This window comes from Nocardioides sp. Z43_10 (assembly GCF_059766615.1).
In genome coordinates, this window is sequence record NZ_JCBAJY010000002.1 from 114,201 (window position 1) to 171,303 (window position 57,103).

Consider the following 57,103-nt stretch of genomic DNA (forward strand, 5'->3'; position numbering starts at 1 on the left):
GATGATGGCCCGATGAGTCTGCCGACGATCGGAACCCTGCGCTCGCTGCCGGCCGGCGAGCACCCCGAGCTGCTCGCGCCGCCGGTCGCCGCCGCCCTGTCGGGCTGGCCCGACGCCGCCGGTGTGGCGGTGGTGGAGATCGACCCGGCGCTGGCCGACACCGCCGCGATGACCGAGGCCTACCGGCTGCCGCTCACCGCGAGCGCCAACTGCGTGGTGGTGGCCGGCCGGCGCGAGGGCGTGGAGCGGATCGCCGCGTGCGTCGTGCGCGCCGACACCCGCGCCGACGTCAACAACCTGGTCAAGCGCACCCTCGACGTACGCAAGGCGTCGTTCCTGGCGATGGAGCGGGCGGTGGCCGAGACCGGGATGGAGTACGGCGCGATCACCCCGCTCGGCCTGCCGCAGGACTGGCGGGTGCTGCTCGACCCACTGGTGCTCGAGTGCGACGTCGCGATCCTCGGCTCCGGCGTACGCGGCTCCAAGCTGCTGGTCTCCGGCGCGGCGCTGGGCCGGCTGCCGGGCGTCGAGGTGGTCGACGGCTTGGGGCGGGCGTGATCGGGGAACCGCCGCACCGATGAGCTCACCCGATCCCGTCGACGAGCGCAACGAGTCGCCCTCACAGAAGCACGACCGCAACTGGGCCGAGCTCCTGCAGGAGATGCGAGTCCTGCAGACCGGCGTGCAGCTGATCGCGGGGTTCCTGCTCACCCTCCCCTTCCAGGAGCGCTTCGCGGACCTGGACTCCTTCCAGCGCTCGCTCTACCTGGCTCTGGTGGTCGTGGCCGGGCTCACCACCTGCCTGCTGATCACGCCGATCGCGGTGCACCGCCGGCTCTTCGGCCAGCACGTCAAGCAGCGCCTGGTGCGCACCGCCCACCGCCTCGTGGCGGTCGCTCTCGGCGCGGTGGCGGCGTTGTTGACCGGCATGGTCACCCTCGTCTTCGACGTGGTCGTCGACCGCCGCGCCGCGATGACGGTCGGCGGATCGCTGCTCGTGGTCTGCGTCGTGCTGCTGACGGTGGTGCCCTACCTGGTCGGCCGCTCGAGGCAGCCCTCGTCGCCGGGCGCCGACTGAGGCGGCACCCACCGGGAAAACGAGTCGCGCCGCACGGCATCGGGTAGGTACCGTCCCGGCAGTGCGCATCCTTCCCCTCGAACACCCCGGCACCGCCGATCATCGCTCCGAGGGCCGGTTCCTGTGGTGGTTGGCCAAGGGGCAGTGGCACACGCTGGCGCTGGGTGCGCTCTTCGGCATCATCTGGATGAGCGCCCAGGCCGTGATGCCCGCCGTGATCGGGCGCGCCATCGACCGCGGCGTCGCCGAGCGCGACGGCGAGGAGCTGCTGCGCTGGGGCGCGATCCTGCTGGCGATCGGCATCGTCCAGGCGGCCAGCGGCATCATCCGGCACCGCTTCGCGGTGACCAACTGGCTGACCGCCGCCTACCGCACCGTGCAGCTGGTCGGCCGGCAGGCGGTGGACCTGGGCGGCACGCTGCCGCGCAAGGTCTCCACCGGCGAGGTGATCACCATCGGCACCAGCGACCTGTCCCATCTGGGCCAGGTGATGGACGTCTCCGCTCGCTTCGCCGGCGCGATCGTCAGCTTCCTGCTGGTCGCGGTGATCCTGCTGCAGACCTCGCTCACCCTGGGGCTGGTGGTGCTGATCGGGGTGCCGGCGCTGATGGTCGCCGTCGGCCCGCTGCTCAGCCCGCTGCAGCGCCGTGCCACCCACCAGCGCGAGCTGACCGGCGCGCTGTCCAGCACCGCCGCCGACATCGTCAGCGGCCTGCGGGTGCTGCGCGGCATCGGCGGCGAGCAGGTCTTCCTCGAGCGCTACCGGCGCGAGTCGCAGTCCACCCGCGCCGCCGGAGTGGCGCTCGCCCGGCTGCAGTCGATCCTGGAGGCGCTGCAGGTGCTCCTGCCCGGCGTCTTCGTCGTCGTGGTGGTCTGGATCGGCGCCCGCTACGCGGTGTCGGGGCGGATCACCCCCGGCGAGCTGGTGGCGTTCTACGGCTACGCCGCGTTCCTGATGATCCCGCTGCGCACCGCCACCGAGTACGCCAACAAGTTCATCCGCGCCCGCGTCGCCGCCCGGCGGGTGTGCCGGGTGCTGGCGCTCACCCCCGACCTGAGCGACCCCGCGGACCCGGCGCCCAGCCCGCCCGCCGGCTCCGAGCTGTACGACGCGCGCACCGGGCTGGTGCTCCGCCCCGGCGAGATCACCGCGCTGGTCTGCGAGCAGCCGGGCGAGACCGCGCTCCTGGCCGACCGGCTCGGCCTGTGCACCGCCGACGCCGACGACGACGTGCGGCTGGGCGGCGTACCGCTCTCGGCGCTGCCGCGCGCGGAGGTGCGGCGCCGGATCGTGGTCAGCGACACCGGGAGCGCGCTGTTCTCCGGCCCCCTGGGCGAGCGGCTCGACGTCACCGGCTCGGGCGACGTGGGCGCGGCGCTGACCACGGCGTCGGCGCACGACATCCTCGAGGCCCTGCCCGAGGGGCTGGACACCCACGTCGCCGAGCGCGGGCGCAGCTTCTCCGGAGGCCAGCGCCAGCGCCTGGTGCTGGCCCGCGCGCTGGCGATCGAGCCGGAGGTGCTGGTGCTGGTGGAGCCCACCTCGGCGGTGGACGCGCACACCGAGGCCCGGATCGCGGCCCGGCTGCGCGCGCACCGGGCCGGGCGGACCACGGTGGTCACCACCACCAGCCCGCTGCTGCTCGACGCCGTGGACCGGGTGGTGCTGCTGGACCAGGGCCGCGTCGTCGCCAGCGGCACCCACGCGAGCCTGCTCGAGAGCCACCCCGGGTATCGCCGGGTGGTCACCCGCGAGACCGAGTCCGACACCGAGCTGGAGCCGACCCGATGAGCACCGCCCTGCCCGTGGCCGACAGCCGCGCCGTGCGCCGCTACGCGGTGCAGATCGCCCGCCGCCACCCGCGGATGCTGGGCGCGACCCTGGCCCTGCACGTCGCGGCGGCCACGGCCGCGCTGGCCGCGCCGCGCCTGCTCGGCGACCTCGTCCAGGCCGTCGAGGCCGGCACCACGCTGGACCGGGTGGACCGGACCGTCGCCCTGCTGGCCGGCTTCCTGGTGGTGCAGACCGTGCTCACCCGCTACGCCCGGCTGCTCAGCCAGGTGCTGGGCGAGGAGGTCCTCGCCCAGCTGCGCGAGGACTTCGTCGACAACACCCTCGCCCTGCCGGTGGGGGTGGTGGAGTCGGCCGGCTCCGGCGACCTGCTCACCCGCACCAACCGCGACGTCGACCAGCTCGGCTGGTCGGTGCGGATGGCGCTGCCGGAGTGGACGATCGCGGTCGTCACCGCGGTCCTCACCTTCGCCGCCGCGCTGAGCGTGGGCTGGTGGGTCGCCCTGCCCTGCCTGCTCGGCGTGCCCCCGCTGGTGATCGGGCTGCGGTGGTACCTGGCCCGGGCCAAGGACGGCTACCTGCGCGAGAGCGCGACGTACTCGCAGATCAACGCGACGCTGACCGAGACCGTGGAGGGCGCCCGGACGGTCGAGGCGCTCGGTCTGAGCCAGGAGCGGATCCGGGCCATCGACGCCGACATCGCCGACTCCTTCGACGCCGAGCGCTACACGCTGCGGCTGCGCACCGTGTTCTTCCCGAGCATGGAGATGTCCTACCTGCTCCCGACCGTGGCGACGCTGCTCCTGGGCGGCTGGCTCTACACCCGCGGCGAGGTGTCGCTGGGCGACGTCACCGCCGCCACGCTGTACGTGCAGATGCTGATCGACCCCGTGGACCGGATCGTCTCGATCCTCGACGAGCTCCAGCTCGGCATCGCGTCGCTGGCCCGGCTGCTCGGCGTCGCCGAGGTGCCCGACGACCGCGAGGTCACCGGCGCCCGGCCCGACGGCGAGAAGCTCGACGCCCGCGACGTGCGCTTCGCCTACGTGCCGGGCCGCGACGTGCTGCACGGCGTCGACCTCGACGTGGGGGTGGGCGAGCGGATCGCGATGGTCGGGCCCTCGGGGGCGGGCAAGTCCACGCTGGGCCGGCTGCTGGCCGGGATCCACCCGCCCCGGACCGGCTCGGTGACCGTCGGCGGGGTGGGGCTCACCGAGCTCCCGCTCGACGAGCTGCGCGGCCACGTCGCCCTGGTCACCCAGGAGCACCACGTCTTCGTCGGCACCCTGCGCGAGAACCTGGCGCTCGCCGCGCCACCCGGCGCCGGCGACCCCGAGATCCGCGACGCGCTGGCGGCCGTCGACGCCCTCGACTGGGTCGACGCCCTGCCCGACGGGCTGGACACCGTCGTCGGCTCGGGTGGCCGGCACCTGCCCGACGCGCAGGCCCAGCAGGTCGCGCTGGCCCGGCTGGTACTGGCCGACCCGCACACGCTGGTGCTCGACGAGGCGACCTCGCTGATCGACCCGCGCGCCGCCCGGCACCTGGAGCGCTCGCTGGCCGCGGTGCTCGAGGGCCGCACCGTGATCGCCATCGCGCACCGGCTCTTCTCCGCCCACGACGCCGACCGGGTCGCGGTGGTGGAGGACGGCCGGATCGCGGAGCTGGGCAGCCACGACGAGCTGGTCGCCGCCGGTGGGTCGTACGCCGCACTGTGGGAGTCCTGGAACGGGCGGCACTGAGCACGCTTGCTAGATTCACCCGACGATGACGAGTACCAAGCCGGGGTTCCGGGGCGACATCCAAGGGTTGCGGGCGGTCGCGGTGCTGACCGTGATCGTCGCGCACTTCGGAATCGGCCCGTTCACCGGCGGGTTCATCGGCGTCGACGTGTTCTTCGTGATCTCGGGGTTCCTGATCTCCGACCAGCTCTACCGCGAGCTGGGCCGCGAGGGGACGATCTCGCTGCGCGGCTTCTACGCCCGGCGGGCGCGCCGGATCCTGCCCGCGGCCACGTTGGTCCTCGCCGTCAGCGTGCTGGCCTCGCTGATCGTGCTCAGCGCCCTCGACGCCCTCGAGGTGGTCCGGGACGCGGTCTGGGCGTCGCTGTTCGCCGCCAACTTCCGCTTCGCCTCGGTGGGCACCGACTACTTCGCCCAGGACCAGGGGCCCAGCCCGCTGCAGCACTACTGGTCGCTGGCCGTGGAGGAGCAGTTCTACCTGGTCTGGCCGCTGGTGCTGCTCGCGGTCACCGGGTGGCACCGGCTGCGCCGCCGGCGCGGCGCCGCCGGTAGCGGGAGCGGCTCCCCCGAGACCCCGGTGCGGGTCCGCCGGCTCACCGTCTTCGTGCTGCTGCTGGCCGCGACCGCGGCGAGCTTCAGCTGGTCGATCCTGCTCACCCGCACCGCGCCGACCGACGCGTACTTCTCGCCGTTCGCCCGGGGCTGGGAGCTCGGCGCCGGCGCGCTGGTGGCGCTGGTCGCCCCCGCCCTGGCCCGGCGCTTCGACCACTTCACCCGGGCGGCGCTGAGCAGCACCGGGCTGCTGCTGATCGCGGCCGCGACGCTCTTCTTCATCGACGCCACGCCCTTCCCCGGCTACGCCGCGCTGCTGCCGGTGGCCGGCACCGCGATGGTGCTGCTCTCGGGGGCGGGGCTGACCCAGCCCGGTCCGGCGCCGCTGCGGATGCTCTCGCTGCCCCCGATGCGGGTGATCGGCGACTGGTCCTACTCGCTGTACCTGTGGCACTGGCCGGTCCTGGTCCTCGTCGAGAGCAGGCTCGGCCGCGACCTGGGTCCGCTGGAGTCGCTGGCCGCCATCGCGGTCACCTTCGCGCTCGCCGCCGCGACGTACCGCTGGGTGGAGACGCCGTTCCGCAACCCCCGGCGCTGGACCGTCCCGCGCGCCCTGGTGCTCTACCCCGTCTCGGTCGCCCTGATCGCCGGCACGGCGCTCGGCGGCTGGCGCTGGACGGAATGGGAGACCAGCGAGCGCGGCAACGCCCCAGCCGTCACCACCCAGGACTTCGGCGTGGCGGACGCCGACAAGTACGACATCGCCAAGGACCCCGCGGTCGGGCTGGTCCAGGCCTCCGTCGTCGCCGCCGAGAACGGCGTCGCGCTGCCCAGCGACCTCTCCCCCGACCTGGCCGACCTGCGCGACGACGTCGCCGACCTGGGCGAGTGCGACTACGCCGAGAGCTTCGACAAGGTCTGCCCCGGTGGCGACCTCGACGCCGGGCGCAGCATCGCGGTGCTCGGCGACTCGCACGGGCGGCACTGGATCCCCGCCATCGACCGGATCGCCAAGCGGTCCGGCTGGACGACCTACTACTTCGTCAAGCGGGCCTGCACCGCCGCCCGGATCACCGTCAACAGCTACGCCGGGGACGAGGAGTGGGACGACTGCAACGCGTTCCGGGACTGGGTCGAGGAGCGGCTCGGCGAGCTGCAGCCGGACGTGACGATCGTGTCCACCTCGGTGCCCCGGCGCGGAGTCTGGTCCGAGGGCGAGCTGGTCACCGACGACGACGAGGTCGCCCCGCTGTACCGCGACGGGCTGGTGGACCTGCTGGAGCGCATCGAGCCGCTGACCGAGCGGCTGCTGGTCCTCGACGACGTGCCCGGCCTGGGCCTCGACCCGGCCGACTGCCTCTCGACCGGCCGCCCCGACCTGGGCACCTGCCTGACCGGCCCGGACCCGCGCACCACGCAGATGCGCGAGATGAACCGCGAGGCCACCCGGACCACCGGCACCGAGCTGGTCGACCCCAGCCCGTGGTTCTGCCACGACGACAAGTGCCCGGTCGTGGTCGGCTCGACGATCACCTACCAGGACATCGGCCACGTCACCGAGAGCTACGCCGCGCAGCTGGCTGATGCCCTGGGCAGCGCGCTGGGGCTCTCCACGCCCGCGTCGCCCCGGTCGTCCTCGACCTCGTCGTCACCCGCGTCGCCCCGGTCACCGTGAGCCCTGCCACGCCCCACGGTCCTTGCGATACTGACAGCGGCTCTGTCACTGTTGCCGGGCCCCGCCCCCAGCCCTGCCGACGACCCGGAACGGAACCGCGATGAAGCTCTCCATGCCCCTGATGTACGACGGGAACCCGCGCAGCGCCGCGGACCAGGTCACCGCCCTGGAGAAGGCCGGCCTGGACCAGATCTGGGTCGCCGAGGCCTACGGCTTCGACTCCCCCACCCTGATGGGCTACCTGGCGGCGAAGACCGACAAGGTCGAGATCGGCTCGGCGATCCTCAACATCTACTCGCGCACGCCGGGGGCGCTGCTGCAGACCGCGGCCGGGCTGGACAACGTCTCCGGAGGGCGCGCGATCCTGGGTCTGGGCGCCTCCGGGCCCCAGGTCATCGAGGGCTTCCACGGCGTCCCCTACGACAAGCCCCTGGCCCGCACCCGCGAGGTGGTCGAGATCATCCGCGCCGGGCTCAAGCGCGAGAAGCTCAGCAGCGACGGCATCTTCAAGCTGCCGCTGACCAAGGAGGACGGCGCGGTGACCGGGCTGGGCAAGCCCCTGAAGATCCTCACCCACCCCGAGCGCGACACGATCCCGATCTGGATCGCCGCGCTCGGCCCCAAGAGCGTGGAGCAGACCGCGGAGTACGCCGACGGCTGGATGCCGCACCTGTTCCACCCCGAGAAGGCGCACCTGGTCTGGGGCGACGCGCTGGCCAAGGGCAACGCCAAGCGCCAGGAGGGCCTGGCGCCGCTGCAGGTCAACGCCGGCGGCATGGTCGCGATCGGCGAGGACGTCAAGGGCCTGCTCGACTTCGCCCGCCCGATGTTCGCGCTCTACGTGGGCGGGATGGGCGCCAAGGGCAAGAACTTCTACAACGACGTCGCCAAGCAGTACGGCTACGAGAAGGAGGCCGAGGAGATCCAGGACCTCTACCTCTCGGGCAAGAAGAAGGAGGCCGAGGCGCTGGTCCCCCAGGAGTGGCTCGAGGCGGCCAACCTCGTCGGCCCCGCGTCGTACGTCAAGGAGCGCATCGAGGCCTTCCGCGAGGCCGGCGTGACCAGCCTGAACGTGGTGCCGGCCAGCGACGACCCGGCGAAGACCGTCGAGCAGGTCAAGGAGTGGATCTCCTGATCCACCGCTGACTCAGGCGACGAGGGCCCGGCAGGCACGACCTGCGGGGCCCTCGCCGTCAGTCCCGGCCGCGAGGGCGCAGCAGCGACCGGGTGATCACGTCGTTGGCGGCCCGCTGGAAGCCGGTGACGACCGCCTCGAGGGTGAGCTGGCGCAGCCGCGACATCGTGCTCTCCAGCTTCGCCGCCTCCTCGGCGGAGTGCCGCTCCTGGCGGTACGGCGCGAGCACGCCCTGGTGCAGGATCGAGGTCAGCTCCGAGGCGAGCGACTCCATGTGCCGGTTGATCGCCTCGCCGGCGGCGCCCATCGACTCCATCGGGATGTCGAGGTCCAGCAGCTCCACGCTCACCTGGAGGTTGGGCATCGCCCGGTAGCCCCCGCTCTCGGTGCGCTCCAGGGAGCGCAGCCCCACCAGGAAGTCGAGGTCGGCCTCGCTGAGCGTGCGCGAGACCCGCTTCTCCAGCTGGCGCAGGGTCAGCTCCTCGGCCGGCTGCGCGGTCCACGAGGTCAGCATCGCGCGGCGCAGCGCCAGCTCGTCGCTGGTGGCGTCGGCCGGCAGCGAGGACATGTAGCGCTCGATCGCCTGCAGGGTGAACCCGTGGTCCTGCAGGGCGCGCACCATCTCCAGGCGGGCGCGGTGCGACTCGTCGTAGTAGGCGACGCGCCCCTTGCGGATCGGCGCGGGCACCAGGCCCAGGCTGGCGTAGTAGCGCGTGGTGCGGACCGTCAGGCCGACGGCGGCGGACAGCTCGTCGATCGTGAGCAGTCCGTCGTCGTCCGGTTGCTCACTCATGACTGTCACAGTATTGCTGTCCCCAAGGCCAGGCAAAACGCCGGCCACCGACCTCCCGAGCCCAGTGCGCGGCCTGCCTCTTGCCATCGTGACAGTGGTGCTGTCACAGTGGCGGTGTTGCGAGCGATCACGTGTCGTCGCGGCAATGACGACGCCGCAGGCCCCCGCCTGCGCGGAACCGAGGGAGGAACGAACCCCATGGCAGAGCTTTCCCGCGAGATCTTCGACGAGGAGCACGAGGACTTCCGCCAGATGGCGCGGAGCTTCATCGAGAAGGAGGTCGTCCCCCACCAGGAGCGCTGGGCCGAGGCGGGCATCGTGGACCGCGAGCTGTGGACCAAGGCCGGCAGCCAGGGCCTGCTCTGCTTCGACGTCGACGAGGCGTACGGCGGGGCCGGGGTCGACGACTTCCGCTACAACATGATCGTCGCCGAGGAGCTCAGCCGGGCCGGCGCCAGCGGCCCGGGCTTCCCGGTGCACACCGACATCATCGTCCCCTACCTCTCCAGCCTCGGCACCGAGGAGCAGAAGCAGCGCTGGCTCCCCGGCTGCGTGAGCGGCGAGATCGTCACCGCGATCGCGATGACCGAGCCGGGCGCGGGCTCCGACCTGCAGGGCATCCGCACCACCGCGATCGACAAGGGCGACCACTACCTCGTCAACGGCTCCAAGACCTTCATCTCCAACGGCATCATGGCCGACCTGGTCATCGTGGTCGCCCGCACCGACCCCGAGGCCGGCCACAAGGGCATCAGCCTGCTGGTCCTCGAGCGCGGGATGGCGGGCTTCGAGCGCGGCCGCAACCTCGACAAGATGGGCCTCAAGGCGCAGGACACCGCGGAGCTCTTCTTCGACGACGTGGTCGTGCCCAAGGAGAACCTGCTCGGCGAGGAGGGCACCGGCTTCATCTCGCTGATGATGAACCTGCCCCAGGAGCGGCTCTCCATCGCGGTGATGGCCGCCGCCGCGTGCCGCGACGTACTGGAGATGTCGCTGAGCTACGCCAAGGAGCGCAAGGCGTTCGGCCGCTCGATCGGCAACTTCCAGCACAACCGCTTCGTGCTCGCGGAGATGGCGACCGAGGCCCGGATCGCCACCGTCTTCGTCGACGACTGCATCCAGCGGCACATGCGCGGAGAGGCCGACGCCACGCTGGCCTCGATGGCGAAGTGGTGGACCACCGAGCTGCAGAAGAAGATCGTCGACCAGGCCGTCCAGCTGCACGGCGGCTACGGCTACATGATGGAGTACCCGGTCGCCCGGGCCTACGTCGACAGCCGGATCCAGACCATCTACGGGGGCACGACCGAGATCCAGAAGGAGATCATCGGTCGGAGCCTCGGCATCTGAGGCCGACGTCGTGGACTTCGACCTGCCCGAGACGGCGCTCGCCGTCCGCGACGGAGTGGCGGCCGTGGCCGCCAGGTACGACCACCGCTACTGGTCCGAGTGCGAGGAGCAGCACCGCTTCCCCACCGAGGCCTGGAACGACCTCGCCGAGGGCGGCTGGATCGGCCTGTGCGTCCCCGAGGAGTACGGCGGGGGCGGGGCCGGGATGCTGGAGCTGGCGGTGGCCTGCGAGACGCTCGCCGCCTCGGGGGGCACCGCCGGCATCTTCCTCTACATCCTCACCCCCGGCTTCGGGGCGATGACGCTGGCCCGCCACGGCACGCCGGCCCAGCGCGAGGCGATCCTGCCCGGCGTCGCCGCCGGGACGACGCAGTTCTGCATGGCGCTGACCGAGCCGGACGCGGGCAGCAACGCGATCGCGATCACCACGGCCGCGCGCCGCGACGGCGACGAGCTGGTGATCCGCGGGCAGAAGATCTGGATCTCCGGGATCGAGAACGCGCGGTGGATGATCGTGATCACCCGCACCACCCCGCTGGAGCAGGCCACCGAGAAGCTCGGCTCGCGCACCGGCGGCTTCACGGTGCTGCTCGTGGACGTCGAGCAGGCGGTCGCGGACGGGACGCTGACCTACACCCCCATCCCGAAGATGGGCGGCAACGTGGTCACCTCCAGCCAGGTCTTCTTCGACGACGTCCGGGTCCCCGCGAGCAACGTGATCGGCGAGATCGACAACGGCTTCCCGGTGCTGTGGGACGTGCTCAACCCCGAGCGGATCCTGGCCGCGGCCGGGGGTGTCGGCGCGGCCGAGGCGGCACTGCGCCTGGCGGCCGACTATGCCCGCGAGCGCGAGGTCTTCGGCCGCCCGATCGGCGCCAACCAGGCCGTGCAGTTCCCGCTGGCCCAGCTCAAGGCGAAGACCGAGCTGGCCCGGCTGATGACCTACAAGGCCGCCTGGCTCTTCGACCAGGGCCGCCCGTGCGGCGCGGAGACCAACGTGGCGAAACTGACCGGCTCGCAGGTGGCCTGGGAGGCGGCGAACCAGGCCTTCCAGACGTTCGGCGGGATGGCCTACTCCAAGGAGTACCCGGTCGAGCGGCTCTTCCGCGACAGCCGGATCGGCAAGAACATCCCGGTGGCCGAGGAGCTCATCCTCGCCCACATCGGCACCCAGATGCTCCACCTCCCCCGCAGCTACTGATCCCCTTTCATCCCGAGGAGAGACCCATGCCGGACACCCTTCAGCAGCGCGCGGAGATCGAGGCGGCGATCGCCGGGCTCACCCTGCCACTGGCGCTGGCCGCCACCGTCGACAAGTACGGCGACGAGCCGGCGTACTCCGACAAGATCGGCATCCCCGCCGACGACGTCCAGGGCTGGCGCACGCTCACCTGGCGCGAGGTGCGCGAGCGCGCGCTCGACCTCGCCGCCGGGCTCCTCGAGATCGGGGTCGCGCCCGGTGACACCGTGGCGATCATGGCCTCGAGCCGCACCGAGCACGTGCTGGCCGACCTGGCCGCCGTACACGCCGGGGCGACGCCGATGTCGGTCTACGCCACGCTGGCGCCCGAGCAGGTGCTGTTCGTCGCCGGTCACGCCGAGCCGAGCGTGGTGTTCCTGGAGGGCGCCGACCAGCTGGCCCGCTGGGAGCAGGCGCTGGACGCCTCGGGCAGCATCCGCAAGGTCGTGCTGATGGACGCCTCGGCCGTGCGGTCCGGCGACCGCTTCACGACCTTCGAGGAGCTGGCGAGCTCCGGCGCGGCGTACCGCGCGGCGCACGCCGAGGAGCTCGAGCAGCGCTGGCGGGCGATCGACCCCGACCAGCCGCTGACGATCCTGTACACCTCCGGCACCACCGGACACCCCAAGGGCGTGGTGCTGACCCACCGCAACATCCTCTTCGAGGCGGTCGGCTCCACCAGGACCGCCGGCATCGCCGAGCCCGGTGTGAGCATCTCCTACCTGCCCTTCGCCCACATCGCCGAGCGGATCCTGGGCATGTACGTCCCGCAGTCGCAGGGCGGGCACGTGCACCTGATCGCCGATCCCTCGCTGCTGGTCGGCGCGCTCGGCAGTGTGCGGCCCACGCGCTTCTTCGGCGTCCCGCGGGTCTGGGAGAAGATCAAGACCGGCGTCTCGGCCAAGCTCGCCGCCGAGCCGGACGAGGCCAAGCGCGCGTTCGTCGAGGACGCGATGGCGGTCGGCCTGGAGTACATCGAGTCCCAGCAGACCGGGCAGACCACCAGCCCCGAACTGCAGGCGCGCTTCGAGGCCGCCGACGCCGCGATCCTCGGGGTGCTGCGCGCCCTGCTCGGCCTGGATCGGGTGGAGTGGGCGGCCAGCGCGGCGGCCCCGATGCCGGTCGAGGTCGCCCGGTTCTTCGCCGGGCTCGGGATCAAGGTCTACGACGTCTACGGGATGACCGAGACCGCGTCGGCGGTGGCCTCGTGCGGCCCGGAGTCGTTCCGGCTCGGCACCGTCGGGCGGGCGCTGGCCGGCATCGAGGTCACGCTGGCCGAGGACGGCGAGATCCTCGCCCGGGGCCCGATCACCACGCCGGGCTACTACCGCCAGGAGGACGCCACCCGGGCGCTGATCGACGAGGACGGCTGGGTGCACACCGGCGACATCGGCGAGATGGACGAGGACGGCTTCCTCAAGGTCGTCGACCGCAAGAAGGAGATGATCATCACCTCCTCGGGCAAGAACATCGCCCCGTCCAACATCGAGAACCTCCTCAAGGAGAGCCCGATCGTCGGGCACGCCCTGGTCTTCGGCGAGGGCCGCCCCTACGTCGTCGCCGTCCTCACCCTGGACTCCGACGTCGCCCCGGCCGTCGCGCAGCAGCTCGGGCTGGAGTACGCCGACCTCGCCGACCTCGCCCAGCAGCCGGCCATCCAGGCGATGGCGCAACAGGCGGTGGACCGCGCCAACGAGCGGCTCTCCCGCCCCGAGCAGGTCAAGGCCTTCGAGCTGCTGCCGGTGGAGTGGACGGCCGAGTCCGAGGAGCTGACCCCCACCCTGAAGGTCAAGCGCCGGGTCGTGCACCAGAAGTACGCCGACGTCCTGGACCGCCTCTACTCCCACCCCGAGTCGGCGTGAACTCCCACCCCTGAGGCGCCGAGTCGGCGCAACCTCACCGCCGTACGACGCCGAGTCGGCGTGAACTCACCGCCCGTACGACGCCGACTCGGCGCAACCTCGCACCGCTGAGGCGCCGAGTTGGCGCAACCTCACCGCCGTACGCCGAGACGGGAGTGCGAGTCCACGCCGACTCGCGCCACCACAAGCGCGAGTCCACGCCGACTCGCGCCACCACAAGCGCGAGTCCACGCCGACTCGCGCCACCACAAGCGCGAGTTCACGCCGACTCGCGCCACCACAAGCGCGAGTTCACGCCGACTCGCGCTGGCTGGGGTGCGAGTTCGCGCCGGGTCGGCGGGTGTGGGGGGTCAGTTGACGTACTCGTCGCGGAGCTTGCCCTTGACCATCTTGCCCGTCGGCGTGCGAGGGAGGTCGTCGCGGAAATGGATCTCGCGCGGGACCTTGTAGTGCGCGATCCGCTCCCGGGCGTACGACGTCAGCTCGGCGGCCAGCGCCTCGCCCGGCTCGACCCCCTCGGCGGGCTGCACGAAGGCCACCACCCGCTCCCCCATCTCCTCGTCGGGCACCCCGAGCACGGCGATGTCGGTGACCGCCGGGTGCAGGCTGAACAGGTCCTCGACCTCCTGGGGATAGATGTTCACCCCGCCGGAGATGATCATGAACGCCTTGCGGTCGGTCAGGTAGAGGAAGCCGTCCTCGTCGACGTAGCCCAGGTCCCCCACCGTCGTCCAGGTCGGATGCTGCGGGTGCCGGGTGCTCGCGGTCTTGGCCGGGTCGTTGTGGTAGCTGAAGCTGCCCTCCTCCCGCTCGAACCACACCGTGCCCACCTCGCCGGGGCCGAGCTCGGCGCCGTCCTCGCCGCAGATGTGCAGGACGCCGAGCAGGGCCACCCCCACCGAGCCGGGGTGCTCGAGCCAGGTCGCGGAGTCGATGAACGTCGCGCCGTTGGCCTCGGTGGAGGCGTAGTACTCCTGGATGATCGGCCCGAGCCACTCGATCATCCGGCGCTTGACCTCGACCGGGCACGGCGCCGCCGCGTGCACCACGACCTCGAGCGAGGAGGTGTCGTAGCCGGCGCGGACCTCGTCGGGCAGCTTGAGCAGCCGCACGAACATCGTCGGCACCATCTGGGTGTGGGTGACCCGGTGCTCGGCGACCGCGCGCAGCGCCGCCTCCGGCTCGAACTTCTCCATCATCACCAGCGTCCCGCCGAGGGCGTGGATCACGCCGCCGAAGCGCAGCGGAGCCGCGTGGTAGACCGGCGCCGGCGAGAGGTAGACGGTCTCGGTGTCGAACCCGTAGAGGGCACCGAAGATCGTCACGTACTGGTAGCCCGGCTCGTCCACGGCGTAGGTGGGCAGGTCCAGCTTGATGCCCTTGGGGCGCCCGGTAGTGCCGGAGGAGTAGAGCAGGTCGTCGCCGTGCGGCTGCTCGGGCAGCGGCACCGCACTCGCCGCCGCGAGCGCCTGCTCGTACGACGCGTAGTCGGCCACCTCACCGCCGTAGGCCAGCCGGACCGGGACGTGCACGATCCCCTGCATCGCGTCGAGGAGCTCCGCCTTGGCCGCGGAGACGACCAGGGCGCGCGCCTCGCAGTCGTTGACGATGTAGGCAGCCTCGTCCGCGGTCAGGTTGTGGTTGACGGCAGTGATGTAGAGCCCCGAGCGCAGCGCCGCCCAGTACACCTCGTAGGTCTCGGGAGTGTTGTCGCTGAGCAGCGCCACCACGTCGCCTCGGCGCAGCCCGGCGTCGTACAGGTGGCGGGAGAGGCGGATGCTGCGCTCGTCGAGCTGCGCGTAGGTGAGGGTGCGCCCGGAGCCGGCCATCACCAGCGCGGGCTTGTCGGGGGACTTCTCGGCCCAGGTTCCGGGATACATCGCGGACGTCCTCCTCATGCTCGGTGCGTGACCCACGTCACTCCTGGGGCGACTATGCCAGTTGAACTGTCACGGTTCTACCCGTACGGCGGATGCCGATGAGTTCCGGGAGGACCGGGGGTCGAACTCAGGGAGGAACCCGATGCGCCCGCCCCCCGCCCCTGCTGGAGTCGTCCCATGCACCCTTCGATCGCCGGAAAGCTCACCGGCCCCGTCACCAAGTGGATCGTGCTGGCCCTCTGGCTGGTGGCGATGGTCGTCTTCGGGGCGTTCTCCTCGAAGCTCACCGAGGTCCAGAACAACGAGGCCTCCTCCTGGCTGCCCGCCTCGGCCGAGTCGACCAGGGCGCTGGAGAAGCTCGAGCCCTTCCAGGATCCCGATGCGATCCCGACCGTGATCGTCTACGAGCGCTCCTCGGGGCTGACCCCCGAGGACCTGGCCACCGCCAAGGAGCACGCGGCCGAGTTCTCCCAGCTGCGCGGCGTCGAGGGCGAGGTCGTCGGACCGGTCCCCTCCGCGGACGGGCAGGCCGCCCAGACGGTGGTCACGTTCAACTTCGGCAAGAACGGCTGGGAGGAGATGCCCGACGTCGCCGACGAGCTGCGCGACATCTCCGCCATCGACGGCGTCGACACCTACGTCGCCGGCTCCGGCGGCCAGGCCGCCGACTCCTTCGAGGCCTTCGCCGGCATCGACAGCACGCTGCTGCTGGCGACCCTGTCCGTGGTGATCGTGATCCTGCTGTTCACCTACCGCAGCCCGGTGCTGTGGGTGCTGCCCATCGTCTCGGCGCTGTGCGCCTTCACGGTCTCCGGGGGCCTGGTCTACTTCCTGGCCAAGTACGCCGACCTCACCGTGAACGGGCAGAGCCAGGCGATCCTGACCATCCTGGTGATCGGCGCCGGCACCGACTACGCGCTCCTGCTGGTCGCCCGCTACCGCGAGGAGCTACGCCGCCACGAGAACCGGCACGAGGCGATGGCGTTCGCGCTGCACCGCGCGGCGCCGGCGATCCTGGCCAGCGCCGCCACCGTGGCCGTGGGGATGCTGTGCCTGATGTTCGCGGAGATGAACTCCACCGCGGGCCTCGGCCCGGTCGCCGCGATCGGCGTGGGCGTCACGTTCCTGGTGATGGTCACCCTGCTGCCGGCCCTGCTGGTGATCTTCGGGCGCTGGATCTTCTGGCCCCGCCGCCCGACGTTCACCTCCTCCGAGCCCACGCAGTCGGGCTTCTGGGCCAAGGTCGGCTCCCGGATCGCCGTGCGCCCCCGCGCCGTCTGGGTGGTCACCACCGGGCTCCTGCTCGTCGCCTGCCTGGGCCTGTTCCGCCTGGACGCCAACGGCCTGGCCACCGACGAGCAGTACACCAAGGACTTCGAGTCGGTGACCGGGCAGCAGGTGCTCATGGACCACGGGCTGGTCGACGCCTCCAACCCGATCATGGTGGTCGCCAACGCCAGCCACGGCGAACAGGTGCGTGCCGCCCTGAGCGAGGTCGAGGGCATCGATGCCGCGAGCAAGCCACGGGTCGCGGGCGACGTCGCCTACGTCTCGGCGACGTTCGGGGGCGACCCGGCTGCGCAGCCGGCCTTCGAGCTGGTCGAGGACGCCCGCGACTCGGTGCACGCCGTCGACGGCGCGGACGCGGAGGTGGGCGGGTTCACCGCGATCTACCTCGATACCAAGAACGCCTCCACACGCGACAACTACGTGATCATCCCGATCGTGCTGCTGGTGGTGATGGTGATCCTGATGGTCCTGCTGCGGGCGATCACCTCGCCGGCGATCCTGGTCGGCACGGTGGTGCTGTCGTTCAGCGCGGCGCTCGGACTCTCGGTGCTGCTCTTCGAGTACGTCTTCGACTTCGCCGGCTCCGATCCCGCCTTCCCACTCTTCGCGTTCGTGTTCCTGGTGGCGTTGGGCATCGACTACAACATCTTCCTGATGACCCGGGTCCGCGAGGAGACGATGACCCACGGCACCCGCCGAGGATCGCTGATCGGGCTCACCTCGACCGGCGGGGTGATCACCTCCGCGGGCGTGGTGCTCGCCGCGACCTTCCTGGTGCTCGGCACCCTGCCGCTGGTCTTCCTGGCCGAGCTCGGGACGACCGTCGCCCTCGGCGTACTGCTCGACACCCTGATCGTGCGCTCGGTGCTGGTCACCGCGATCAACCTCGACCTGGGTGGACGCATCTGGTGGCCCAGCAGCCTCGACCGCGGATCGGTCCCAGCCAGTGGGGTGGTGGAGAAGGCCGGCGTCTGAGGGGAGAGACTGGAGCGCATGAGCTCACGCCCGACCGATCCCGGGAGCGACCAGGTCACCCCGCAGGCCGTACGTCGGGCCCTGGCCCGCGCCGAGCGCGGCGCCGCCCTCGACGTCACCGAGGCCACCGCGCTGCTCGCCGCCCGCGGCGACGAGCTGGACCGGCTGTGCGCCGCCGCCGCCAAGGTCCGCGACGCCGGCCTGGCGGCGGCCGGCCGGCCCGGAGTCGTCACCTACTCCCCCAAGGTCTTCATCCCGGTCACCCGGCTGTGCCGCGACCGCTGCCACTACTGCACCTTCGTGGAGACCCCGGGCCAGGCGGCCCGCGAGGGCCGCGCGCCCTACCTCTCCCCCGACGAGATCCTCGAGATCGCCCGCCAGGGCGCCGAGCTGGGCTGCCTGGAGGCGCTGTTCACGCTCGGGGACCGCCCCGAGGACCGCTGGCCCGAGGCCCGGGCCTGGCTCGACGAGCAGGGCTACGACTCGACGCTGGCCTACCTGCGCGCCATGGCGGTGCGGGTGCTGGAGGAGACCGGCCTGCTGCCCCACCTCAACCCGGGCGTGATGTCGTGGGAGGAGATGAACCGGCTCAAGCCGGTCTCGCCGTCGATGGGGATGATGCTCGAGACCACCTCGACACGGCTGTTCACCGAGAGGGGCGAGGCGCACTTCGGCTCCCCCGACAAGGACCCGGCGGTGCGGCTGCGCACGCTGGAGGACGCCGGCCGGCTCTCCGTCCCGTTCACCAGCGGCCTGCTGGTCGGCATCGGCGAGACCCTGACCGAGCGGGCCGAGACCGTCTTCGCGCTGCGCGGCGTGGCCCGGCGCTACAGCGCGCTGCAGGAGGTGATCGTCCAGAACTTCCGCGCCAAGCCCGACACCGCGATGCGGCAGCGCGACGACCTCGGCCTCGACGAGTACCGCGCCACGATCGCGGTCACCCGGCTGGTGCTCGGGCCCCGGATGCGGATCCAGGCTCCGCCGAACCTGGTGGATCTCGCCGAGTGCCGCGCGCTGCTCGAGGCGGGCGTCGACGACTGGGGCGGCGTCTCCCCGCTCACCCCCGACCACGTCAACCCCGAGCGCCCGTGGCCCTCGCTGGAGCGGCTGCGCGACCTCACCGCCGCCTGCGGCCTCGAGCTGCGCGCCCGGCTCACCGTGCACCCCGAGTACGTCGTGCGGGGCGAGCCCTGGATCGACCCGCGGGTCTCCGGCCACGTCGCCGCGCTGGCCGGCGACGACGGCCTCGCGCGCCCCGGCGTACGACCCACCGGGCTGGCGTGGCAGGAGCCCGACGGCGGGTTCGCCAGCGTCGGCGAGGGCCGCGGGCGCACCGACCTGCACGAGAGCGTCGACACCACCGGACGCTCCAGCGACCGGCGCGCCGACTTCGACAGCGTCTACGGCGACTGGGACGAGGTCCGCGACAGCGTGGCGCCGGCCTCGGCCTCGGCCTCGGCCCCGGCCGTGTCGGGCCCGGCCGCCGACGCCGAGGGCCGCGCGGCCCTGGCCGCCGCCGAGCGGGACCCGGGCAACCTCAGCGACGCGCACGCGCTGAGGCTGATCACCGCCGAGGGCGACCTGCTCGAGCAGGTCTGCCGGCTCGCCGACGACCTGCGCCGCGAGGTGGTCGGGGACGAGGTGACCTACGTCGTCAACCGCAACATCAACTTCACCAACGTCTGCTACGTCGGCTGCCGGTTCTGCGCGTTCGCCCAGCGGCGCACCGACGCCGACGCCTACTCGCTCTCCCTCGACCAGGTCGCCGACCGGGCCGAGGAGGCCTGGGGGCTGGGCGCCACCGAGGTCTGCATGCAGGGCGGCATCGACCCCGAGCTGCCCGGCACGGCGTACTTCGACCTGGTCCAGGCGGTCAAGCAGCGGGTCCCGCAGATGCACGTGCACGCCTTCTCCCCGATGGAGATCGTCAACGGCTCCTCGCGCACCGGGCTGAGCTTCGAGGACTTCCTGATCAAGGCCCGCGAGTCCGGCCTGGACACGATCCCGGGCACGGCCGCGGAGATCCTCGACGACGAGGTCCGCTGGATCCTGACCAAGGGCAAGCTGCCCACCTCCACCTGGGTGGAGATCATCTCGACCGCGCACCGGGTGGGCATCCCGACCACCTCGACGATGATGTACGGCCACGTCGACAACCCGCGCCACTGGGTGCAGCACCTGCGGGTGCTCAGCCGGATCCAGGACGAGACCGGCGGCTTCACCGAGTTCGTGCCGCTGCCGTTCGTGCACACCTCGGCGCCGATCTACCTGGCCGGGGTGGCCCGGCCCGGCCCGACGCTGCGCGACAACCGCGCGGTGCACGCGATGGCGCGGATCCTGCTGCACGGGCGGATCGCCAACATCCAGACCAGCTGGGTCAAGCTCGGCGTCGAGGGCACCCGGGCGATGCTGCGCGCCGGGGCCAACGATCTGGGCGGGACGCTGATGGAGGAGACGATCTCGCGGATGGCCGGCTCCGAGCACGGCTCGGCCAAGACCGTGGAGGAGCTCGTCGAGATCGGCGCCGGCATCGGCCGACCCGTCCGGGAGCGGCTCACGACGTACGGGCGCCCGGAGCGCGGCTGAGCCTCGCTCGGCCGCCGCCGGGACGGCTCAGGCGGTCCCCTCGACGTCCAGGTCGCGGGCCGCCCCGGTCGCGGAGGCGCCGAGCGGTCGGACCGGCAGCGACTCGATGCCGAACACGATCGACTGCTGGGGGTGCACCAACCGGTCGGTGGCGAGCGCCATCGCCGGGAAGCGCCTGACCAGGGCGGGAAAGGCGGCCCGCAGCTCCATCCGGGCCAGCTCGGCGCCCACGCAGCGGTGCAGCCCGTGGCCGAAGGCGAGGTGGGAGCGCACCGGGCGGCCGGGGTCGAACTCCTCGAGGTCCGGACCCAGCACGGGATCGCGGTCGGCCGCCGGCAGCGAGACGAGCACCACGTCGCCGGGCGCGATCCGCTGCCCGCCGACCGTGACCTCGCTGCGCACGAACCGCGGGAACGCCACCTGGACCACCGACAGGTAGCGCAGCAGCTCCTCCACGACGGGGTCGACCGCCGCGGGGTCGGTGCCCAGCCGCTCCCACCACGCCGGGTGGTCCAACAGCACCGCCGTGCCCAGCGCGAGCATCCCGGCGCTGGTCTCCATCCCACCGGTGAAGACGCCGTCGGCGAGCCCGCCGAGGTCGAAGTCGCTGATCTCGTCGCCGTGCTCGCGGATGATCTGGCCGATCAGCCCCGGCCCCGGGTCCTGACGCTGGCGCCGGGTCTCCTCGAACAGGAAGGACCGCGACCCGGAGATCGCCCCGAAGCTCGCACTGCCGCCCCCGCTCACGTCGAAGCGGGCCGCGCCGAGCCGGCGGAACGTCTCCCGCTTCGCGTCGGGCAGCCCGAGCAGCTCGCAGATGACCAGGAACGGGACCGCGAAGCCGAAGGCCGGGACCAGGTCGACGACGCCGTCGGGGCCGGCCTGCTCACCGAGCCGGTCGAGCTGGCGCGCGACGATGTCGTCGATCAGCGGCGCCATCCGGTCGAGGCGGCGCATGGTGAACTCGGGGGTGAGCAGCCGACGCAACCGGGTGTGGTCCGGCGGGTCGGTGAAGCCCAGGCCGCCCACGTCCCCGTCGTCGGCGCCGCTGCGCCCGACGTAGGGCCGGATGTCGGTGCTGTACGACGTCTGGTCGGCGAGGACCTCGCGAGCCTCCTCGAAGCCGGTCACCAGCCAGACCCCCATGCCGAGGAAGCCGGTCAGGTGGTGCACCGGCTGCTCGGCCCGGAGCTCGCCGAGCCGTGCCGGCGGGTCGAGACCCTCGCGTCTCAGCGGCCAGACCAGGCTCGCCGGCACGGCGTCGAGCCGGGTCAGGTCGATGCCCCGGCGCCCGGCCTGCGCGAGCGCGGCCCGGCGGACCCAGTGCTGGAGCCGGCTCCTGTGGCGCATGCGTGCCTTCCGTGCGATGTCGGGTGTCGTGGGCTCAGTCTCCACGAGAGTGGCGCCGACGGCATCAGGTGACACCCTGAGTTGTGCCGGACTCCCTAGGAGATGCCCAGCGCGACGCAGCGCGCCATGGTGGCGGCGTCGCAGATCTCCTCGATGGAGTGGACGCCGTCGCGCACCACGGTGTTGGTCAGATCCCGCACCGTGACGCTCACCGGCTCGAGCACGAACGAGTCCACGCCCTCGTACTCCTGGGCGCCGGTGATCTCCTCCTCGGTCACCAGCCGCACGGCGATGTCCGCGGCCTGGCGCGCCTCGGCGACCAGAGGCTTGAGGACCGTCATCTCCTGCTCCCCGCGCACGATGCGGCGCACCGCCGACAGCTCCGCGTCCTGGCCGGTGATCACCGGCCAGCGGGCCGCCGGGACCCCTGCGGCCTGCAGCGCCTCGACCACCCCGCCCGCCTGGACGTCGTTGGCGGCCATGATCGCCCCCACCCCCCGCAGCGGGTCGCGGCCGGGCCGGAGCTGCTCGGCGACCCAGTCCCGGGCCTCCTCGGCGCCCCAGGTGCGCGGGTCGAGCTCGGCGCGCACCTTGACGCCGCCCTCGTCCAGCACCGTACGGGCGGCGAGGGCGGCCTGGGCGGCGTTGGGGTCGTCGGAGCCGCCGTTGATGACCAGCGCCGTGCCACCGGAGCCCAGGGCCCGGACGACCGCCGTCGCCTGGAGCCGGCCGACCGCCGCGGCGTCGACGCCGACGAGCCAGTCGGCTCCGGCCACGTAGCGGTCGTAGGCCACCACCGGGACGTCCCCGGCGCGCTCCACCAGCTCCTCGCCGCCGGCGGAGTCGACGGGGTTCAGGATCACCACGTCCGCGCCGTCGTCGAGGGCCTCGTCGAACTGCTCGGACTGGCGCTGCGCGTCGCCGTCGGCGTTGTGCACGACCAGCTCGCAGCCGTCGCAGGCCTGCTCGACCCGGTCGCGGATGGTGGGCTCGTCGACCTCGGTCCAGCGGGCGGCGCGCTCGCTGCCGAGCAGCAGCGCCACGGTGCGGCGCTCGGAGTCCTGACAGCCCGCGAGACCGCCGCCCACCAGGGCGACGGTCAGCAGGCCTGCCAGGGCGGCCGAGACACGAGTTCTCATCCGGCCACGCGGAGAGCAGGGAAGCCGATCACCAGACGATGATCCCACGCGGCTCCCGAGCCGGCGGCGCCTACCCGCGTCCGCTCGAGGACCTCGCCCGCCGCGAGACCGAGTCGATGGCGACCGCCAGCAGCAGCACCGCGCCGGTCACCATGAACCGCACCGAGGAGTCGACACCGAGCAGGTTCAGCCCGTTCTGGATCCCGATCAGCACCACGATGCCGAGCATCGCGGCGTACGCCGAGCCGCGGCCGCCGAAGAGGCTGGTGCCGCCGATGACCGCCGCCGCGATCGCGGTGAGGTTGGTGTCGCCGGTGCCGCTGCCCTGCGAGACCGAGGTCACCTGCGCCGCGGCGAGCAGCCCGCCGACGGCGGCGAGCACCGAGCAGCCGGCGAAGGCGGTGAAGTAGACCCGCCCCACCCGGATGCCGGAGCGCCGGGCGGCCTCCACGTTGCCTCCGACCGCGAACAGGTGGCGGCCCCACCGGGTCCGGCGCAGCGCGATGTCGAGCAGCACCACCAGCAGCACGAAGAACAGCCACAGGTAGCCCCAGCCGCGGTCGATGTTGAGGTAGTAGGTCAGCAGCCCCAGGACGAGCGCCATCAGCGCGGCCTTGATCGCGATCAGCGGCACCCACCCGGTGGACAGCCCCGCGCGCTGCCTGGTCCGCAGCGTCCAGAGCTGGCTCCCGGCGTACAGCGCGGTCACCAGCGCGACCAGCAGGTAGGAGACCGCGTCGCCGGCGAACTGGTAGCGGGCGAACTCGACCAGGTAGTTGTCGTTGGTCAGGTTGATGGTGCCGTTGTCGCCCAGGACGTAGAGCAGCATGCCCTGGAAGGCGAGCAGCCCGGCCAGCGAGAAGACGAAGCTGGGCACCCCCACCTTGATGAACAGCAGCGCGTAGAGCGAGCCGATCGCCAGGCCGATCCCCAGCGCCGCCAGGATCCCGACCGTGACCGAGTAGCCCTTGTCGACGACGAGGACCGCCATGCTGGCGGCGGCGAACCCGCTCGTCGAGCCGACCGAGAGGTCGATCTCGCCGAGCAGCAGCACCAGCACGATGCCCAGCGAGATGACCCCCACCGGCGCCGCGAACTGGGTGATGCTGACCAGGTTGCGCGAGGACAGGAAGATCGGCTCCATCGCGTAGAACACCAGGCTGATCAGGACCAGGCCGAGCACCACCGGCAGCACGCCCAGCTCGCCGGTGCGCAGCCGGCTCCACGAGGAGCGCAGGTAGCCCCCGAGGCCCTGCTCCTGGATGAGCCGCTCGTCGGCCAGGTCGGCGGCGACGGGCGAGGCGGTGAGCTGGTCAGCCATGGTCTTCTCCCGGGTTGCGGCGGTGGGCGCGCGAGGCGACGACGTTGTCCGAGGCTCCGGTGATCGCCGCCACCAGCTGCTCGGTGCTCACCTGGTCGGCGTTGAACTCGGCGGCGTTGCGGCCCAGGCGCAGGACCACGATCCGATCCGCGACCGCCTGCACGTCGGCCATGTTGTGGCTGACCAGGATCACCGCGAGACCGGTCTCGCGCAGCCGCTCCACGAGGTTGAGCACCTCCGCCGTCTGGGCCACGCCCAGGGCCGCGGTCGGCTCGTCGAGGATCACCACCTGGGGGCTCCCGACCAGGCTGCGCGCGATCGCGACCGTCTGGCGCTGCCCGCCCGAGAGCGAGGCGATCGGGATCCGGACCGAGGGGATCTTGGCGGAGAGGGTGCGCAGCAGCCGCCACGCCTCCTTCTCCATCTCGACCTCGTCGAGCAGGAGCCCGGCGGAGCGCTCCTGGCCGAGGAAGAGGTTGGCGACCACGTCGAGGTTGTCGCACAGCGCCAGGTCCTGGAAGACGGTGGCGATGCCCAGGGCCTGGGCCTGGCTGGGCCCGGACATGTGCACCGGCTGTCCGGCGAACGTCATCTGGCCGGCGTCGGGCTGGTAGACCCCCGAGATCACCTTGACCAGGGTGGACTTGCCGGCGCCGTTGTCGCCCACGAGTGCGACGACCTCTCCTGCGGAGACCTGGAAGCCCACGTCGGTCAGTGCCTGGACGGCCCCGAACCGCTTGTCCACCCCGGTCAGGGAGAGCACTGCCTCCCTGACCGGGGTGACCGCGGCGCCGCCCTTGGTGAGCTCGGCCATCACTTCAGGCCGGCGGCCGTGCAGGCCTCGGCGTACTCCTCGGTGCAGATGTCCTCGACCGAGTAGAAGCCGTCGGCCACGATCGTGTCGTTGATGTTGTCCTGGGTCACCACGATCGGGTCGAAGATGAACGACGCGACGCCCTCATAGTCGGTCGTCTCGCCGACGTCCTCGCCGTTCGCCAGGGCGACCGCGACCTCGGCGGCCTTCTCGGCCTCGATCGGGATCGGCTTGTAGATCGTCATCGACTGCTGGCCCGCGACGATCCGCTGGATGGCGGCCAGCTCGGCGTCCTGGCCGGTGATCGGCGGCAGGGCGTCCGCGGCCACGTCGGCTCCGGTCAGCGCGGCGACCACGCCGCCGGCCTGGCCGTCGTTGGCGGCGTAGACGCCCACCACCTTGTCGGCGCCGACCTTGGTCAGCTGGTCGGTGGTCCACTTCTGGGCGTTCTCCGGGCTCCAGTCGGGGTTGTCGTACTCCGCCAGGATCTCCACGCCGCTCTCGTCGAGCACGCTGTGGGCGCCGGCCTTGAACTGCGCCGCGTTGGGGTCGGTGGGCGAGCCGTTCAGCATCAGGATCCCGCCCTTGTCGCCGACCGCGTCGACGAGCGCCTGGGCCTGCATCTCGCCGACGGTCTCGTTGTCAAAGGACATGTAGTAGTCGGCACCCTCGATGAACCGGTCGTAGGCGATCACCTCGATGCCCGCCTCCTGGGCGTCACGCACCGAACTGGTCGCCGCCTTGCCGTCGACCGGGTCGAGGACGATGACGTCGACCTCCTGGGTGATCGCCGAGTCGACGTCGCGGGCCTGCTTGTCCTTGTCCTGGTCTGCGTTGAAGTAGGTGACCTCGCAGTCGTCGCACAGCTCGGCGACCTTCTCCTCGAACAGCGGCCGGTCGAACGCCTCGTAGCGCGTGGTCTGCGACTCCGGCAGCAGCAGGGCGATGCTCTTGCCGCTGCCCCCGCTGGCCTCGTCGCCGGACTGGTCGTCGTTGGCGCCGCACGCCGACAGGCCGGTGACGCCGATGAGAGCCGCCGCGGCGAGGGCCGCGAGACGGTAGCGAGTGATGGCCATGGGAGCTCCTCGGTCACAGATGGCGCGCGGGCCACGACCCGCAGCTGGGTAGTCACGAGTGTGAGGAAGATCACAGTTGACGTCAAGAGTTGAATACAATGCGGCTAGGTGACCGGGTCTAGTGGCCCTAGTCGCCACTCCTTGACGGATCTGGACGGCGTCCACCACAGTTTTTCCCATGCCAGCACTTCGGCAGGGCGAGCGGCGTGAGCGCGCTCCCGGCTCCACGGCCGCCCTGCGCACCGCCAACCAGAGGCGCGTCCTGTCCGTGCTGCGCCGCAGCCGGGTGCCCGGCGAGGACGACGTCACTCAGGCCGAGCTCGCCCGGCTCACCGGGCTGGCCCCGGCCACGGTGTCCAACATCGTGCGCGAGCTGGGGGCAGCCGGCGTCCTGGACGTCTCGCCGGGCAGCGGCCGCCGCGGCACCGTCGTCCGGCTGGCGCGCTCGGCCGGAATGGTGGTCGGCATCGACGTCGGCCACCGGCACGTGGCCGTGGCGCTGGGAGACCTGAGCGGCCAGCTGATCCTCGAGACGCGGCGCCCGCTGGCCCCCTCGACCGGCTACGACACCGGCCTGGACGTCGCGGTCGAGCTGGTGGAGCGGCTCGTGGAGCGTTACGAGGGGCCCGGCGCCGAGATCCGCACGGTCGCCCTGGGCCTGCCCGCGCCGATCACCGACGACATCGTCCGCTCCTCGGCGATCCTGCCGGGCTGGGTGGGCATCGACGCCCGCCAGGAGGCGAGCGCCCGCCTCGGTGTGCCGGCGCACGTGGAGAACGACGCGAACCTCGGCGCGCTGGCCGAGCACCGCTACGGCGTCGCCCGGGGCCTGAGGAACTCGGTCTTCGTGAAGATCTCCTCCGGGGTCGGCTCCGGCATCATCATCGAGGACCGGCTCTTCCGCGGCAGTGCCGGGACCGCCGGCGAGCTGGGTCACCTCACCCTCGACGACCAGGGGCCGGTCTGCCGGTGCGGGAGCCGCGGCTGCCTGGAGGCCTACGCCTCCACCGAGACGGTGCTGGCGATGATGGCCGACCAGCTGCCCGGCTCGACGCTCGACGACATCCTCGCCGCCGCGCGGGGCGGCAACATGGCGGCGCTGCGCACCCTGGAGGACGCCGGGCTGCACCTCGGCTGGGGGCTCGCCTCCGTGGTCAACCTGCTCAACCCCGACGCGGTCGTGGTCGGCGGCGACCTCGCCCGGGCCGGCGAGCTGCTCCTGGAGTCGGTCCGGATCGGCCTGCGCCGCCACGCCCTCGACACCGTCGCCGCCACCCCCGTCCTCGCCAGCGCGCTGCGCGAGCGAGCCTCGATGGTCGGCGCGGTGCTGCTCGCCGCGGAGCACACCGAGCTGCTGCCGGTGGGCTGAGCGGGCTCCGCGCGGCACCGCGATGTGCCATGCTGGCCGGCATGTCGACCCCTGCGCCGGCCGGCGCCCCGCGTCGCCGGGGCAGGCCCGGACACGACCCGGACACGGTCCTCGCCCAGGCGGTCGCGCTGTTCAACAGGCAGGGCTACGACGCCACCTCGATGAGCGACCTGGCCCGCGAGCTCGGGCTGTCCAAGGCCACGATCTACCACCACGTGCCCAGCAAGACCCACCTGCTCGAGCGCGCGCTGGACGAGGCGCTGGACGCCCTCGAGCGGGTCCTGACCCGCGCCGCCGACGACGCCGATCCCGCCGGCACCGCCTACCAGAGGCTGCGGCTGGTGGTCACCGGCAGCGTCGAGACGCTCGCCGAGCACCTGCCGGCGGTGACCCTCCTCCTGCGGGTGCGCGGCAACAGCGACGTGGAGCTGGCGGCGCTGGGACGGCGCCGCCGCATCGACGAGCAGCTCGCCGAGCTGGTGGCGGACGCGGTCGAGGAGGGGGCGCTGCGCGACGACCTGCCGCCGCTGATGATCAGCCGGCTGCTGTTCGGCACCGTCAACTCACTGGCCGAGTGGTATCGCCCGCGCGGCGACCGCGAGGACGTCGCGGCGCTGGCGGCGATGGTGACCACGTTGGTCTTCGACGGCCTCACCCGCCCGGCCGAGCCCCCCATATGAGCGCAGCACCCGAGCCACCCACCACCACAGGAGCCACATGTACCGCCTGACGATCCAGTACTCCGTGCCGAGCGACCCCGAGGCCTTCGACCGCTACTACCTGGACAAGCACCTGCCGCTGGTGACGCCGATGGCCGGCCTGCGCAGCCTGACCGTGACCCGGCCCCGGCCGCTGGGCGGCGACAAGTCGGTGCACCTGGTCTGCGAGCTCGACTTCGACGACGCCGAGGCGATGAGGGCGGGCCTGGCGTCGGCCGAGATGCAGGCGGCCGCCGCCGACGGGGCCAACCTGGCCACCCCCGCGATCCTCTTCGCCGGCGAGGTCGAGGTCATCGACCTGCCCTGAGTCCGCAGGGCTGGCGTCAGGCGTCGAAGTCGACGGTGGCCCGGGCGCTGGCGGGACGCGACTGGCAGGTGAGCACGAAGCCGGCCGCCAGCTCCTCGGGCGACAGCGCGTAGTTGCGTGCCATCTCCACCTCCCCCTCGACCAGCCGCGCCCGGCACGTCCCGCACACGCCACCGCGGCAGGCGAAGGGGAGGTCGGCGCGGACCAGCTGCGCGGCCTCGAGCACCGTCGTTCCCTCCGGTACGGCGAGCGTGGTGCGCCTGCCGTCGAGGACGACCTCCACCTGGCTGCCGCCGACCACCGCCGGCGCGTCACGCCGTACGGCGGGCGGCGGGGTGTCGTCGAAGAACAGCTCGGCGTGCACCCGCTCGCGGGGCAGGCCGATCTCGCCGAGCACCGCGCGTCCCGTCTCGACCAGCGCCAGCGGCCCACAGAGCCAGGCGTGCTCGACCGCCGCGACCGGCACCAGCAGGTCCAGCAGTCGGCGCAGGCGCCCGGCGTCGAGTCTCCCGGAGAACAGCTCGACCGCGCGCGGCTCGCGGGAGAGCACGTGGAACACCTCCAGGCGCGAGCCGTGGCGGTCCTTGAGGTCGCCCAGCTCCTCGGCGAACATCACCGAGGACGTGCTCCGGTTGCCGTAGAGCAGCGTGGCCCGCCCGCCGTTGCGCAGCACCGTGCCCAGCAGCGACAACACCGGGGTGATCCCCGAGCCGGCAGCGAGGAACAGGTGGCGCCCGGCGACGTCCGGCAGCGCGCGGAAGGACCCCGTCGGGGTGCCCACCTCGACGACGTCGCCGGCGGCCAGGTCGCGCACCAGCCACCGGGAGAAGAGGCCGTCGGGGATCTCGCGCACCCCGATCCGCAGCGGCTCCCCCCCAGCGCTGCAGATCGAGTAGCTGCGGCGCTCCTCGCGGCCCTCGACCCGGCGGCGCACGACCAGCGACTGGCCCGGGTCGAACGCGTAGGCCGCGGCCAGCTCGGCGGGCACCGCGAAGGTGACCGCGGCCGCGTCCGGGCACAGTGCGCGCACCTCGGCCACCCGCAGCGGGTGGAAGGCGATCCGTCGACCCCGGGCGCGGGTCCGCGCGGCGTCCGTGATCGTCGTCATCAGCGCGCCTTCATCTGCTCGAAGGTCTCCAGACAGGCGGGGCAGCGCCGCAGGGACAGGCACGGCGTGGGGCCGAACTCGGCGACGAGGTCGGTGTCGGCGGCGCCGCAGCGCGGGCAGGCGACCCGCAGCCGGGGCGCGGCGAGCACCAGCGGCACCGGCGTCCCGACACCGGGGGCGACCACACCGCGGGCGGCGGGGCGCGGCGGGGACAGCCCGTGCTCGGCGAGCAGGCGGCGCCCCTCGTCGCTGACGTCGTCGCTGGACCACGGCGGGTCCAGCACCAGCCGCACCTCGACGTCGGCGAAGCCCCCGTCGGTGAGCACCCGCACCACGTCGTCGCGCATCGCGTCGAGGGCGGGACAGCCGCTCCAGGTGGGTGCCAGGGAGACGATGACCCGTCCCGATGCGGTCGCCTCGATCGTGCGCAGCACCCCGAGCTGGGCCAGCGTCAGCATCGGCAGCTCGGGGTCCACGACGGTGCGCGCGAGGGCCGCGGCGCGCTCCAGGGTCTCGCCCAGGGTCGCGGTCATGCTCACCACCGCCCCGACGGGTGGGCGCGTGCCACCGACTGCATCTCGGCGAGCAGCCGGCCCAGCGCCTCGGTGTGGGCGCCGTCGCGGCCCCGGCGGCCACCTGCTCCGACCCGCTGCGAGGCGGGCGGAGGCTCGACCTCGGCGGCGACGAGCACCTCGTCGAGCACGCCGTGCACCTCCGCGGCCAGCGTCGCCGGGTCCACTCCGACCCCGGCGGCCGCGACCCGGGCCTCGAGGGGGTGCGTGGCCAGCAGCTCCGCGAGGTCGGGCCACACCTCGGCGAGCGCGCTGAGTAGGCGTGCTCGCGAGGTCGCGGTGCCCTGCGCGAGCGTGACGAACCAGCGTGCGGCGTACCCGCGGTGGTAGGTCACCTCGGGCACCCCCTGGGCGGCGACCGCGGCCAGCACGGGGTCGGCGCTGGCGCGCAGGCGCTGGAGCAGGGCCAGTCGCCAGGTGGCGAGGACCAGCAGCCGGACGACGGTGCTCGCGAAGTCACCGTTCGGCGACTCGACGAGCTGCACGTTGCGGAACCCGCGCGGGTCGCGGAAGAACGCCAGCGCGTCCTCGGCCGGCACCGGCGAGCCCTCCGGCAGCGACGGCACCAGCGTCGGGTCGGCGACGGCCGCGCGGGTGAGCAGCAGCCGCGCCTGCCCGAGCAGGTCGAGGGCGATGTTGGCCAGCGCGACGTCCTCCTCGAGGTCCGGCGCCCGGCTGCACCACTCGGAGAGCCGGTGCGCGTGGATCAGGGCGTCGTCGCCGAGCATCAGCGCGTAGGCGGCCAGGTCGCCGGCGTCGACGCCGTCGGGCACGGTCGTGTCCACGCCGTCGAGCGGGTCGCTGAAGCCGGTGCCGAAGGCCCAGTGGGCGGCGTCGCCCAGCCCGTCGTGGTGCCCGTCCTGCTGCAGCCCGTCGTACACCGAGCCCGCCCCGTGCTCGGCGGGGCTGGGGCTTGCTTGGTTTGCGTGGCGCTGGTGGTCGGTCAGCTCGCCCATCGCGGCCTCACAGGTGCGGGACGTCCGCGGGGACGTCGTAGAACGTGGGATGCCGGTAGGCCTTGTCGCCGCTCGGGGCGAAGAACGGGTCCTTCTCGTCGGGGCTGGAGGCGGTGACGTCGCGCGCGCGCACCACCCAGAGGCTGACCCCCTCGTTGCGCCGGGTGTAGACGTCACGGGCGTGGCGCAGCGCCAGCTCCGCGTCCGCCGCATGCAACGACCCCACGTGCACGTGGTTCAGCCCCCGCTTCGCCCGCACGAACACCTCGAACACCTCACCCTCATCCATCGCGACCCGTCACTCCCTCGACCATTTCCGCGGCGTGTCGCGGCGCCCCTGACGGCTCGCCGGTTCCCGCGGTACGACGTGCGTAGGCGCGCGCCGCCTCCCGCACCCACGCGCCGTCCTCGTGCGCACGCCGCCGGTGCGCGATCCGCTGGGCGTTGCACGGCCCGTCCCCGGACACGACGGCCTTGAACTCGGCCCAGTCCGGCTGCCCGAAGTCGTGCGCGCCGCGGGCGTCGTTCCAGCGCAGCTCGGGGTCGGGCAGCCTCACCCCCAGTGCCGCGGCCTGCGGGACGGTCATGTCGACGAAGCGCTGGCGCAGCTCGTCGTTGGTGTCGCGCTTGATGCCCCAGGCCATCGACTGCGCGGTGTTGGGCGAGTCGCCGTCGGGGGGCCCGAACATCATCAGCGCCGGCCACCAGAACCGGTCCACCGACTCCTGCACCATCGCGCGCTGCTCGTCGGTCCCGCCCATCATCGTCATCAGCAGCTCGAAGCCCTGCCGCTGGTGGAACGACTCCTCCTTGCAGATGCGCACCATCGCCCGGCCGTAGGGCCCGTACGACGTGCGGCACAGCGGCACCTGGTTGCAGATCGCGGCGCCGTCCACCAGCCAGCCGATGGTGCCGACGTCGGCGTAGGACAGCGCCGGGTAGTTGAAGATCGAGGAGTACTTCTGCCGGCCGTCGAGCAGCATCCGGGTCAGCTCGCCCCGGGAGACGCCGAGCGTCTCGCACGCGGAGTACAGGTAGAGCCCGTGCCCCGCCTCGTCCTGGACCTTGGCCAACAGGATCGCCTTGCGCCGCAGCGACGGCGCCCGGGTCAGCCAGTTGCCCTCGGGCTGCATGCCGATGATCTCGGAGTGGGCGTGCTGGGCCATCTGGCGCACCAGCGTGCGGCGGTACCCCTCGGGCATCCAGTCGCGCGGCTCGATCCGGTCGGCGCGGGCGATGACGTCCTGGAACGACGCCTCGACCGCCTCGACGTCCTGTCCGGCTGTCCCGGCCATCTGCCACCTCGCATTACCAACCGATCGGTCGGTTCGAGTGTGGCACGCGTCACAGGAGCGGACAAGGGCTCGGGTCTACCCGCCGTCCACCCGCCGCGCCCGCACGGGGCGCAGCGGGCTCACTCCCACTCGATGGTGCCCGGCGGCTTGGAGGTGACGTCCAGCGTGACCCGGTTGACCTCGCTCACCTCGTTGGTGATGCGGGTCGAGATGCGCTCGAGCACGTCGTACGGCAGGCGCGCCCAGTCGGCGGTCATCGCGTCCTCGGAGGTCACCGGGCGGATCACCACCGGGTGGCCGTAGGTGCGGCCGTCGCCCTGGACGCCGACGGAGCGGACGTCGGCCAGCAGCACGACGGGCATCTGCCAGACGTCGCGGTCCAGCCCGGCCCGGGTGAGCTCCTCGCGGGCGATCGCGTCGGCGTCGCGCAGGATCTCCAGCCGGTCCTGGGTGACCTCGCCGATGATCCGGATGCCCAGGCCGGGGCCCGGGAAGGGCTGGCGCCAGACGATCTCGGAGGGCAGTCCCAGCTGCTCGCCGACCAGGCGGACCTCGTCCTTGAACAGCGTGCGCAGCGGCTCGATCAGCTCGAACTCGAGGTCGTCGGGGAGCCCGCCGACGTTGTGGTGGGACTTGATGTTGGAGGTGCCGGCGCCGCCGCCGGACTCCACCACGTCGGGGTAGAGCGTGCCCTGCACCAGGAACGCGACCTTCTCGCCGGCCTCGGCCGCGTCGCCGAGGACGGCGGCCTCGGCGCCCTCGAAGGCGCGGATGAACTCGCGGCCGATGATCTTGCGCTTCTCCTCGGGGTCGGTGACCCCGGCGAGGGCGTTCAGGAAGGTCTCGGCCGCGTCGACGACGTGCAGCGAGACCCCGGTGGCGGCCACGAAGTCGCGCTCGACCTGCTCGGCCTCGCCCTTGCGCAGCAGGCCGTGGTCGACGAAGACGCAGGTCAGCTGGTCGCCGATGGCGCGCTGGACCAGCGCCGCGGCGACGGCCGAGTCGACGCCGCCGGAGAGACCGCAGATGGCGCGGCCGGACTCGCCGACCTGGGCCCGGATGGACTCGACCTGCTCCTCGACGATGTTGACCATCGTCCAGGTCGGGCGGCAGCCGGCGATGTCGTGCAGGAAGCGCTCGAGCACCTGCTGGCCGTGCTCGCTGTGCAGCACCTCGGGGTGCCACTGGACGCCGGCCAGGCCGCGCGAGGTGTCCTCGAAGGCGGCCACCGGCGTGACGTCGGTGGAGGCGAGGACGTCGAAGCCCTCCGGCGCCGCGGTCACGGAGTCGCCGTGCGACATCCAGACGCGGTGCGCCGCGGGGATGTCGGCGAGCAGCGTGCCACCGTCACCGATGGTGACCTCGGTGCGCCCGTACTCGCGCACGCCGGTCGGCGAGACCTCGCCGCCGAGGCCCTTGGCCATCAGCTGGAAGCCGTAGCACATGCCGAACGCCGGGACCCCCGAGGTGAAGATCGCCGGGTCGATCGAGGGCGCGTTCTCGGCGTACACCGAGGACGGGCCGCCGCTGAGGATGATCGCCTTGGGCTCGCGGGCGAGCATCTCGGCGACCGGCATCGTGTGCGGGACGATCTCGGAGTAGACCTTGGCCTCACGCACCCGGCGGGCGATGAGCTGGGCGTACTGCGCCCCGAAGTCCACGACGAGGACGAGGTCATGATCGTGCGGTGTCACGGTGGACATCGACAGGGCGCCCTTTCGACGGCGTACGGCGGCCCTGCGAGTCTATCGAGCACGACTCCGCACCGAGCATTGGCCCGTGAACGCACCAGGGCCCGGCCGGGGAGGGAGGGTGGCCGGGCCCTGATCGTCCACACGCCTGGAGACAGCGCGCGGACAGCGGATCCGGCGTGTGGGAGGGAGCTTGACTGCCGGATCCGACTGCTCAACGAGGTCTGCAAACGCGGGTTACGGGGGCTCTGGGGAAAATACTTCGCCTCTGCACAGAGCCCTCGTCGCCGGCGGAGTGCGGCCACCACCGGCACAGCCCCGCGACCCGTCAATGCCTCCTCGACATGCCGCAGAAATGGTCGAGGGAGTGACGGGTCGCGGGGCTTGGGGCTGGGCTGGGGCTGGGGTGGGCTTGTTGCCTGGGGCTCTGCTCCTGGGTGGGTCAGCTGACGCCGACGATGGGGAGGCGCAGCGCGCCGGGGGCGGTGGGGGGTACGGCGGGCGCCCGGGGCGCGACCGGCTCGACGCGGCGGTAGGGGCTGCCGGGCTCGGGACGGGGGTCGGCCTCGCCCTTGTTGGGCCACAGCGCCATCGCCCGCTCGGCCTGGGCGGTGATCGTCAGCGACGGGTTCACCCCCAGGTTCGCCGAGATCGTGGAGCCGTCGACGACGTGCAGCCCGGGGTGGCCGTGCATCCGCTGGTAGGGATCCACCACGCCCGTCTGCGGGGTCTCCCCGATCGTGCAGCCGCCGATGAAGTGCGCGGTCATCGGCCGGTTGAACGGCTCACCGAGCGTCCCGCCGGGGGTGCCCTTGAGGATCCGCGCGATCCGCCGTACCGCCTGGTTGGCCGCGGGGATCCAGGTCGGGTTGGGCGCACCGTGGCCCTGCGTGGAGGTGAGCCGCCAGCCGACCGGGGTTCTGCGCACCGAGGTGGTGATGGAGTTGTCCAGCGTCTGCATCACCAGCGCGATCACGGTCCGCTCCGACCAGTGCTTGAGGTCGTAGAGCCCGAGCACGTTGCGCCGTTCCTTCCACAGCTCCTTGAGCCACACCCGCCAGCGCGGCAGCGGGCCGTCGCCGTCGGTGAGCACCGTCTGCAGCAGCGCCATCGCGTTGGAGCCCTTGCCGTAGCGCACCGCCTCGATGTGGGTCTGGGCGTCGGGGTGGAACGACGAGGTGATCGCCACCCCCTGGCTGTAGTCGACCGACAGGTCCGGGGCCAGCGCCCCGAGGATCGCCTCGGAGTTGGTACGGGTCAGCACGCCCAACCGGTCGGAGACCCCCGGCAGGTCCCCGGTCGCCTTGAGCCGGTGCAGCAGCTTCTGGGTGCCCAGCGCGGCCGCGGAGAAGATCACCTGCTCGGCGGTGTAGCTGCGCACCGCGCTGCGCCGGGAGGCCTTCGCCTTCGTCCAGCGCGCGTCGACGCGGTAGCCGCCCCCGGGCATCGGGCGGACCCGGGTGACCGTGGTCAGCGGGTGCACCACCGCGCCGGCCTGCTCGGCGAGGTAGAGGTAGTTCTTCACCAGCGTGTTCTTGGCGTTGTGCCGGCAGCCGGTCATGCACTCCCCGCAGCCGATGCACGCGGTGCGCTCCGGGCCGACGCCGCCGAAGTAGGGGTCGGCGACCCGGTCGCCCGAGGCCTCCGCGGCCGACTCGCCGTCCGGCCCGTCCGGGCCCGAGGGGCCGCCGAAGAAGACCCCGACCGGCGTCGGGGTGTAGGTGTCGGCCACCCCCATCTCCTCGGCGACCTGCAGCATCACCTCGTCCGAGGGCGTGTGCAGCGGGTTCTGGACCACGCCGAGCATCCGCTTGGCCTGGTCGTAGAACGGCGCGAGCTCGGCCTTCCAGTCGGTGATGTCGGCCCACGCGGGGTCGCGGAAGAAGCCGTCGCCGGGCTCGTAGAGCGTGTTCGCGTAGACCAGCGACCCGCCCCCCACCCCGGCGCCGGCGAGGATCACGCAGTCCCGGACCGCGTCGATGCGCTGGATCCCGTAGCAGCCTGCCTCGGGCAGGTAGAGCCAACGCTTGAGATCCCAGGAGTTGCGGGCGAAGTCCTTGTCCTCGAAGCGCGCCCCCGCCTCCAGGACCGCGACCTTGTAGCCCTTCTCGGTGAGCCGCAGCGCGGAGACGGAGCCACCGAAGCCGGACCCGACGATGAGCACGTCGTAGTCGTAGTGCTGCTCTCGGCTCATGCGCGGCCGAGCTTCTTCATCAGGCGCAGGTTGGCGGTCATCACCTTCGCGTACGCCGCGTCCGACATCCCGAGCATCGGCGCGAACCGGATCAGCCGCTGCACCGCGACCGACTGGGTCTCGGTGTAGCGCAGGACGCCCTCGGCGCCCTGGCGGCGCCCCATCCCGGACTGCCGCATCCCGCCCATCGGCGCGTCGATGCTGGCGAAGGTGGCACCGAATGCCTCGTTGACGTTGACGGTGCCGCACTTGATGTGGCGGGCAAGGGCGCGAGCGCGCGTGGTGTCACGGCTGTAGATCGAGGCGTTGAGCCCGTACTCCCCCGCGTTGGCACGGGCGATCGCGTCCGCCTCGTCGTGGAAGCGGTAGAGCGCGATGACCGGACCGAAGGTCTCGTCGCCGAAGCAGGTCATCTCCGGGGTGACGCCCTCGAGGATCGTCGGCTCGAAGAAGAAGGGTCCGAGGTCGGGGCGGTGCCGGCCACCGGCGAGCACCCGCGCGCCCTTGGCGACCGCGTCGTCGACGTGGGCCTGGACCACCTCGAGCTGCTCGGCGGAGATCAGCGAGCCCATGTCCACCCCCCACTCCAGGCTGGCGCCGAGCGTCATCGCCTGGGTACGAGCGACGAAGCGCTCCACGAACCGGTCGTAGACCTGGTCGGCGACGAACATCCGCTCCATCGAGACGCACAGCTGTCCGGCGTTGGAGAAGCTGGCCCGTACCGCGCCCTCGGCGGCCTTCTCCAGGTCGGCGTCGCGCAGCACGAGCAGCGGGTTCTTGCCGCCGAGCTCGAGCGAGCAGCCGATCAGCCGCTCGGCGCACTGCGCGGCGACGCGCTTGCCGGTGGCGGTGGAGCCGGTGAAGCAGACGTAGTCGGCGCGGTCGATGATCGCGGTGCCGACCCGCGAGCCCGGCCCGGCCAGGACCTGCCACAGGTCCGGTGGGAACCCGGCCTCCTCGAGCAGCTGCGCGGCCAGCAGCGCCGAGAGCATCGTCTGCGCGTCCGGCTTGGTGATCACCGCGTTGCCGGCCAGCAGCGCGGGCAGGCCGTCGCACAGCGCCATCGTGAAGGGGTAGTTCCACGGCGAGATGATGCCGACGATTCCCTTGGGGACGTGGTTGACCTCGACCCGGGTCAGGCCGGGGACCACGCCGAGGCGGCGCTCGGTGGACAGGTGCGTGTGCGCGGTGCGGGCGTAGTAGCGCGCGGTCAGCGCGATGTGCAGCGGCTCGTCGAAGGCGTGCTTGCGGGCCTTGCCGGACTCCAGCACGATCAGGTCGATGATCTCGTCCTGGCGGTCCAGGACCAGGTCGTGCAGGCGCATCAGCGTCGCCGCCCGCTCCTCCAGCGACGTCCGTGCCCAGGCCGCCTGGGCGCGGCGGGCGCGGACGAAGGCGGTCTGGACGTCGGCGTCGCTGGACTGCGGGATGTGCGCCAGCGGCTGCCCGCTCAGCGGCGAGCTCACCGGCTTGCTCTCGCCGGAGGTGGCGAGGATGCGCCGGGTCAGCGCGTTGACGTAGTCGGGCTCGAGGGCGTACGCCGCCGTCGGGTCGTGCTCGGGGTCGGCCGGGCCATGCAGCAGCGGGTCGTTCCCCCGGGGGCTCTGGGCGCTCATGTACCGAGAGTATGTGACCCGCGTCTCCGAAACTACCCTCGGGTAGCAAGGTGTAGCGTTTGACACATTCGCTGGACCTGTAAACGCTTTCCGCGCTCAGCCGCGCAGCCTCGGCCCCAGGTCGTCGCGGTGGTCGTGGTGCATGGGGTGGGTGGCCCGGGTCGAGGCGACCACCGCCGGGTCCAGGTCCGCGATCGCCAGGCCGGCCTCCTCGCCCAGCCTGGCCAGCGGCCGGCCCTCGGGGTCGTATACCGCGGAGCCGCCGATGAACTCCGCTCCCCCGCAGCGCCCGGTCAGCCCGGCGAACACGACGTACATGCCGTTCTCCACCGCCCGCGCCGGGTAGTACAGGTCGCGCCGGTGCGCGCCGCCCGGGAAGTACGCCGCGGAGTTGAGGTAGCCCAGCGCCCCGTCGTCGGCGGCGGCCCGGGCGTGCTCGGGGAAGCAGCCGTCGTAGCAGACGCTCAGCCCCAGCTCCACGCCGTCGACGGTGATCGAGGCGCCGTGCTCGCCGGGCACGAAGAACTCCCGCTCGAGGGGGACGAGGTGCTGCTTGTCGTAGGGGGCGGTGACGGTTCCCTCGGGGCGCACCACCAGCTGCGCGAGGGTACGGCGCGCCAGGCCGTCGCGCCCGCCGCCGTCGAGGCCGCCGCCCAGCGCGGTGCCCCGGACGCGGCGCAGGGCGGTGCTCACCACCACCACGCAGTCGGCGTCCGTGGCCGCGGCTCGCAGCGGGTCGAGCCAGGCACCGTCGAGCTCGTCGTCGCCCGGGATCGGGCCGGCGAAGGCGTCGACGTCGTAGCCGGTGAGGAACGCCTCGGGCAGCACCAGCAGCCGCACGCCCTGGCCGCCCGCGAGCTCGGTGAGGCGGGCGGCGGTGGCGACGTTGCGCGTCACGTCGCCGGCGACCGAGACGGCCTGGCCGGCCGCCACCCGCAGCACCGGGCTCACCCGACGATGACCTCGATGCGCTGGAACTCCTTGAGGTCGGTGTAGCCGGTGGTGGCCATCGCGCGCTTCAGGGCGCCGACCAGGTTCATCGTGCCGTCGGCCATCCGGGAGGGGCCGAACAGGATCTCCTGCAGGGTGCCGACCGGCTCGAACTCCACGCGCTCGCCGCGCGGCAGCTCGCCGTGCCAGGCCTCCGCGCCCCAGTGGAAGCTGCGCCCCGGGGCGTCGGTGGCACGCGCGAACGGCGAGCCGACCATCACCGCGTCGGCGCCGCAGGCGATCGCCTTGGTCAGGTCGCCGGAGCGGCCGATCGAGCCGTCGGCGATGACGTGGACGTAGCGCCCCCCGGACTCGTCGAGGTAGTCGCGGCGCGCGGCCGCGACGTCGGCGACCGCGGAGGCCATCGGCACCGCGACGCCGAGCACGGTGCGGGTGGTGTGCGCCGCGCCGCCGCCGAAGCCGACCAGCACGCCGGCGGCGCCGGTGCGCATCAGGTGCAGCGCCGCCTGGTAGGTCGCGCAGCCGCCGACGACCACCGGCACGTCGAGCTCGTAGATGAACTCCTTGAGATTCAGCGGCTCGGACTGCGAGGAGACGTGCTCGGCCGAGACCGTCGTCCCGCGGATCACGAACATGTCGACGCCGGCGTCGACGACGGTCTTGGCGAACTCCTTGGTGTGCTGCGGCGACAGCGCTCCGGCCACGGTGACGCCCGCGTCGCGGATCTGCTGGAGCCGGGCGGTGATCAGCTCGGCCTTGATCGGCTCGGCGTAGATCTGCTGCATGCGGCGCGTCGCGTCCACCCCGCGCAGGGTGGCGACCTCCTCGAGCAGCGGCAGCGGGTCCTCGTAGCGCGTCCACAGGCCCTCGAGGTTGAGCACCCCGAGGCCGCCGTACTCACCGAAGGCGATCGCGGTCTCCGGCGACATCACCGAGTCCATCGGGGCCGCCAGGATCGGCAGGTCGAAGCGGTAGGCGTCGATCTGCCAGGCGATGCTCACCTCCTCGGGGTCGCGGGTACGGCGCGAGGGGACGATCGCGATGTCGTCGAAGGAGTAGGCACGCCGGCCGCGCTTGGCCCGGCCGATCTCGATGTCGGTCATGTCGATTCCTGTCGTCAGATGCCGTGGTAGTTGGGCGACTCGACGGTCATCTGCACGTCGTGGGGGTGGCTCTCCTTGAGCGAGGCGGAGGTGATCCGCACGAAGCGGCCCTTCTCCTGCAGCTCGGGCACGGTCCGGGCGCCGACGTAGAACATCGACTGCGTCAGGCCGCCGACGAGCTGGTGGGTGACGGCGCCGAGCTGTCCGCGGTAGGCGACCTGGCCCTCGATGCCCTCGGGGACGATCTTGTCGTCGCTGGTGACCTCGGCCTGGAAGTAGCGGTCCTTGGAGTAGGACTTCTTCCCGCGGCTCGACATCGCCCCGAGCGACCCCATGCCGCGGTAGGCCTTGAACTGCTTGCCGTTGACGAAGACCAGCTCACCGGGCGACTCCTCGCAGCCGGCGAGCAGGGAGCCGAGCATCACCGCGTCCGCGCCGGCCACCAGGGCCTTGGCGATCTCGCCGGAGTGCTTCATGCCGCCGTCGGCGATGACCGGGATGCCGGCCGGGCGGCACGCCAGGGACGCCTCGTAGACGGCCGTGACCTGGGGTACGCCGACCCCGGTGACCACGCGCGTCGTGCAGATCGAGCCGGGTCCGACGCCGACCTTGACCGCGTCCACGCCGGCGTCGACGAAGGCCTGGGCCCCGGCGCGGGTGGCGACGTTGCCGCCGATGACCTGCACGTGGCGGGTGCCCGGGTCGGTCTTGAGGCGGCGCACCATGTCGAGCAGCAGCCGGACGTGACCGTGCGCGGTGTCGGCGACCAGCACGTCGGCGCCGGCCTCGATCAGCCGGGTGGCCCGCTCCCAGGCGTCGCCGAAGTAGCCGATGGCCGCACCCACCATCAGTCGGCCGTCGGCGTCCTTGGTGGCGTGCGGGAACTGCTCGGACTTCACGAAGTCCTTGACCGTGATCAGGCCGGCGAGGCGGCCCTGCTCGTCGACCAGCGGCAGCCGCTCCTTCTTGTGCCGGCGCAGCAGCAGGGTGGCGTCGTCGCGCGAGATGCCGATCGGGCCGGTGACTAGGCCCTCGCTGGTCATCACCTCGGAGACCTTGGTGGTCGACCACTCCGCGACGGGGGTGAAGCGCAGGTCGCGGTTGGTGATGATGCCGAGCAGGTGCTGGCCGGCGTCGACGACGGGGAGCCCGGAGACCCGGAACTCGCCGCAGATCTTGTCCAGCTCCTCCAGCGTCGCGTCCGGGCCGATCGTGATCGGGTTGGAGATGATGCCGGTCTGGGTGCGCTTGACGAGGTCGACCTGGTAGGCCTGGTCCTCGATCGAGAGGTTGCGGTGCAGCACGCCGAGCCCGCCCTGGCGGGCCATCGCGATGGCCATCCGCGACTCGGTCACGGTGTCCATGGCGGCGGAGACCAGCGGCACCTTCAGGCTGATCTCCCGGGTGAGCCGGGAGGTCGTGTCGATCTCGGACGGCGCCAGGTCGGACTCACCGGGGAGCAGCAGGACGTCGTCGTAGGTGAGGCCGAGTGCCGCGAACTTCTCGGGGACTCCGTCGGATGCGCCAGCGGGAGCAGAGGTCAAGGTTCCACGAGCCTTTCGTGTGGCAGGAGGCCCCCAGTCTATCGGCGCGCCCGCTCAGAGCCCCAACGGCTTGAGGTCGCGCACCGGCACCCGCACGGTCAGCACCTCGGCGGCCATCCGGATCCGTCCGCGCAGCCCCGCCGCCAGCACCATCGGAAGCACCGCCTGGTTGTCGGCGCGGGTGGCGAGCACGATCTCCGCGGCCCCCTGCCCGGAGGCCAGCCGGGCCGCGTCGGTGAGCAGGCGGGTGCCGATGCCGCGGCGCTGCCAGGCCGGGTCGACGCGGAGGGTGACCTCGCGGACCCCCGGCTCGTCGCCCTCCGCCTGCACCTGCGCCAGCCCGACCACGGTCTCGTCGACGACCGCCGAGATCGTGTCGCCGCTCAGCTCGTAGGACGGGGTGGCCCCGGTACCGAGGCGCCGGGCCAGGTTGGGCACCAGCGCCGCCTCGCGGCTGCGGTGCAGCACGTCGCTGACCAGGTCGGCCAGCGCGGCCCCCCGGGCGTGCTCGGTCGCGGTGAACGGCGCCGTGCGGCGTACCTGCACCTGCACGTCGCCGACGGTGAGGTCCATGACGTCCTGGACCGGGGCGCCCCGGCCGGCGGGATCCGCCTCCGCGTCGAAGAGCTGGGCCACCACCTCCGGGAACCCCGCCGGGCTGGCCAGGATCGTCCGGGCCGCCTGGACGTAGCGGGCCGGCTGGTCCACCAGGGCCGCCTCGGTGCAGGCGAGCACCTGGACCGCCTGCACCCCCGAGCCCTCGACCAGACCGACGAGGTCGCCGACGCCCCAGTCGTCGGGCGTGCGCAGCACCAGCTCGTCGGTCACCGACCCGACCCCCGGGAAGATCTGCAGCCCCAGGATGTTCACCCCGGCATCGCCACAGCCGCGCGCCAACACGGCCAGCGCGCCCGGTCGGTCAGGCATGTTCGTGCGGACTCTCCAGAGCATCGCTCTCCTCCTCAACAGCAAAGACCCCAGCCTGCGCTGCGTGCGTTGCCGGTGAGCGTCCACGGTGTTTCGGGCCCGTGACGGCCGCCGCCCGCCCCCGCCGCCCGCCCCCCACCGTTTGGTCCCCAACGGAGGCAAATCCGGGCCCAGACATGCCGTCTCTGCCCAATCGGCGCCCATCACCGGGCGCCACGGCGGAAAGGGCCGCCGTTTGGTCCCCAACGGAGCGAAAACCGGCCCAGCAGCCACCGTCTCCGCCCAATCGGCGCCCCCAGCACCCACCCGCCACTCCCCCGCCCCAGCACCACCCCCAGAAACACACAGCACTCCCCGGCCGAGGTTCGGCCGGGGAGTGCTGGTGGTGCGGTGAGGAGTGGTACGGCTCAGTGGCCGTGACCGTGCCCGTGGCCGGCAGCGGCCGGGGCGTCGTCCTCGTCCTCGGGCTTCTCGACGACCAGGGTCTCGGTCGTGAGCAGCATGGCGGCGATCGAGGTCGCGTTGACCAGCGCGGAGCGGGTCACCTTGACCGGGTCGAGCACGCCCTGGGCGACCAGGTCGCCGTACTCGCCGGTGGCGGCGTTGTAGCCGTTGCCCACCCCGAGCTCGCGCACCTTGGTGGTCACCACGTAGCCGTTCTCGCCACCGTTCTCGGCGATCCAGCGCAGCGGCTCGTCGGCAGCCTTGCGTACGACGCGCACGCCGGCCGCCTCGTCGCCCTCGAGGCCGAGGCCGTCCTCGAGGACCTTGACCGCGTGGATGAGGGCGGAGCCGCCACCGGCGACGATGCCCTCCTCGATCGCGGCGCGCGTCGCGGAGACGGCGTCCTCGATGCGGTGCTTCTTCTCCTTCAGCTCCACCTCGGTGGCGGCGCCGACCTTGATCACGCAGACACCGCCGGCCAGCTTCGCGAGGCGCTCCTGGAGCTTCTCGCGGTCCCAGTCGGAGTCGGTGTTCTCGATCTCGGCCTTGATCTGGTTGACGCGACCCTCGACCTCGGCGGCGTCACCGGCGCCGTCGACGATGGTGGTGTTGTCCTTGGTGATCACGACGCGACGGGCCTGGCCCAGCACCTCAAGACCGACCTGGTCGAGCTTGAGCCCGACCTCGGGCGCCACGACCTGACCACCGGTCAGCGTCGCGATGTCCTGCATCATCGCCTTGCGGCGGTCACCGAAGGCCGGAGCCTTGACCGCGACGGCGTTGAACGTGCCGCGGATCTTGTTGACCACCAGCGTCGACAGGGCCTCGCCCTCGACGTCCTCGGCGAGGATGAACAGGGGCTTGCCGGACTGGATGACCTTCTCCAGCAGCGGCAGCAGCTCGGCGACGGCCGAGATCTTGCCCTGGTGCAGCAGGATGTAGGGGTCGTCGAGGACGGCCTCCATCCGCTCGGGGTCGCTGACGAAGTACTGCGAGATGTAGCCCTTGTCGAACTGCATCCCCTCGGTGAACTCCAGCTCGGTGCCCATGGTGTTGGACTCCTCGACGGTGATCACGCCGTCCTTGCCGACCTTGTCGAAGGCCTCGGCGAGCAGCTCGCCGATCACGCTGTCGCGCGAGGAGATGGTGGCCACCGAGGCCATGTCCTCCTTGGACTCCACCTCGCGGGCGGCGTCGCGCAGCGCGGCGCCGACGGCCTCGGCCGCAGCGTCCATGCCGCGCTTGAGGCCCATCGGGTTGGCGCCGGCGGCCACCGCGCGCAGCCCCTCGTGCACCATCGCCTGGGCGAGGACCGTGGCGGTCGTCGTCCCGTCACCGGCGATGTCGTTGGTCTTGGTGGCGACCTCCTTGCACAGCTGGGCGCCGAGGTTCTCGAACGGGTCGTCCAGCTCGATCTCACGCGCGACGGTGACACCGTCGTTGGTGATGGTCGGGGCGCCCCACTTCTTGTCGAGGACGACGTAGCGGCCCTTCGGGCCGAGCGTCACCTTGACGGCGTTGGCGAGGGCGTCGACACCGCGCTCGAGCGCGCGGCGGGCGTCCTCGTCGAACTCCAGGATCTTGGGCATTGCTCTCCTCGTGAACGCGATCGGGCCGTGCTCCCGAGGAACGCGCCCTCCTCAGCGGGAGGGCGCGTCCTCAGGCACACGACCCAGGGAAAATCAGGAAACGATAGCGAGGACGTCGCGACCGGAGAGGATGAGGAACTCCTCGCCGGCGTACTTGACCTCGGTGCCGCCGTACTTGCTGTAGATGACCTTGTCGCCCACGGAGATGTCCATGGGGATGCGCTCGTCGCCGTCCTCGTTGAAGCGGCCGGGGCCAACGGCCACGACCTCGCCCTCCTGGGGCTTCTCCTTGGCGGTATCGGGGATGACCAGGCCGGAAGCCGTGGTCTGCTCGGCGTCAAGGGGCTTGACGACGATGCGGTCCTCGAGAGGCTTGATGTTGACCGACACGATGTCGACCTCCACTTTCTCCACTAGGTCTTGACTCGAAGTGGGAGCGCTCTTCAATCGAGACCGCTCCGGCACGTGTTGAGCCTGCTCGGAGGTACGCCGTCGCGGGGGTCGCACTTCGTTGCAAGCACTGGCACCCTCAGGGTGAGAGTGCCAGAACAGACGTTAGCACTCGACCTGACGGAGTGCCAGAACGGTCGGCCCGTGGAGCGCCATCCGGCCTCTGAGAGGATCCAGGGGTGGACCTCGACGACTTCCGCTGGCTGCTCACCGACACCGGCCAGCGCGTGCTGGAGCAGGCCACCCACGCGTACGCCGACGCGGCCGGCGACCCGGTGCGCTCCGCGGCCGCGGTACGGCGCATCGAGGCCGACCCCGCCCACGCCGCCGCCGCGCTCACCCAGGTCCAGCTGCGCGCCCGGGCCGTCGCCAAGCTCGGCGAGCGGGCAGTGCGGATGTACTTCACCCCCGACGCCCTCGAGCAGGCCACCCGGCACCGCGTCGCCCAGCACCGGGCGGCCCGGCTCGCCGCCGCGGCTCCCTCCTCCGTGGTGGACCTGGGCTGCGGCATCGGCGGGGACCTGATCGCCTTCTGCGAGGCCGGCCTGACCGCCGCCGGGGTCGACCTGGACCCGGTCCGGGTGGCGGTGGCCGAGGCCAACCTCGCCGCGCTCGGGCTCGAGGGGGCGGTGATGGTCGCCGACGTCACCCAGGTCGACACCGAGGCGTTCGGGGTGGCCTTCGCCGACCCCGCCCGCCGCTCGGCGCGCGGCCGGATCTTCGACGTGGAGGGCTGGACGCCCCCGTGGCCGTTCGTCACCGGGCTGCTGGCCCGGCGCTCGGTGGTCAAGGTGGCGCCCGGGATCCCGCACGAGCTGGTCCCCGACGGCGTCGAGGCGGAGTGGGTCAGCGACTCCGGGGACGTCAAGGAGGCAGCGCTGTGGTCGCCGTACCTGGCCACCACCGCACGCCGGGCGACGGTGATCGGCGACCGCGGGCTGGCCACGCTCACCGACGAGGACGATCCGTTCGTCGGCCACGACCGGCCGGTGCGTGCGCTGGGGCGCTACCTCTACGAGCCGGACGGGGCGGTGATCCGCGCGGGCCTGGTCACCGCGGTGGCGGCCGGCGTGGGCGGCGGGCTGCTCGACGAGCACATCGCCTACGTGACCGGCGACGACGCGTTCGGCACCCCGTTCGCCCGCGGCTACGAGGTGCTCGAGGAGCTCCCCTACCGGGAGAAGCCGCTGAAGGCGGCGCTGCGTGCGCGTGGCGTCGGCCGGCTGACGATCAAGAAGCGCGGCGTCGACATCGTGCCCGAGCTGCTGCGCAAGCGGCTCGGGCTGACCGGCGACAACGAGGCGACGCTGGTCCTCACCCGGCTCGCCGGCAAGGGCGTCGCCCTGCTGGTGCGTCCCCTGTGAGCCTCGGCTCCCGGGCTGGGACATGACGAGGACGGCCGGGCGGTGACTGTGCACCGCCCGGCCGTCCGGGTCGTGGGGTGAAGCGGGGCGATCAGGCGCCGGCGGGGGCTGCCCGGCGACCGGTGGTGCCCTCGGCCTCCAGCGCGTTGACCTTCTTGGCGTGGCGCATGCCGAGCCCGGCGAGGATCAGCAGGGCGGCGGCGCCGACGAAGGCGGCGATCGCGGCGTAGCCGGCGATGGTGCCCATCGTGGCGAAGGCGAAGCCGTAGAGCAGCAGGCCGCGCAGGGTGTTGCCCATGAACAGCGACTGGCGCAGGGCGCCCAGCTCCGCGACCTCGGCCGGGTCGGCCTCGGGGTTGGCGTTGGCGGCCATGAACTCGCCGCTGACCTCTTCGTAGGTGCGGTTGTCGCTGGAGGCGTTCATGTGGACCAGGATGTAGTGGTCGGCGAAGGCGCGGGCCTGGTTGCCGGTGGTGAGCTTCTGGCCGGCGTACTGGTCGAGGGCCTCGTGCTGCTCCTTGGTCTCCAGCGCCTCCTTCTCCGGCATCGTGATGTCCTGGGCCGCGAGCTGGTCGTGCACCTGGTCGTTGATGAAGACGTTGGCCCAGGTGAGCAGGCCGCCGGCGGCGAGAAGGACGACGGCCAGCAGGATGCCGGTCCACGAGATCAGCTTGTCGAGTGCAGAGCGCACGGGGTTCTCCTTTGCGAGGTGCAGGGAACCCAATGTCCCTGCCGGTGATGACTTGAACGCTAGGTGCACCCGAGCAGCGCTCTCAGGGGCTTCGGGTCCGAACAGGAGTGGCTGCAAGGCCCCCCTTACCCGGGACAAGATGGGCCCGAAGGTCCCGTGACCGACGGACCGAAAGACCCTGGAGGGCGGGACAGTGCCCGCGTCAGCAGCGGGGCGGGCGCAGTCCGGCGACCGGTACCGGGACCCGACCGGTCGCCCGATCCCGGCCGCTGAGCACCCCGACGAGCGCCCGCATCGCGCCGGGAGTGGCGCCGTAGGTGGCCAGCCGGACCGGTGCATCCGAGCTGGCCAGCACGTACGGCGTGTCGGTGGCGACCGTGACGTCGCTGCCGGCGCGCGGCCGGTCGCCGTACCCGAGCACGTCGACGCGGGTCCCGCCCGGACCCACCCGCAGTCCCGCCCGGCGGGCGGCTCGGGTCAGCTGCGTGCGCCCCTGGGGGTCCCCGGTCGGGGTCACGGTGGCGCCGACGTGGCGGGCCCGGCACCGTCCCCGCACGACGGTGACGGCGGCCCGGGACAGCGCGGCGGACGCGCCCGCGTCGGGTGCGCGTCGCCGCCCGGACGACCCGGTCGCCTGGTGGCGCAGCAGCGCGATCTGCCGGGCGGCCGCCTGCTCCAGGCGCCGGCGCGGCAGCTCACCGGCACGGACGGCGCGGATCAGCCCGGCGCGGGCGGCGGCGGGATCGGGCGGTGTGAGCACCACGTCGGCGCCGGCGCGGACCGCGGCGACCGCGGCCGACGCGGAGTCGTGGGTGGCGCTGATCCCGGCCATGTCCAGGGCGTCGGTGACGACCAGCCCCTCGAACCCCATCCGCTGACGCAGCAGACCGGTGATCACCGGTCGCGACAGCGACGAGGGCACCCCCGGGTCGACCGCCCGCACGTCGAGGTGGGCGACCATCAGCGCCGACGCGCCCGCCTGCACCAGGCGCCGGAAGGGCAGCAGGTCGACGGCCCCGAGCTGCCTCAGCGAGCGCCGCTGGACCGGCAGCGTGCGGTGGCTGTCCTCGGCGACCGAGCCGTGCCCGGGGAAGTGCTTGGCCACCGGGAGGACGCCCGCCTCGGCCAGCCCCGCGACACCGGCGAGCACCTGGCGCGCCACCAACCGCGGGTCGGAGCCGGCCGCCCGGGACCCGATCGTGGGGTCCTGCGGCCCGCTGGTGACGTCGGCGACCGGCGCCAGGTCGACGGTGAAGCCGAGCCGGCGCAGCTCGCGGCCCAGGTGCCGGTGGGTGGCCCGGGTCAGCGGCGCCCGGTCGGCCGCCCCGGTCGACATGAACGACGGCAGCTCGGTGACCCCGTGCCGCAGGCGGGCCACCAGTCCGCCCTCCTGGTCGACGGCGATGAACAGCGGCCAGCCGCGCGAGCGTGTGGCGCGGCGCAGGGCGGCGTTGGCCGCGCGGATGCCGGCGGCGGAGTCCACGTTCTCCTCGAAGGCGACCACCCCGCCCAGGTGCAGGCGGCGGACCAGGTCCACCGGCGCCCCGGTCCCGTCGTAGCGGGCCACCACCAGCTGGCCGGCCAGCGCCGGCAGCGGCAGGCGGCGTACGTCGCGCGCGGCGCGGTCGAGCTGGGCGGCGCTGGGCCCCCAGCCGGGACGCAGGCCCAGCCCGGCCGCGGCGCCGTCGCTCGAGCCGGCAGGGTCGGGGGCGGGCGTCGGCGCGGACTCGGCCGGGGTCGACGCGGACTCCGCGGGGGCCGGGGAGGCTGGGGCGGGTGCCTCGGCGTCCCGCTCGACGGGGGTGGCGGAGCAGCCGACGACGAGGAGCGCCGCAGCGAGGGACAGGCCGGTGCGAGAAGACAGCATCGCCGTCCATGGTGCCAGCCGGAGGGTGGGTGCGGCGATCCGGCGGGGGTCGGGGCTGCGCCGCTCGGAGCGCACGCAAGCGGACGCGAGCCCAGGGCGATCCCGCGGTGTGCGGGAGCCCTGGGCTCGCGTGCGGCGAGGGCCCGACTCAGCCCAGGAGCGCCTTCTCCGCGCCGATCGTGGTGTCGTCGCCGTGACCGGTGTGCACCACGGTCTCGTCGGGCAGCGCGTAGAGCTTGGCCCGGATCGAGGACTCCAGGGTGGAGCGGTCGGAGTGGCTGCGCCCGGTGGCGCCCGGGCCGCCCTGGAACAGCGTGTCGCCGGTGAAGACGCAGTCGAGCTCGGGGGCGTAGAGGCAGACCGCGCCGGGGGCGTGGCCCGGGGTGTGCAGCACCCGCAGCGTGGTGCCGGCCACCTCGAGGTCCTGGCCGTCGGCGATGTCGACGTCCCAGAGCTCGTCGGGGTGGGTCAGCTCCCACAGCACCCGGTCGTCGGGGTGCAGCAGGATCGGCGCCACCACCCGCTCGCGCAGCGCGGGCGCGACCCGGACGTGGTCGTCGTGGGCGTGGGTGCACACGATGGCGCGGACGCGTCGCTCCCCCACCACGGCGAGGATCGCCTCCACGTCGTGCGGGGCGTCGATCACCACGCACTCGTTGTCGTCGCCGACCACCCAGATGTTGTTGTCGACGTCGAAGGTCTCCCCGTCCAGGCTGAACGTGCCCGAGACCACCGCGTGGTCGACACGCAGCGAGCCGCTCATCAGAGGATCACCACCGAGCGCAGCACGTCGCCGCGGTGCATCCGCTCGAAGGCCGCCTCGACGGCGTCCAGGGCGATCTCCTCGGTGACGAACGTGTCCAGGTCGAGGCGGCCCTGCTGGTAGAGGTCCACCAGCATCGGGAAGTCGCGGCTGGGCAGGCAGTCGCCGTACCAGCTCGACTTCAGCGCCCCGCCGCGACCGAACACGTCGCCCAGCGGGATCTCGGGGGTCATCATCTCGGGCGTGGGCACGCCGACGAGGACGACGGTGCCGGCCAGGTCGCGCGCGTAGAACGCCTGCTTCCAGGTCTCGGGGCGACCGACCGCCTCGATCACCACGTCGGCGCCGTCCGCGCCCTCGTAGGTCTGCGCGGCGATCCGCTTGATCTCCTCGACCGGGTCGACCTGCGAGGAGTCCACGGTGTGGGTGGCGCCCATCTCCTTGGCCTTGGCGAGCTTCTTGGGGTCGATGTCGACGGCGATGATCGGGCTGGCGCCGGCGAGCGCCGAGCCGGCGATCGCCGCCACCCCCACGCCGCCGCAGCCGATCACCGCGACCGACTTGCCGCGGGTGACCGCGCCGGTGTTGATCGCGGCGCCGACGCCGGCCATCACGCCGCAGCCGAGCAGTCCGACCGCCGCGGGACGGGCGGCCGGGTCGACCTTGGTGCACTGTCCGGCGGCGACCAGCGTCTTCTCCGCGAACGCGCCGATGCCCAGCGCCGGGGACAGCTCGGTGCCGTCCTCGAGCGTCATCTTCTGGGTGGCGTTGTGGGTGTTGAAGCAGTACTGCAGCTCACCGCGCTTGCAGGCGCGGCACTCACCGCACACCGCGCGCCAGTTGAGGACCACGAAGTCACCCGGTGCCACCCCGGTGACACCCTCGCCGACCGCCTCCACGATGCCCGCGGCCTCGTGGCCGAGCAGGAAGGGGAACTCGTCGTTGATGCCGCCCTCGCGGTAGTGCAGGTCGGTGTGGCACACGCCGCACGCCTGGACCTGCACCAGCGCCTCGCCCGGGCCCGGGTCCGGCACCAGGATCGTCTCGAGGCTGACCGGCTGTCCCTTGGCGCGCGCGACGACGCCCTTGACCTTGTGCATGCTGTCTCCTTCGGAAGTCGTGTGCCCCCACGCTAGTGAGCGGACACAATGCGCCCCGGTGCTGCCCGGGCGCGTCGCGCCCGGCGAGCGGATGCTAGGAGACGTCGACCTGCTGGCCGATCCGCCGCGAAGGTGTGGAAGGGGCCTCGGTGCGCACCGTCGCTCGCGCTCATCGACGGCCCGGCCGTCCCTGCCACCACGCGTCCCGGTTCGACCACCCCCGCACGCCTCGCGGCTGTCCTGGAGCACCACCTCGACCAGCTGGGCCGCGCTGCGGCCCGGCGCGGGGACGGCTGACGCAGGCGGCGGGAGCGGTGGACGCGGGGGCCCTCGGCGCAACGGCTGATGCCGCGCCGGCCGGCCCGACGGGCGTCCAGCGCACGGCGTACGGGCTGGAGGTCGCCGATTGGGCAGAGACGGCGGGCCTCGGCCGGGGATCGTCGCCGTTTGGTCCCCAACGGCGTACTCCGCCTCCGGAACCCGCAGAGACGTCGCCGATTGGGCAGAAACGGCATGCCGATCCGGGAAATGACCGCCGTTGGGGACCAAACGGCAGCCCCGAGCCTGCGAGGAAGGGCTACGCCACCACGGTGGTGATCGGCTGCGAGGAGTCCGCGGGCAGGTCGAGGGCCGAGGGGGCGCGGCCGCGGGTGACCAGCTCGGCGCCCAGGGCGGCGACCATGGCGCCGTTGTCGGTGCACAGGCCGGGGCGCGGCACCCGGACCCGGATTCCCTTCGCGGCGGCGCGCTCCTCGGCCATCGCGCGCAGCCGGGAGTTCGCGGCGACGCCGCCACCGATCAGGATGTCCTCGATGCCCTCGCTGGTGGCGGCGTCCAGGGCCTTGCGGACCAGTACGTCGCACACGGCCTCCTGGAAGGAGGCGGCGACGTCGGCGACCGGGACCGGCTCACCGGAGCGCTCGCGCGCCTCGACCCAGCGGGCGACGGCGGTCTTGAGGCCGGAGAACGAGAAGTCGAAGCGGTGCCGCTCCAGGTCGCGCCGCGCGGTGAGGCCGCGGGGGAAGTCGACGAAGACGCTGTCGCCGTCGCGGGCGACCCGGTCGATGTGCGGTCCGCCGGGGAACGGCAGGCCCAGCAGGCGGGCGACCTTGTCGAACGCCTCGCCGGCCGCGTCGTCGATGGTGGCGCCCATCGGCTCGACGCCGACGGTGACGTCCTCGACGCGCAGCAGGCTGGAGTGGCCCCCGGAGACCAGCATCGCCAGGCAGGGCTCGGGCAGCGCACCGTGCTCGAGCTGGTCGACCGCGACGTGCGCGGCCAGGTGGTTGACGCCGTAGATCGGCTTGCCCAGGCCCAGCGCCAGCGCCTTCGCCGCGGCGACGCCGACCAGCAGGGCGCCGGCGAGCCCGGGGCCGCTGGTCACGGCGATCGCGTCCACGTCGCGCAGCCGGACGCCGGCGGTCTCGCAGGCCCGCTCGATGGTCGGCACCATCGCCTCGAGGTGCGCCCGGCTGGCCACCTCGGGTACGACGCCACCGAAGCGGGCGTGCTCCTCGACGCTGCTCGCCACCGCGTCGGCCAACAGCGTGTGGCCGCGGACGATGCCGACGCCGGTCTCGTCGCAGGAGGTCTCGATGCCGAGGACGAGCGGCTGGTCGATGGCGGGCATGTCCCCATTGTGCCGAGTGCTCGCACCGCCCCGGCGAGGGGGCGTGACGCGCCTCGGTAGCGGCGCGTCACCGCGGCGGGCGAAGTGGTCGACCACGGCGGATGCATGGCGTACACCGCGGGCTCGGCCTATCGTCATCATGATGGCTGAGATGCATACGGCCAACCGCTCGGTTGGCACTCTCGGGTTGACCTTCGTCGCAGTCGGCGGCGTGGTCGGCTCCGGAGTGTTGTTCGCCCCGCTGTTCGCGGCGCAGCAGGCCGGCCCGGCCGCCATCCTCGCGTGGCCGATCGCCGGGCTGATGCTCGTCACGGTCGCCCTGGTGTTCGCGGAGATCTCCGCCATGCTGCCGGTCGTCGGCGGGCTGGGGCTGCTGCCCACCTTCAGCCACGGGCAGGGGGTCGGCATCGCGATCGGGTGGGTGGCCTGGGTCGGCTACGTGACGGCCGCACCGATCGAGACCCAGGCCATGCTCGAGTACGCCAGCAACGAGCGGGCCTTCGACTGGCTCTTCGTCGCCGAGGCGTCCTCGAGCGGGCAGAGCGCGCTGAGCCTGCCGGGGATCGCGGCCGCCGCCGTCGTCCTGGTCGCCTTCACCGCGCTCAACGCGTTCGGGGTGGCGCTGTTCACCCGGGTCAACAACGTGCTGACCTGGGTGAAGCTGATCATCCCGGTGGCGATCGCCGTCGCGCTGCTCACCCAGTTCTCCACCGCCCCGATCCGCGAGACGGGGTTCGCTCCCGATGGGATGAGCGGGGTGCTCAACGCCATCACCACCGGCGGGGTCGCCTTCGCCTTCCTGGGCTTCCGGCACGCGCTCGACCTCGCCGGCGAGGCGAAGCGCCCGCAGCGGACCATCCCCGTCGCGCTCGTCGGCGGCATCCTCATCTGCACGGCGCTCTTCACCGTCCTCCAGCTCGGCTTCATCGGGGCGGTGGACCCGGCTGACCTCGACCTCGGCTGGGCCGGTCTCGACCGGGGCGGGGCGAACGGACCGCTGGCCGCCCTGCTCACCGGCCTGGGGATGGCCATGCTGGCCAAGCTGGTGGTGGCCGACGCCGTGCTCGGGCCGTTCGGCGCGGGGCTGGTCTCCACGGCCTCCACCGGACGGCTCGCGGTGGCGGTGGCCCAGAACGGCCTGTTCCCGCGCGCCGTGACCGTCTTCTCGCGCCACGGGGTCCCGTTGCGGGCGATGGTGTTGAACCTGGCGGTGGGGATGGTGCTGCTGCTCGCCTTCCGCGACGGCTGGTCGGAGCTGCTCTCCTTCAACTCCGGCGCCATCGTGCTGTCGATGTGCCTGGGCCCGGTCACCGTCGTCGCGCTGCGCCGCCAGGTCCCCGACCGGGCCAGGCCGTTCCGGCTGCCGGGGCTGCCGGTGCTCGCGCGGGTCGCCTTCATCGTGGTCAGCCTGATCATCTACTGGACCGGGTGGGAGACGATGATCAAGCTGACCATCCCGATCGCCGTGGGCGTCGCGGTGCTGGTGTGGCGCGTCGTCCGGGACCCGGAGCTGGGCCGCTCGCTGGCGCTGGGCTCGTTGGTCTGGCTCGGCCCCTACTACGTCGGACTGCTGGTGCTGACCCTCGTCGGCCGCTTCGGTGGCGGGCTCGAGCTGCTGCCGTTCGGCGTCGACATGGTGCTGGTCGCCGCCTTCGCGCTGGTGCTCTTCGAGTGGGGCGTGCGCGCGGCGCTGCCCGCGGCCGAGGCCGCCGCGGCGGTCGCCGGGGTTCCGGAGGTCCGGACGACCGAGGACGGCTGAGCCGCCCCCTCCTGGGCTCGGGCGGGATCGTGTCCGCCCCCGCCGGTTGCCCTCAGGCGGCGACCGAGGTCCAGACGTTGCCCCACAGGTCGACCCGCAGCCTCCGGCGATCCTCGGAGCGGGTGAGCACGCTGACGATCCAGACGATGCCCCACACGCCGGTGAGCAGCGTCAGGACGGCATGCAACACGTGCGCCACCGACCGGCGGGTGGCCACGATCGCCGACTCCTCATCCTGGCGCAGCACCACCGCCCCCTTGAGCACCAGGTCGTCGATCGCCTTGCCCAGCACCACCGCGCGCTGCGCGGGTGTGAGCTGGGGGTCCTCACCGAACGGGGTCGGCGACTCCAGCCGCTCGGGGCGCAGCGCGTACGCCGCGTGGGCCCAGCGTCGGCCGGTCCACGCCTGCCATCGGCCGCGATGCCAGCGCAGCTCCCCCGTCCGCCTCTTCCCCACGCGCGCAGGCTACGCGCAGCCCAGCGTCCGTGACAGCACCAGGGCGTCCGACCCGTCGCGGTAGTAGCGCCGGCGCCGGTCGAGCTCGCTGAACCCGTGCGCGGCGTAGAACGCCCGGGCACCCTCGTTGGCCTCGCTCACCTCGAGCAGCATCCGCTGGGCGCCCAGCTGGCGGGCCGCGTCCAGCCCCGCCTCCAGCAGCGAGCCCGCGAGCCCGCCGCGCTGCAGGTCGGGGCGCACCCCGATCCGCTGCAGGTCGGCGACGTCCCCGAGCACCATCACCACCACGTACCCGACCACGGCGCCGTCGCGCTCCTCGACGAAGGCGCGCCGCGTCGTCGCGCCGAGCTCGTCGCGGACCTCCTCGAGGCTCCACGCCTGCACGCCGAACAGCTCGGTCTCGAGCGCGGCGACCGCGCAGGCGTCGGCGGGTACGGCGAGCCGGATCACGAGACCGGCTTGCGCGCGGCCATCTCCACGGCGTCCGGGCGGCGCAGGTAGAGCGGCTCGGGGTCGCGCAGCTCGACGAGCTCCTCGGCGACGGCGCGGGCCAGCCAGCCCGCCGAGGGGCGCACCGGTGCGACCGGGCGACCGAACGCCTCGGGGTAGAGCACGGCGCCCTCCCCCACGCACGGCAGGTCGGTGGCGGCATCGGCGGGACGCAGCACCTGCGGCTCGTCGAGGCGGGCGCCCTGCGCGTCGTAGGAGGCCAGGTAGACCTCCTTGCGCCGGGCGTCGGTGGCCACCACGAACGGCCCGTCCACGGTGCCGGTCGCGACCGCCTCGACGGCGAGCACGTCCAGGGAGCACACGCCGTACACGGGGACCTCCAGGACCAGGGCCAGCGTGCGGGCGGTGACCAGCCCCACCCGCAGTCCGGTGAACGGGCCCGGACCGACGCCGACGGCGAGCGCGGTGAGGTCCTGGCGGACCAGCCCGGCGTCGGCGAGGACCGCCTCGATCAGCGGCGCCAACTGCTCGCCGTGCTTCATCGGGCGCTCGGAGGAGCGCTCGGCGACCACGTCCTGGCCGTCGTGGACGGCGACGGTGACGAGCGGGGTGGCGGTGTCGAAGGCGAGCAGCACGGGCACGAGGTTACTGACTGTGCCGCTCGGTCCCGACGCCAGCGGGCCAGGCGACGTCGTCCCAGCGCCGTCCCACCGGGTGCAGCTCCACCCGGCGCGGGTCCGGCGCGTCCGCGTCGAGCGGGTCCGCGCCGGCACCGGTGGCCCGGTGGATGCGGATCTCGAGCCGGTCCGCGGCCAGCACCTCCGCAAGCCCCTCACCCCACTCGACGACGGTGACGGCCTCGTCCAGGGAGGTGTCGAGGTCGAGGTCGTCGAGCTCGGCCACGCCGCCCAGCCGGTAGGCGTCGACATGGACCAGGTCCGGCCCGGCGCCCAGCGAGGGGTGGACCCGGGCGATCACGAACGTCGGGGAGGTGACCTGGCCGCGCACCCCGAGGCCCTCGCCGAGACCCTGGGTGAACGTGGTCTTGCCGGCCCCCAGCCCCCCGCTGAGCACCAGCACGTCCCCGGCGCGAAGCAGCCGGCCGAGCTGCGTCCCGAGGCCCCGCATCGTCTCCGCGTCGGGCACGTCGTACGACGTGTCGGGCCCGCTCACCGGGTCACCTCGCCCAGCACCCGCTCCAGCTCGACGTACGGCGGGCGGCGGGTGCGCTCCACGAAGCCGTGCGCCGCCCAGAAGCCGACCGTGCGCGGCAGCTCCTCGCGGGCCAGCACGGCCAGGGAGCGCGCCCCGTCCCCGGCGGCCACGACCGCGGCGGACTCGACCAGCGCGGTCGCCACGCCCCGGTGCTGGCTGGCCGGGAGCACCCCGAAGCGGCGCAGGAACACCACGTCGGCGACCCGGTCGAAGATCAGCGACCCGGCGACCTGGCCGCCGACCTCGGCCAGCATCCCGCCGTGCGCGGCCAGCGCCCGCGCCAGCGACTCGTGGGTCTCCGCCAGCGCGTCGGCGGGCGGGTCGAGCGGGGCGCGGGCGCCGAACGCGGCGCGCACCACCTGCAGCACGGCGTCGGTCTCCTCGGCGCCGACCTGCCGCACGCTCACCGCGAGCCCCGCGTCGGTGGCGGTCACCGCGAGGCGACCTTCGCGGCCTCGGCGAAGAGCTGGTCGAGCGCGGCGTTGACCTGCTCGTGACGCTCCAGGATCACCATGTGCCCGGCCCCCTCGCACTCGACCAGCACGGAGCTGTCGATGCGCGAGTGCAGCTTGCGGCTGTGCCCGATCGAGGTCATCTTGTCGCGGGTCCCGCAGATGATCGTGGTGGGCACCACCGACAGGGCGTGCACGGTCTCGAACTTGTCGAGGCTGCCGAAGTTGGGGAAGAACTCCGCGAGCACCTCGAACGGGGTGGCGGCGAGCATCTCGTCGACGAAGCGGACGTAGCTGTCGGGGACGTCGTCGCCGAACGCGAACGCGTCGGTGGTCAGCGTCGCGATCCGCTTCGCCAGTCCCCGCGCCCAGTCGACGGTGCGGTGCCCGTGCGCCAGGAACGCCACCGCGCGGGTGGTCAGCTGGGTGCCGAGCGTGCGCGGCAGCATCGGCAGCAGCACCCGGTGCGGGTCCAGTCCGCCGGCGGTGGTGGAGATCAGCGCCACCCCGACGATCTTGTCGCCGAACAGCTCGGGGCGCTCCTCGGCGAGCGCGGAGATCGTCATCCCGCCCATCGAGTGCCCGACCAGCACCACCGGGCCGGGCGCCACCTCGTCGATGACGCGGGCCAGGTCCCTGCCGAGCTGCTCGATGGTCGCGTGGGCCTCGGTGGAGCGTCCCGAGCGGCCGTGGGAGCGCTGGTCGTAGAAGACGGTGCGGACCAGCCCGCGGTACCCGGCGCGCTGGAAGTGCCAGCAGTCCAGGTTCAGCGCGTAGCCGTGCGCGAAGACGACCGTGAGCGGTGGGCCGGGGTCGTCGGTGCGGCGCAGGGTGAGCCGGTCGTCGTCGGTGGGGGCGTATTCGTCGACC

General features: G+C 72.7%; 48 protein-coding genes (1 of these 48 running past the window's edge). 16 read left to right on the top strand and 32 right to left on the bottom strand.

Translation table 11 applies throughout. The features are described from left to right. Window positions 1-12: 12 nt before the first annotated feature. From AC6EI4_RS03815 to AC6EI4_RS03840, 6 genes are all read left to right on the top strand, one after another. Window positions 13-558 (top strand): YbaK/EbsC family protein, encoded by a 546-nt coding sequence (locus AC6EI4_RS03815; protein ID WP_498450630.1) that lies wholly within the window; start codon window positions 13-15, stop codon window positions 556-558. Window positions 559-577: 19 nt separating this feature from the next. Then, window positions 578-1,078, top strand: coding sequence for a DUF6328 family protein (locus AC6EI4_RS03820; RefSeq protein WP_498450631.1), 501 nt, complete (start codon window positions 578-580; stop codon window positions 1,076-1,078). A 61-nt stretch (window positions 1,079-1,139) separates the two neighbouring features. Further along, complete coding sequence (locus AC6EI4_RS03825; protein WP_498450632.1) at window positions 1,140-2,870, top strand: ABC transporter ATP-binding protein; 1,731 nt, start codon at window positions 1,140-1,142, stop codon at window positions 2,868-2,870. Beyond that, window positions 2,867-4,612 carry an ABC transporter ATP-binding protein gene (locus AC6EI4_RS03830; protein WP_498424841.1) on the top strand — a complete coding sequence of 582 codons (1,746 nt, stop codon included), beginning with the start codon at window positions 2,867-2,869 and terminating at the stop codon, window positions 4,610-4,612. The genes AC6EI4_RS03825 and AC6EI4_RS03830 overlap by 4 nt, the downstream gene beginning before the upstream one ends. Window positions 4,613-4,637: 25 nt before the next feature. Then, window positions 4,638-6,839 carry an acyltransferase family protein gene (locus tag AC6EI4_RS03835; RefSeq protein ID WP_498450633.1) on the top strand — a complete coding sequence of 734 codons (2,202 nt, stop codon included), beginning with the start codon at window positions 4,638-4,640 and terminating at the stop codon, window positions 6,837-6,839. Window positions 6,840-6,939: 100 nt separating this feature from the next. Continuing rightward, window positions 6,940-7,974: an LLM class F420-dependent oxidoreductase gene (locus AC6EI4_RS03840; RefSeq protein WP_498450634.1), complete on the top strand. Its 1,035-nt coding sequence runs from the start codon at window positions 6,940-6,942 to the stop codon at window positions 7,972-7,974. 58 nt (window positions 7,975-8,032) lie between these two features. On the opposite strand, the gene AC6EI4_RS03845 is transcribed toward AC6EI4_RS03840, so the two are convergent. Then, window positions 8,033-8,767 (bottom strand): MerR family transcriptional regulator, encoded by a 735-nt coding sequence (locus AC6EI4_RS03845; protein WP_498424846.1) that lies wholly within the window; start codon window positions 8,765-8,767, stop codon window positions 8,033-8,035. 198 nt (window positions 8,768-8,965) lie between these two features. Here AC6EI4_RS03845 and AC6EI4_RS03850 point away from each other — a divergent pair, with 198 nt between their 5' ends. The 3 genes from AC6EI4_RS03850 to AC6EI4_RS03860 are packed head-to-tail and all read left to right on the top strand — an operon-like array spanning window position 8,966 to window position 13,219. Beyond that, complete coding sequence (locus AC6EI4_RS03850) at window positions 8,966-10,117, top strand: acyl-CoA dehydrogenase family protein (protein ID WP_498450635.1); 1,152 nt, start codon at window positions 8,966-8,968, stop codon at window positions 10,115-10,117. A 10-nt stretch (window positions 10,118-10,127) separates the two neighbouring features. Then, on the top strand, window positions 10,128-11,318 hold the full coding sequence (locus AC6EI4_RS03855; protein WP_498450636.1) for an acyl-CoA dehydrogenase family protein: 1,191 nt from the start codon (window positions 10,128-10,130) through the stop codon (window positions 11,316-11,318). 26 nt (window positions 11,319-11,344) lie between these two features. Then, window positions 11,345-13,219, top strand: a complete 1,875-nt coding sequence (locus AC6EI4_RS03860) for an AMP-dependent synthetase/ligase (RefSeq protein ID WP_498450637.1) — start codon at window positions 11,345-11,347, stop codon at window positions 13,217-13,219. A 350-nt stretch (window positions 13,220-13,569) separates the two neighbouring features. On the opposite strand, the gene AC6EI4_RS03865 is transcribed toward AC6EI4_RS03860, so the two are convergent. Beyond that, a complete protein-coding gene (locus tag AC6EI4_RS03865) occupies window positions 13,570-15,099 on the bottom strand; it encodes an acyl-CoA synthetase (protein ID WP_498450638.1) in 1,530 nt (509 codons plus the stop codon). A gap of 177 nt (window positions 15,100-15,276) precedes the next feature. Here AC6EI4_RS03865 and AC6EI4_RS03870 point away from each other — a divergent pair, with 177 nt between their 5' ends. Then, on the top strand, window positions 15,277-17,364 hold the full coding sequence (locus AC6EI4_RS03870) for an MMPL family transporter (protein ID WP_498424855.1): 2,088 nt from the start codon (window positions 15,277-15,279) through the stop codon (window positions 17,362-17,364). Between the two features lie 18 nt (window positions 17,365-17,382). Further along, window positions 17,383-19,950, top strand: a complete 2,568-nt coding sequence (locus AC6EI4_RS03875; RefSeq protein ID WP_498450639.1) for a bifunctional FO biosynthesis protein CofGH — start codon at window positions 17,383-17,385, stop codon at window positions 19,948-19,950. 27 nt (window positions 19,951-19,977) lie between these two features. On the opposite strand, the gene AC6EI4_RS03880 is transcribed toward AC6EI4_RS03875, so the two are convergent. The 5 genes from AC6EI4_RS03880 to AC6EI4_RS03900 form a co-directional block, all read right to left on the bottom strand. After that, window positions 19,978-21,300, bottom strand: a complete 1,323-nt coding sequence (locus AC6EI4_RS03880) for a cytochrome P450 (RefSeq protein WP_498450640.1) — start codon at window positions 21,298-21,300, stop codon at window positions 19,978-19,980. A gap of 95 nt (window positions 21,301-21,395) precedes the next feature. Next, window positions 21,396-22,439: a substrate-binding domain-containing protein gene (locus AC6EI4_RS03885; RefSeq protein WP_498450641.1), complete on the bottom strand. Its 1,044-nt coding sequence runs from the start codon at window positions 22,437-22,439 to the stop codon at window positions 21,396-21,398. Between the two features lie 70 nt (window positions 22,440-22,509). Beyond that, entirely contained in the window at window positions 22,510-23,760 is a 1,251-nt protein-coding gene (locus AC6EI4_RS03890) for a sugar ABC transporter permease (RefSeq protein ID WP_498450642.1), read from the bottom strand. After that, a complete protein-coding gene (locus tag AC6EI4_RS03895) occupies window positions 23,753-24,574 on the bottom strand; it encodes an ATP-binding cassette domain-containing protein (protein WP_498450643.1) in 822 nt (273 codons plus the stop codon). Before AC6EI4_RS03895 ends, AC6EI4_RS03890 begins: the two co-directional genes overlap by 8 nt. Next, window positions 24,574-25,650, bottom strand: a complete 1,077-nt coding sequence (locus AC6EI4_RS03900; RefSeq protein WP_498450644.1) for a substrate-binding domain-containing protein — start codon at window positions 25,648-25,650, stop codon at window positions 24,574-24,576. Before AC6EI4_RS03900 ends, AC6EI4_RS03895 begins: the two co-directional genes overlap by 1 nt. 178 nt (window positions 25,651-25,828) lie before the next feature. On the opposite strand from AC6EI4_RS03900, the gene AC6EI4_RS03905 reads away from it, so the two are divergent. The 3 genes from AC6EI4_RS03905 to AC6EI4_RS03915 are packed head-to-tail and all read left to right on the top strand — an operon-like array spanning window position 25,829 to window position 28,045. Next, window positions 25,829-27,019, top strand: coding sequence for an ROK family transcriptional regulator (locus tag AC6EI4_RS03905; RefSeq protein ID WP_498424865.1), 1,191 nt, complete (start codon window positions 25,829-25,831; stop codon window positions 27,017-27,019). A gap of 41 nt (window positions 27,020-27,060) precedes the next feature. Further along, a complete protein-coding gene (locus AC6EI4_RS03910) occupies window positions 27,061-27,699 on the top strand; it encodes a TetR/AcrR family transcriptional regulator (RefSeq protein ID WP_498450645.1) in 639 nt (212 codons plus the stop codon). Window positions 27,700-27,736: 37 nt separating this feature from the next. Next, window positions 27,737-28,045, top strand: coding sequence for an EthD family reductase (locus AC6EI4_RS03915; RefSeq protein WP_498424867.1), 309 nt, complete (start codon window positions 27,737-27,739; stop codon window positions 28,043-28,045). 16 nt (window positions 28,046-28,061) lie between these two features. On the opposite strand, the gene AC6EI4_RS03920 is transcribed toward AC6EI4_RS03915, so the two are convergent. The 14 genes from AC6EI4_RS03920 to groES all read right to left on the bottom strand — a co-directional run bounded on the left by AC6EI4_RS03920 (window position 28,062) and on the right by groES (window position 44,425). After that, window positions 28,062-29,153, bottom strand: coding sequence for a 2Fe-2S iron-sulfur cluster-binding protein (locus AC6EI4_RS03920; protein ID WP_498450646.1), 1,092 nt, complete (start codon window positions 29,151-29,153; stop codon window positions 28,062-28,064). Then, window positions 29,153-29,686, bottom strand: coding sequence for a 1,2-phenylacetyl-CoA epoxidase subunit PaaD (paaD, locus tag AC6EI4_RS03925; protein ID WP_498450647.1), 534 nt, complete (start codon window positions 29,684-29,686; stop codon window positions 29,153-29,155). The genes AC6EI4_RS03920 and paaD overlap by 1 nt, the downstream gene beginning before the upstream one ends. Window positions 29,687-29,688: 2 nt before the next feature. Beyond that, a complete protein-coding gene (gene paaC, locus AC6EI4_RS03930) occupies window positions 29,689-30,681 on the bottom strand; it encodes a 1,2-phenylacetyl-CoA epoxidase subunit PaaC (protein ID WP_498450648.1) in 993 nt (330 codons plus the stop codon). 7 nt (window positions 30,682-30,688) lie between these two features. Next, the gene (paaB, locus tag AC6EI4_RS03935; RefSeq protein WP_498424874.1) at window positions 30,689-30,970 is read right to left on the bottom strand and encodes a 1,2-phenylacetyl-CoA epoxidase subunit PaaB; all 282 of its coding nucleotides are present in this window, start codon (window positions 30,968-30,970) and stop codon (window positions 30,689-30,691) included. Next, complete coding sequence (gene paaA, locus AC6EI4_RS03940) at window positions 30,963-31,976, bottom strand: 1,2-phenylacetyl-CoA epoxidase subunit PaaA (RefSeq protein ID WP_498424875.1); 1,014 nt, start codon at window positions 31,974-31,976, stop codon at window positions 30,963-30,965. The genes paaB and paaA overlap by 8 nt, the downstream gene beginning before the upstream one ends. Before the next feature lie 119 nt (window positions 31,977-32,095). Then, window positions 32,096-33,679: a glutamine-hydrolyzing GMP synthase gene (gene guaA / locus AC6EI4_RS03945; protein ID WP_498424877.1), complete on the bottom strand. Its 1,584-nt coding sequence runs from the start codon at window positions 33,677-33,679 to the stop codon at window positions 32,096-32,098. Between the two features lie 430 nt (window positions 33,680-34,109). Further along, entirely contained in the window at window positions 34,110-35,861 is a 1,752-nt protein-coding gene (locus AC6EI4_RS03950; protein ID WP_498424879.1) for a GMC oxidoreductase, read from the bottom strand. Further along, on the bottom strand, window positions 35,858-37,477 hold the full coding sequence (locus AC6EI4_RS03955; RefSeq protein ID WP_498450649.1) for a succinic semialdehyde dehydrogenase: 1,620 nt from the start codon (window positions 37,475-37,477) through the stop codon (window positions 35,858-35,860). Before AC6EI4_RS03955 ends, AC6EI4_RS03950 begins: the two co-directional genes overlap by 4 nt. Before the next feature lie 96 nt (window positions 37,478-37,573). Beyond that, complete coding sequence (locus AC6EI4_RS03960; RefSeq protein ID WP_498450650.1) at window positions 37,574-38,428, bottom strand: carbon-nitrogen hydrolase family protein; 855 nt, start codon at window positions 38,426-38,428, stop codon at window positions 37,574-37,576. Next, entirely contained in the window at window positions 38,425-39,531 is a 1,107-nt protein-coding gene (locus AC6EI4_RS03965) for a GuaB3 family IMP dehydrogenase-related protein (protein ID WP_498424885.1), read from the bottom strand. The genes AC6EI4_RS03960 and AC6EI4_RS03965 overlap by 4 nt, the downstream gene beginning before the upstream one ends. A gap of 14 nt (window positions 39,532-39,545) precedes the next feature. Beyond that, the gene (guaB, locus tag AC6EI4_RS03970) at window positions 39,546-41,075 is read right to left on the bottom strand and encodes an IMP dehydrogenase (RefSeq protein ID WP_498424887.1); all 1,530 of its coding nucleotides are present in this window, start codon (window positions 41,073-41,075) and stop codon (window positions 39,546-39,548) included. A gap of 54 nt (window positions 41,076-41,129) precedes the next feature. Further along, on the bottom strand, window positions 41,130-42,002 hold the full coding sequence (locus AC6EI4_RS03975) for a GNAT family N-acetyltransferase (protein WP_498450651.1): 873 nt from the start codon (window positions 42,000-42,002) through the stop codon (window positions 41,130-41,132). A gap of 407 nt (window positions 42,003-42,409) precedes the next feature. Then, window positions 42,410-44,035 carry a chaperonin GroEL gene (groL, locus tag AC6EI4_RS03980; RefSeq protein ID WP_498424891.1) on the bottom strand — a complete coding sequence of 542 codons (1,626 nt, stop codon included), beginning with the start codon at window positions 44,033-44,035 and terminating at the stop codon, window positions 42,410-42,412. 93 nt (window positions 44,036-44,128) lie between these two features. Continuing rightward, entirely contained in the window at window positions 44,129-44,425 is a 297-nt protein-coding gene (gene groES, locus AC6EI4_RS03985) for a co-chaperone GroES (RefSeq protein WP_460801730.1), read from the bottom strand. Between the two features lie 239 nt (window positions 44,426-44,664). Here groES and AC6EI4_RS03990 point away from each other — a divergent pair, with 239 nt between their 5' ends. Then, window positions 44,665-45,849, top strand: a complete 1,185-nt coding sequence (locus tag AC6EI4_RS03990; RefSeq protein WP_498450652.1) for a class I SAM-dependent methyltransferase — start codon at window positions 44,665-44,667, stop codon at window positions 45,847-45,849. Between the two features lie 91 nt (window positions 45,850-45,940). Here AC6EI4_RS03990 and AC6EI4_RS03995 read toward each other — a convergent pair whose 3' ends face one another. From AC6EI4_RS03995 to tsaD, 5 genes are all read right to left on the bottom strand, one after another. Next, window positions 45,941-46,540 carry a hypothetical protein gene (locus tag AC6EI4_RS03995; RefSeq protein WP_498450653.1) on the bottom strand — a complete coding sequence of 200 codons (600 nt, stop codon included), beginning with the start codon at window positions 46,538-46,540 and terminating at the stop codon, window positions 45,941-45,943. A 202-nt stretch (window positions 46,541-46,742) separates the two neighbouring features. Continuing rightward, a complete protein-coding gene (locus tag AC6EI4_RS04000; RefSeq protein WP_498450654.1) occupies window positions 46,743-48,407 on the bottom strand; it encodes a glycoside hydrolase family 3 protein in 1,665 nt (554 codons plus the stop codon). A gap of 148 nt (window positions 48,408-48,555) precedes the next feature. Further along, window positions 48,556-49,170, bottom strand: a complete 615-nt coding sequence (locus AC6EI4_RS04005; RefSeq protein WP_498450655.1) for an MBL fold metallo-hydrolase — start codon at window positions 49,168-49,170, stop codon at window positions 48,556-48,558. Further along, on the bottom strand, window positions 49,170-50,270 hold the full coding sequence (locus tag AC6EI4_RS04010) for an S-(hydroxymethyl)mycothiol dehydrogenase (RefSeq protein WP_498450656.1): 1,101 nt from the start codon (window positions 50,268-50,270) through the stop codon (window positions 49,170-49,172). The genes AC6EI4_RS04005 and AC6EI4_RS04010 overlap by 1 nt, the downstream gene beginning before the upstream one ends. Before the next feature lie 577 nt (window positions 50,271-50,847). Further along, the gene (gene tsaD, locus AC6EI4_RS04015; protein WP_498424902.1) at window positions 50,848-51,900 is read right to left on the bottom strand and encodes a tRNA (adenosine(37)-N6)-threonylcarbamoyltransferase complex transferase subunit TsaD; all 1,053 of its coding nucleotides are present in this window, start codon (window positions 51,898-51,900) and stop codon (window positions 50,848-50,850) included. Window positions 51,901-52,042: 142 nt separating this feature from the next. Here tsaD and AC6EI4_RS04020 point away from each other — a divergent pair, with 142 nt between their 5' ends. Further along, on the top strand, window positions 52,043-53,659 hold the full coding sequence (locus AC6EI4_RS04020) for an APC family permease (protein WP_498450657.1): 1,617 nt from the start codon (window positions 52,043-52,045) through the stop codon (window positions 53,657-53,659). Between the two features lie 52 nt (window positions 53,660-53,711). Here the strand turns inward: AC6EI4_RS04020 and AC6EI4_RS04025 are convergent, their stop codons facing one another. The 6 genes in view from AC6EI4_RS04025 to AC6EI4_RS04050 are tightly spaced (at most 10 nt apart) and all read right to left on the bottom strand, a layout consistent with a single transcriptional unit that may run on beyond the window. Beyond that, window positions 53,712-54,116: a DUF8108 domain-containing protein gene (locus AC6EI4_RS04025; protein ID WP_498450658.1), complete on the bottom strand. Its 405-nt coding sequence runs from the start codon at window positions 54,114-54,116 to the stop codon at window positions 53,712-53,714. A gap of 9 nt (window positions 54,117-54,125) precedes the next feature. Further along, a complete protein-coding gene (rimI, locus tag AC6EI4_RS04030; RefSeq protein WP_498450659.1) occupies window positions 54,126-54,566 on the bottom strand; it encodes a ribosomal protein S18-alanine N-acetyltransferase in 441 nt (146 codons plus the stop codon). Next, window positions 54,563-55,201: a tRNA (adenosine(37)-N6)-threonylcarbamoyltransferase complex dimerization subunit type 1 TsaB gene (gene tsaB / locus AC6EI4_RS04035; RefSeq protein ID WP_498424909.1), complete on the bottom strand. Its 639-nt coding sequence runs from the start codon at window positions 55,199-55,201 to the stop codon at window positions 54,563-54,565. The genes rimI and tsaB overlap by 4 nt, the downstream gene beginning before the upstream one ends. Window positions 55,202-55,211: 10 nt before the next feature. Beyond that, on the bottom strand, window positions 55,212-55,739 hold the full coding sequence (tsaE, locus tag AC6EI4_RS04040; RefSeq protein WP_498450660.1) for a tRNA (adenosine(37)-N6)-threonylcarbamoyltransferase complex ATPase subunit type 1 TsaE: 528 nt from the start codon (window positions 55,737-55,739) through the stop codon (window positions 55,212-55,214). Further along, window positions 55,736-56,215 (bottom strand): GNAT family N-acetyltransferase, encoded by a 480-nt coding sequence (locus AC6EI4_RS04045; protein WP_498450661.1) that lies wholly within the window; start codon window positions 56,213-56,215, stop codon window positions 55,736-55,738. Before AC6EI4_RS04045 ends, tsaE begins: the two co-directional genes overlap by 4 nt. Further along, window positions 56,212-57,103, bottom strand: partial view of an alpha/beta fold hydrolase gene (locus tag AC6EI4_RS04050; RefSeq protein WP_498424913.1) — the 3' portion only. Its footprint extends 194 nt past the window's final position; only the last 892 of its 1,086 coding nucleotides appear in the window; its start codon lies beyond the right edge, outside the window — the gene reads right to left on this strand; the stop codon is at window positions 56,212-56,214. The genes AC6EI4_RS04045 and AC6EI4_RS04050 overlap by 4 nt, the downstream gene beginning before the upstream one ends.

Bases quoted from the DNA above. Each gene is read 5' to 3' on its own strand.
- AC6EI4_RS03815 (WP_498450630.1), top strand. From the start codon at position 13: ATGAGTCTGCCGACGATCGGAACCCTGCGCTCGCTGCCGGCCGGCGAG.
- AC6EI4_RS03820 (WP_498450631.1), top strand. From the start codon at position 578: ATGAGCTCACCCGATCCCGTCGACGAGCGCAACGAGTCGCCCTCACAG.
- AC6EI4_RS03830 (WP_498424841.1), top strand. From the start codon at position 2,867: ATGAGCACCGCCCTGCCCGTGGCCGACAGCCGCGCCGTGCGCCGCTAC.
- AC6EI4_RS03835 (WP_498450633.1), top strand. From the start codon at position 4,638: ATGACGAGTACCAAGCCGGGGTTCCGGGGCGACATCCAAGGGTTGCGG.
- AC6EI4_RS03840 (WP_498450634.1), top strand. From the start codon at position 6,940: ATGAAGCTCTCCATGCCCCTGATGTACGACGGGAACCCGCGCAGCGCC.
- AC6EI4_RS03845 (WP_498424846.1), bottom strand. From the start codon at position 8,767: ATGAGTGAGCAACCGGACGACGACGGACTGCTCACGATCGACGAGCTG.
- AC6EI4_RS03850 (WP_498450635.1), top strand. From the start codon at position 8,966: ATGGCAGAGCTTTCCCGCGAGATCTTCGACGAGGAGCACGAGGACTTC.
- AC6EI4_RS03860 (WP_498450637.1), top strand. From the start codon at position 11,345: ATGCCGGACACCCTTCAGCAGCGCGCGGAGATCGAGGCGGCGATCGCC.
- AC6EI4_RS03865 (WP_498450638.1), bottom strand. From the start codon at position 15,099: ATGTATCCCGGAACCTGGGCCGAGAAGTCCCCCGACAAGCCCGCGCTG.
- AC6EI4_RS03870 (WP_498424855.1), top strand. From the start codon at position 15,277: ATGCACCCTTCGATCGCCGGAAAGCTCACCGGCCCCGTCACCAAGTGG.
- AC6EI4_RS03875 (WP_498450639.1), top strand. From the start codon at position 17,383: ATGAGCTCACGCCCGACCGATCCCGGGAGCGACCAGGTCACCCCGCAG.
- AC6EI4_RS03880 (WP_498450640.1), bottom strand. From the start codon at position 21,300: ATGCGCCACAGGAGCCGGCTCCAGCACTGGGTCCGCCGGGCCGCGCTC.
- AC6EI4_RS03885 (WP_498450641.1), bottom strand. From the start codon at position 22,439: ATGAGAACTCGTGTCTCGGCCGCCCTGGCAGGCCTGCTGACCGTCGCC.
- AC6EI4_RS03890 (WP_498450642.1), bottom strand. From the start codon at position 23,760: ATGGCTGACCAGCTCACCGCCTCGCCCGTCGCCGCCGACCTGGCCGAC.
- AC6EI4_RS03895 (WP_498450643.1), bottom strand. From the start codon at position 24,574: ATGGCCGAGCTCACCAAGGGCGGCGCCGCGGTCACCCCGGTCAGGGAG.
- AC6EI4_RS03900 (WP_498450644.1), bottom strand. From the start codon at position 25,650: ATGGCCATCACTCGCTACCGTCTCGCGGCCCTCGCCGCGGCGGCTCTC.
- AC6EI4_RS03905 (WP_498424865.1), top strand. From the start codon at position 25,829: ATGCCAGCACTTCGGCAGGGCGAGCGGCGTGAGCGCGCTCCCGGCTCC.
- AC6EI4_RS03910 (WP_498450645.1), top strand. From the start codon at position 27,061: ATGTCGACCCCTGCGCCGGCCGGCGCCCCGCGTCGCCGGGGCAGGCCC.
- AC6EI4_RS03915 (WP_498424867.1), top strand. From the start codon at position 27,737: ATGTACCGCCTGACGATCCAGTACTCCGTGCCGAGCGACCCCGAGGCC.
- AC6EI4_RS03920 (WP_498450646.1), bottom strand. From the start codon at position 29,153: ATGACGACGATCACGGACGCCGCGCGGACCCGCGCCCGGGGTCGACGG.
- paaD (WP_498450647.1), bottom strand. From the start codon at position 29,686: ATGACCGCGACCCTGGGCGAGACCCTGGAGCGCGCCGCGGCCCTCGCG.
- paaC (WP_498450648.1), bottom strand. From the start codon at position 30,681: ATGGGCGAGCTGACCGACCACCAGCGCCACGCAAACCAAGCAAGCCCC.
- paaB (WP_498424874.1), bottom strand. From the start codon at position 30,970: ATGGATGAGGGTGAGGTGTTCGAGGTGTTCGTGCGGGCGAAGCGGGGG.
- paaA (WP_498424875.1), bottom strand. From the start codon at position 31,976: ATGGCCGGGACAGCCGGACAGGACGTCGAGGCGGTCGAGGCGTCGTTC.
- guaA (WP_498424877.1), bottom strand. From the start codon at position 33,679: ATGTCCACCGTGACACCGCACGATCATGACCTCGTCCTCGTCGTGGAC.
- AC6EI4_RS03950 (WP_498424879.1), bottom strand. From the start codon at position 35,861: ATGAGCCGAGAGCAGCACTACGACTACGACGTGCTCATCGTCGGGTCC.
- AC6EI4_RS03955 (WP_498450649.1), bottom strand. From the start codon at position 37,477: ATGAGCGCCCAGAGCCCCCGGGGGAACGACCCGCTGCTGCATGGCCCG.
- AC6EI4_RS03965 (WP_498424885.1), bottom strand. From the start codon at position 39,531: ATGACCGACATCGAGATCGGCCGGGCCAAGCGCGGCCGGCGTGCCTAC.
- AC6EI4_RS03975 (WP_498450651.1), bottom strand. From the start codon at position 42,002: ATGCCTGACCGACCGGGCGCGCTGGCCGTGTTGGCGCGCGGCTGTGGC.
- groL (WP_498424891.1), bottom strand. From the start codon at position 44,035: ATGCCCAAGATCCTGGAGTTCGACGAGGACGCCCGCCGCGCGCTCGAG.
- AC6EI4_RS04000 (WP_498450654.1), bottom strand. From the start codon at position 48,407: ATGCTGTCTTCTCGCACCGGCCTGTCCCTCGCTGCGGCGCTCCTCGTC.
- AC6EI4_RS04005 (WP_498450655.1), bottom strand. From the start codon at position 49,170: ATGAGCGGCTCGCTGCGTGTCGACCACGCGGTGGTCTCGGGCACGTTC.
- AC6EI4_RS04010 (WP_498450656.1), bottom strand. From the start codon at position 50,270: ATGCACAAGGTCAAGGGCGTCGTCGCGCGCGCCAAGGGACAGCCGGTC.
- tsaD (WP_498424902.1), bottom strand. From the start codon at position 51,900: ATGCCCGCCATCGACCAGCCGCTCGTCCTCGGCATCGAGACCTCCTGC.
- AC6EI4_RS04020 (WP_498450657.1), top strand. From the start codon at position 52,043: ATGGCTGAGATGCATACGGCCAACCGCTCGGTTGGCACTCTCGGGTTG.